This is a genomic window from Niallia circulans (assembly GCF_007273535.1).
GTDB lineage: Bacteria > Bacillota > Bacilli > Bacillales > Cytobacillaceae > Niallia > Niallia circulans_B.
The window spans coordinates 722501-780171 of the sequence record NZ_RIBP01000004.1; the positions used below are offsets into that span (position 1 = coordinate 722501).

The following is a 57671-nucleotide window of genomic DNA, read 5'->3' on the forward strand; positions in this document are numbered from 1 at the left end:
ACGATCCGAAAACCTTCATCACTCACGCGGCGTTGCTCCGTCAGACTTTCGTCCATTGCGGAAGATTCCCTACTGCTGCCTCCCGTAGGAGTCTGGGCCGTGTCTCAGTCCCAGTGTGGCCGATCACCCTCTCAGGTCGGCTACGCATCGTCGCCTTGGTGAGCCGTTACCTCACCAACTAGCTAATGCGCCGCGGGCCCATCTGTAAGTGACAGCGTAAACCGTCTTTCAGCTTTCCTACATGAGTAGAAAAGGATTATCCGGTATTAGCTCCGGTTTCCCGAAGTTATCCCAGTCTTACAGGCAGGTTGCCCACGTGTTACTCACCCGTCCGCCGCTAACTTAAAAAGCAAGCTTTTTAAGTCCGCTCGACTTGCATGTATTAGGCACGCCGCCAGCGTTCGTCCTGAGCCAGGATCAAACTCTCCGATAAAGAGTAAGATTAGCTCATTGCTAAACTCTAGCTTTTTGTTACTTGTTTTTGTTTCTATAACGAAGTTATAAAAACGATTATTGTTGACGTTTGTTTGTTCAGTTTTCAAAGAGCAATTTAAATCAATTGGAGCGGGTGATGAGAATCGAACTCACGACATCAGCTTGGAAGGCTGAGGTTTTACCATTAAACTACACCCGCAAATATTTATTTATTATTTGGTTTTCATCCAACTTGATAATGGTCGGGAAGACAGGATTCGAACCTGCGACCCCTTGGTCCCAAACCAAGTGCTCTACCAAGCTGAGCTACTTCCCGTAAATATGGCGCGCCCGAAAGGAGTCGAACCCATAACCTTCTGATCCGTAGTCAGACGCTCTATCCAATTGAGCTACGGGCGCATATCCACGAAAGCGACTTTTATCATCATACAATGTTTATCTTTGGTTGTCAAGAGTTTTTATGATGCGGCCGAGAGGACTTGAACCTCCACGGGGTTAACCCCCACTAGGCCCTCAACCTAGCGCGTCTGCCATTCCGCCACGACCGCACTATAATAGATAACCTTCATCATACTACACATAAACGTTTTCGTTTTTTAAAAATTAATGGTGCGGGTGAAGGGAGTCGAACCCCCACGCCTTGCGGCGCTAGATCCTAAGTCTAGTGCGTCTGCCAATTCCGCCACACCCGCAATATTAAAATGGTGAGCCATGCAGGATTCGAACCTGCGACCCTCTGATTAAAAGTCAGATGCTCTACCAACTGAGCTAATGGCTCGCAAATGGCTGGGCTAGCTGGATTCGAACCAACGAGTGACGGAGTCAAAGTCCGTTGCCTTACCGCTTGGCTATAGCCCACCAACAAAATGGCGGTCCCGACGGGAATCGAACCCGCGATCTCCTGCGTGACAGGCAGGCATGTTAACCGCTACACCACGGGACCATTTTGATTATATAAAGTTACTAAAGTGACCCATACGGGATTCGAACCCGTGTTACCGCCGTGAAAGGGCGGTGTCTTAACCGCTTGACCAATGGGCCATTAAAAAATAATGGCGGAGAAGGAGGGATTTGAACCCTCGCGCCGCTTACGCGACCTACACCCTTAGCAGGGGCGCCTCTTCAGCCTCTTGAGTACTTCCCCAAAACAATGGCTCCGCAGGTAGGATTCGAACCTACGACCGCTCGGTTAACAGCCGAGTGCTCTACCACTGAGCTACTGCGGAATAACTTTTTAAAAGCTTGTCTTTCAGAGGAATTCCGTTTCCGTTGCTCTCTCTTGTCGACTCTTTACATTATAGGCAGGTATATATATAAAGTCAAGCATATTTCTAAAGTTTTTTTAAAAAGAATGGAAACATGCCTTTCTTGCATATAAATGCTTTATAAACGCTGTCTTCTCTCTAATTATTCCTTGTTTCCTCTAATACTAATTTCCCTCTGCATTTCCCACATACATACTTTTTTGTATCAACCTTTTTTCTCCGAAGATAAATCTGGTTGCATGATCTACATTTATATATTAGTACTTTTTTAGGTTTGCTTGAATTGTTTTCCTTGGGCAAGGATGAGCAAAAACGCGGCCCACCAACACTCTTTAGCAGGTTTTTAAAATCAGCATCTTTGTGTTGATAGCCTTTATTATTAATATGAAGATGATAATGACAAAGCTCATGTTTAATGATACCGATTAATTCCTCCAGCCCTAATTGGTCAAGGTACTTTCTATTGATCTCGATATTATGGCTGTTAAGTAAATATCTCCCTCCAGTTGTCCTGAGTCTTGGGTTAAAGGTTGCTTTATGACTAAACGATATTTGAAAATATTGATTTGATACTTCTTCAACTAACAATTGCAGTTCCTGATCTGTCATGAGATTCCCTCCTCAACAAGACAAATATTATAGCATATGATGAAGCATACAACGAAAAAAGTTAGCTCAATTGAAACCAAAAGCTTATAACGAGCTGTCAACAGCAGCCAAGTGCACTTCCAGCCATTTAACAGCACATTAAAAAGGGGGTATAAACTTATGCCTACGTGGCTGCAAAATCAAATTCAAAAGGCGTTTTACGAGAAAAACACCTACCAAGTCAAACTGCTTAACCAATGCTGGTATTACTATAGAAGAAAAAACTGTTCTTAAAAGCAGAAAAACAAAAGACAAAGGAACATATTAAGTCCTTTGTCTTTTGTTTACTTCAATCTCATTTAGCACTACTTGGAGGAAGCATCGTTAACGCAACCCGTCCTTTATTATGGTCTATACCGTCAACCCATACTGTGACAACATCTCCAACACTCACTATATCCAATGGGTGCTTAACAAATTTATTACTCAGCTTCGAAATGTGGACAAGGCCATCCTGCTTAACGCCTATATCAACAAAGGCACCAAAATCAACTACATTTCGCACAGTACCTTGAAGCTCCATCCCTGCCTTTAAGTCCTCCAGCTTTAATACATCTGTTCTTAGCAAAGGTGCAGAAAGCTCATCCCTCGGGTCACGGCTTGGACGCATTAATGCATCCACAATGTCACCCAAAGTCAACATACCAATCGCCAATTCCTCTGAAACCACCTTTATATCCAGAGTACTCAACGCTTCCTTCATTTCAGCTGTCCCGATTTGCTTGGAATCAAATCCGATTTTTTTCAGCAATGCCTTAACTTCATCATAGTGCTCTGGATGTATGCCTGTTCTGTCTAACGGTTCATCTCCGTCCATTATGCGCAGGAAACCGATTGCCTGTTCATAGGTTTTAGCACCAAGTCTCGGAATTTTTTTAAGCTGCTTTCTGTTTGTGAATTTTCCTTCCTCTTCTCTCTTTTTAACAACATTATTAGCAACTGCTTTTGAGAGACCTGCAACATATTGTAAAAGAGAAGAAGAAGCAGTGTTAACATTTACACCGACTTTATTAACGCTTGTTTCCACAACAAAACCAAGCGATTCAGATAGTTTTTTCTGAGAGACATCATGCTGGTACTGACCGACCCCAACGGACTTAGGATCAATCTTCACAAGCTCTGCCAATGGGTCTTGGAGCCTTCTAGCAATAGAAACCGCACTTCTTTCCTCGACTTGAAAGTTTGGAAACTCTTCTCTAGCTATTTCTGATGCTGAGTAAACACTTGCTCCTGCCTCATTAACAATTAAATAAAATATTTCCTCGTTTTGTTTTTTAATTTGTTCAGCAACAAATTGCTCTGTTTCTCTTGAGGCAGTTCCATTTCCAACAGCAACCATCTCTATCTTATATTTTGATAATAGATCTTGGAATTTAGCAGCAGCTTCTTTTGTTTTGGAAACAGGCGGATGGGGATAAATAACTCCTATCTCGAGTACTTTTCCAGTTTCGTCCACAACAGCCAATTTACACCCTGTCCGGTATGCTGGATCGACGCCAAGCACCATCTTGCCTTTCAGTGGCGGCTGAAGCAGTAAATTCCTAAGATTCTCTGAGAATATATGAATTGCTTGCTCTTCCGCTTTTTCTGTCAGCTCTCCTCTAAGCTCCCTTTCAATCGAAGGCTGAATCAATCTTTTATAGCTGTCTTCAATTGCTGCCTTAATTGTGTTATTAGAAGCAGATCCTTCTTTATTTAACCACTTCTTCTCCAAATAACTGATCACAAAATCAACAGGAGGCTTAATAGATACTTTTAAGATATCTTCTTTTTCTCCGCGATTAAGCGCCAATGTACGATGTGGAACTATTTTATTTACAGGCTCCTCATATTCATAGTACATCTCATAAACATTCTTTTCATCCTTGTCAGCATCTTTCGCGGTTGTTGAAATCAGTCCTGATTGGAACGTCTTGTTTCGAATCCACTTTCTGCTCTCCGCATCATCTGATACTATCTCTGCAATAATATCTTTTGCCCCTGCAATAGCATCTTCTACTGACATTACTTCTTTCTCTGCCGATATGTATTTCGTTGCTTCTTGTTCGATTGGGGAACTGTTATCATGCTCAAGCAGCCAATTAGCAAGTGGCTCTAATCCCTTCTCCTTCGCAATTGTAGCCTTCGTTCTTCTCTTAAGCTTATACGGTCGGTATAAATCCTCTACTTCCTGGAGCTTAATAGAGGATGAGATGCTTTTTTTCAGCTCTTCCGTCAATTTGCCTTGTTCCTCTATCAGCCTTAATACTTCTTCTTTTCTCTGCTCTAAATTTTGGATATAGTGATAACGGTCCATTATATCCTTTATTTGCACTTCATCCAAAGCTCCTGTTTGCTCTTTACGGTAACGAGCAATGAAAGGAACTGTATTTCCTTCCTCCAATAACGCAAGAACATTAGCGACTTGTTTTTTCGTAACGGATTGCTCCCTTGCAATCATGGATTGATAATCTTCTTTTATTAAAACCTTTTCCATACGAACTACCACAGTCCTTCCTAATATGTATCAAAGAGAGTTGCTTCTTTCATATTACTATATTTCACTTGAAATTATCTAACACTACCATCCATATTAAGGGATAATTATCGCTATAAAGACAAAAAAAAAGCTTACATTATAGCAAGCTTCCCAAAATAAAGGTAGAATCATCATCTGAATTATTATATTTTTGTGCAATTGTATCTGCAATATTACGTAACGGACTAAAGCCTTTCAACAAATCCTTAACCCCTTGAATATTATACCCATCTGAATGAACAAGAAATTTCGAATAAGCTTCATATGCAAATGTTTGAGTATTATACACTTGTGGTCTTCCTGAAAGATAGCCTGTAACAGGTAGCGGATATGTGAGCTTTCCACTGGAAGAATACAGGAAGAAGCGGATATTCCCAACACAGCTGTACTTAATGCTTTTCATAGCATAGTCAACCTTGAATACACACACAGCGGCACCTCTTTTTTTGACGAGGACCTTGTTTGCTAACTCCATCAATTCCTCCACATCTGCAGTATGATTATTTCTAATCACGTCTGCTACAGCTTCGGATGATTCATTGGCATACTCTCCGCTTCCTAGACCATCTGCCAGCACACAGATAAAATATTCTTCTGTTGATAGAAAAAAATAGCTGTCACCACATAAAGTTTTTCCTTGCTTGTTCGTCTGATGTGCTAAAACTTGAATATTGGAGTCAGCTACAGCTGTCATAGAATAAACTCCGAATTGCTGGACTCAGCATGAATTGCTTCTTGGAGCTTCTTAATCGCCCTTCTTTGCAGTCTTGAGACATGCATTTGGGAAATCCCGAGTTTATCACCAGCTTCTTTTTGGCTCAAATTATCCAAGTATGTATATTGAATGATACTCTTTTCCCTTTCACTCAATACATGCAGCACTTTTTCGAGCACGAGCTTTTGATTAACACGCTCAAAGCCTTTATCAACATCCCCAACAATATCAAGCAATGTCACCGTTCCGCCTTCAGAATCTGCTTCGATAGAATGATCGACAGATAAAGCTTGATAGCTTTTCCCCATCTCCATTGCTTCTAGCACTTCCTCTTCAGATACTTCAAGATAATCGGCAATTTCATTCACCTTTGGCGATCTTTGCAATTCAGTTGTTAAATGTTCTACAGTTTTCTTTATTTTCGGACCAATCTCTTTTATTCTTCGAGGAACATGCACACTCCATGTCTTATCTCGCAGGAATCTCTTTATTTCACCAATGATTGTCGGCACTGCGAATGCTTCAAAGCTTTTTCCGAAACTCTCGTCATATCTTCTGATAGCCCCGAGCAGTCCGATTATACCAACCTGACTGATGTCTTCATGGAACATCTTGCCCTTTGAGTACTTTCTTGCCAGTACCTCTACCAAGTCTCGATAGTTCATCACCAAAATATCCTGAGCTTCTGCATCCTGATCATTTTGGTATTTCTTAATAAGTTCATTAACTTCTTCTTTTGTTAATTGGCGCTTAGGTTGAGATTGTTTCGGCATCACTCTCCACCTGCTCTCCTTCAAGGTATTTCGTCATCAAGACTGTAACACCGTCATTATGATGAATTTTCACTTCGTCCATTAGTGTTTCAATCAGATAGAGTCCAAGGCCTCCTTCGCGAAGGAACTCAATTGACTCGTCTTGATCGTATGGACCAATTTCTTTCGTTGTGCTATCAAAGTCAAAGCTTTTGCCATTATCCGCAACAATAACCTCTAAACGGTCATTATACAAGCGGAAGCCAATCAGCACTTCTCCTGACTCTTTGTTTTTATAGGCATGCTGTACTGCGTTCGTACAAGCTTCACTTGTAGCGATTTTTAAATCCTCAATTTCATCATAGCTGAATCCCATTCTGCTTGCGATTCCGGAAAGTGTTAACCGGATGATACCAACATACTCTGGCTTAGAAGGGATTTTCATTTCGATATATTCAAAATGCTGACTCATTTAATCCCACCTTCAATCTTACTGTTTATGTCGATAATATCTGCCAAACCTGTGATTTCAAATAGCCTGATTAATCGTTCGGATAAACCGATCAACTTAAATTCCCCATCGTGTGAACGGACATTTTTAAAGATTCCTACAAATACACCAAGACCTGTGCTGTCCATATAATTTACATCTGATAAATCTATAGTCATCCTTACACCGTCTTTTTCAGAGAAGGAATAAATTCTTTCTTTCAATTTAGGTGCTGTGTATGCGTCAATTTCACCAGCAACTTTAATATCCACATCTAACTCTTTTTCGTTTACATCTATTACAATATTCATTAACGACCCACCTTTAACATTCTAATGTCTTAGATAAATACCCCAAGCGTAAAAGCTTTAAACTTCTCTTTTAAAAATAATTAAAGTAAAATCATCTCTTAGCTGAAAATCCTGGATTTTCACTAGTTCTTTATAGACATTGTCAACAATTTCCTGCGCCTTCAAGTGAATATGTTTATTTATGTAACCGATCAAAGTTTCCTTTTCTATAAAACCTTCTTCTGTCCTGCACTCAGTTACACCATCTGACATAAGGATAATCATATCGCCTACATCCATTTTTTTTTGGAACTGTTTATATTCGGCTTTTTTATCAACACCTAAAAGAAGTCCCTTCGCTTCTAAATCACTGAACTCTTTCGTTTCCGCTTCAAAAAAAAGGCCTGGCTCATGACCAGCAGAGGCATAGTGAAAAATATGCGATTTCATTTCATAAACACCATAAAACATTGTGATGAACATGCTTGGATCAACATTTTGCTCGACTACACGATTCAGGTTTTCCAACACTTTACCAGGAATATTGCGGTTTTCCGGCAGACTGTCCATTGCGTATTTAATCATAGACATACAAAGTGCCGCAGGAATACCCTTGCCAATAACATCGGCTATTGCAATATTAATATACTTATCCTCATCCTGTACAAAGTGATGATAATCACCATTCATCATTTTCGCAGGAACACTTATTGCGCCTATATCAATGCTTTCCACATCCGGTATCTCCGTACTCAGCAATGTTTGCTGAACATTGGAGGCAATCTCCATCTCACTTCTTAACTCCTGTTGGACATGACGGAGGCTTTGGTGCTCTCTATAGGCAAGACCATAGCCCATCATGACCTCCAGCAATATATCAAATGATTTGACTACATGCTCTGGTAAATCCGGATAAAGATCAATCATTAAGTACTTATGTAAGCTAATGATATCTTCTGGTGAAATTTTATGTTCAATTGATTTCCGGCTGAACTTCTGCCCTTGATAAAGGGCTTGCTCAGATTCGTCCTTAATGTAACTGACAAGAAGATCTCGATACTTAGAATCCATCAATTCACGGAAGTCCATGGTCTCCCCCCTTATCTCAGCCACTTAATTGCTTGAATATCCGTTCCCTTTCCGACTTCTGTTTCGATTTGGAACTCATCCATCAGCCTTTTTACTCCAGGCAAACCAGCACCTAAGCCACCTGATGTAGAGAATCCGTCCTGCATGACCTGTCGCAAATCTTTAATGCCGGGACCACTGTCCACTGCACTTAATTTTAGGCCAAGCTTACCATTTTCAGAAAGCTTACTTATACATATTTGACCCTGGCCAGCATACAAATATATGTTTCTAGCTAGCTCACTAATAGCCGTAGTTATTCTCGCCTGATCTACGGTACCGAACCCTAGCTCTTTTGCTACATTTCTTCCTAATTGACGAGCAGCTACGATGTCCCACTCGTTGACAATCTTTACGCAGGATTGGTCTCCCATAGGTCAATCCCCCAATTCCTGTTGTAATTTCTCCAAACCTTTTTCTAGATCTAGGGCGGTCAATACATCATTTAGACTAATCCCAAGTTCTACTAATGTAATTGCTACAGCAGGTTGAATTCCAGTAAGCACAACCTTAGCTCCCATCAGCTTAGACATGCCGATAACGTCACCTAGCACCTTTGCAATAAATGAATCGATAAAATCAATCGATGTTAAATCGATTACAACACCATTTGCGCTTGTTTCATGGATTTTGTTCAGCAAGTCCTCCTGAAACTGAAGGGCTGTTTGGTCATCTAATTCCCATTGAATAGAAACAAGCAAACAATCATGCAGCTTTAATATTGGTATTCTCACCTTATTCACCAATCCCAACCAACTTTCTATTTGTATATTCTAAAGCTTTTTCCATGCCTTTTTTTAATGTGTTTTTTGTTTCAATTTGATCTAATTTAATGCCGAGATTAACTATAGTTTGCGCAATCTCCGGTCTTATACCAACAATCATGCTTTTTGCCCCAACTAAACGTACAGCTTGAACAGCTTGGATGATGTGATGGGCAACCATTGTATCCACGACAGGAACGCCTGTAATATCTATAAGCACAACTACTGAGCGGTGCTTCACTACACCATGCAGCAAATTCTCCATCATTTGTTTTGCTCGCTGTGTATCAATAGTACCAACAAGCGGCATTATTGTAATTCCGTCAAATACAGGGATTAATGGTGCAGACAATTCCTGCAACGCAATTTTTTGTAAGGAAAAGGTCCTCTCCCACGTGTCGGAGTATACTTCAACGATCCTTTGGCAGAGTGGATGAAGCCATGCATTTAAGACTTCCACCTGCTTATAAGCATCTTCTGTACTTGGCACATCTTTTTTCAGATGATCCAGAATTACCTGTTCAAGCAATTGTATTCCCTGCACTAAAAAACTAAGCGGCCAATTATAACTGACAGCCTTTTCTATAAATGCAGGAAGATTTACATATCGTTCAACACTTGGGGAATCCCCAAGAAGCAGATTAGTAAATTCTTGGCCCATCAACAAAAAGTCATTATCGGAAATGGTTTCGTGTATTTTCTTATCACCAATCTCCTGTAACTTGTTCAGCCAATCAGAATAAATTTCTTTATGATTAGATTTCAAATAATCTATTAGTTCTTTTCTCAAGGTTCATCCTCCATTTTAACATATTTGGACGATAGTAATGGGGGTTTTTGCATATCAATCATTAGCAATTTTTTCATTACTAATCCCTAGGACTGTAGATGGACCATTTCCATCATACTTTATTTTTAAGCGCTACTTTACCGCTCTACGCATCATTTAAAAAAGTCTATTAGACTTTTTTATTTACCCTTTATATACATTTCTAAACCTATTCCCTTAAAAATAATTCGATTTTAACACAAAAAAAATACGCTCTTAAAAAAGAGCGCAACTATCCCTATTAAAATTCAATGAGACCCAAGCTTATTTGCAGAGCTTCATCTACTTTTTCCATCATTTCTTCATCGAGATGGGTGATTTTGTCCGTTAACCTCTGTTTATCTATCGTGCGAATTTGTTCTAAAAGAATTACTGAATCTCTCTCAAAACCATAGCGCTTCGCGTCAATTTCCACATGAGTCGGCAATTTAGCCTTTTGTATTTGAGCCGTAATTGCTGCAATAATGACTGTGGGACTGAACCGATTCCCGATGTCGTTTTGAATGACAAGTACAGGACGGACACCGCCTTGCTCTGAGCCAACAACTGGGGATAGGTCTGCAAAATAAACGTCACCACGTTTGACAATCAAAGGATTATCCTCCGCTAACTAGACGTTCTACTGTATGCTCTGCCTCATATTCTGCTAGAAAGCTTTCAGATGCAATGGATAAATTTAATTTTGCCATCTCCATGTAACCTCTTCTCATTGATTCGCGGATATGTCTCTTTTTCCGTTCTCTAAGGTACATTTTCGTTGCTTGATAAATAAATTCACTACGATTCACATTTTCTTGCTTTACGAAGCCGTCCAATTCAGATAATAAATGCTTTGGTAATTTTATCATGATCTCTGTCGTTGCGCTGGATTCAGACACAAACATACACCTCCACCATCACTACACACCATTTTTAGCTCTGTTTTTTTAATCATACCATTAATAACCCAATCTGCAAAGTCCATTCAGCAATTCTAATGTATTATCCGCCAAAAAATATAGGTTTTATGCATCTCTTGCGAATAAATTTTAGACATATTTATATTTTTTGTCACCTGCTCATACAGAATCCCGGCAGCCTTTATTATCCTATTCTGCTTTAAGTCACTACATTACTTTAATTTAGGAGGTTATTCACAATACTATCCACTGTTCCAGCCTTAAGATAGACTCTCGGAACCCTGTTTGCAATTGTACAGGTTACTTCATAATTGATTGTATCAAGCTTTTTGGCAATCTCATTAACCGAAATGCACTGCTTTTGCTGTGTCCCTATTAATGTAACCTTCGTTCCAACCGCTATTTCATGAGGCAGTTTTATCATACACTGGTCCATACAAACTCTTCCCACTATTGGGACCCTGATACCATTTACAAGTACTTCTTGGCCTTGCAGCTTTCTAAGCCAGCCATCTGCATAACCGATTGGCAATGTCGCTATCCACTCGTCTTCCTTTGCTTCATATGTGGCTCCATAGCTGACTTTATCTCCTTTATGAAGCTTCTTTACTTGCACGATTTTTGTATGAAGTGAAAATGCTTCTTTTAATGAAAATGGCAGCATTTCTTTAATTTCCACGGAAGGAGGCAGTCCATACATCGCAATCCCCAGCCGTACTCCATTGAAAGCAAGTTCTGGGTACAGCAGACCTGCGGCACTGTTGCTGCAATGAATAATGGGAGGCTTTGCTTTAAAGGAAGCTAATATGTCCGCAAATTTCTGTGCCTGGTCATTCAAATAGTTGGAATTTTTTTCATCTGCTGTTGCAAAATGTGTATAAATACCTTCCAAATTGAACTCTTGATGCTGCAAGAGAAATTCTTCTATTTCTTTGACTTCCTGTTCTTTTCTAATCCCTAACCTGCCCATGCCGGAGTCGATTTTAACATGGATTTTTATCTTGTTGCCTTGTAGATACTCTGTAGCTCTTGTTAACCATTCTACGTCAAATACGGTTAAAACGATTTCTTGTTTAGCAGCAACGAGAATATCAGAGGGCCTGCTTGCTCCAAGCACCAATATCGGTGCATTGATACCTGCATTTCGTAAAGAAAGTGCCTCATCCAAAAATGCTACAGCCAAATAATCTGCACCTGCAAGCAGAGCAGTGCGAGCTACCTCTGCTGCACCATGGCCGTAACCATTAGCCTTCACGACTGCAAACAGCTTGCTGGTTTCCGCCATCCTGTTTTTCATATTTTTTACATTCTCTTCTATATCGTCTAAATTTATTTCTGCCCAAGTATCACGAAAATACTCATTCTCTAGCATCAATGCTGACCTTCCTTCTCTCTTAACACGAAGTATGATAATTAATTATTCTATTGTTACTTTTGCTTGTCAATAAATTAACAATAGATTAGACCAGACGTAACAAAAAAACAGCCGAGTGTGGTACCACACTCGGCTGTTTTCTCTTATTTAATTGCTTCTCCTTGCACTGACCGTGCTATTTCGGCCATTTCAGCCTCTTCTAGCTCTGTCGAAGCGATAATATAATCTACCCCTTCATACGTCCAGGAGAGTTTATTATTGGAAACTGCTCCAATTGCAAAGCCTAAATCCACAGGATTTCCTGTCATATTAATTGGCCCTGCAGTTGCTGGTGCTACGTCTGCTTTTTCTTGAATAATTGTGTATGATTTTTGTCCATCATACGTCAGTACTATCCGTTCTCCATCTTCCGTTGCCACCTTTTTCTCCTCTACAAGGCTTGCTCCAAGTAATGTTTCTGGGTATTTGACAGAGAATGAATCATCGCCATCCACTTCAGCCATAACAGGTACTGCAAGCTTGGCTGCAGTCATGCTCTTCTGCAAATCAAAATCAGCTTTGTCAAAGTTAACATCAAACTTCACGTTGGAGAATTTGACAGTGACAAGTGCTTTCCCATCTGTATCCTTTACCTTAACACTGACAGGTGAAAGGTCCTTTTTATTTAAGGTAATTTCCTGTGTAGGAAGCATCTTATTGTTTTGATATCTTGTCTTTGTTTCAAATACATAATATTTATCTGTAGAGGAGAATTTAGCATCCTTGTCTTCCTCTATATCCTTCACTAAGGACTCATAAAGGTATGCTTGGCTGCTGTTTTCTGGCCAATCACTTTGAAACTTGAAGCTTTTGTTTAATGCCGGTGTTAACACATACACACCTTCATCATTTCTTAAGATCATCTGACTTTGATCTTTTTTCGCATTTTTTAAGTTTACCCTGTAATACGAGGGTTCCTTATGCCAGATTTGCACATCATAGGTTTGAGGCTCTGTCCCCATTTGTAAGGTCATTTCAGCATCTGCCTTATAACCTTTTGTGGCAACCTTCTCGTCCAGATCCTTCAGGACATCTTCCTTAGATTTTGTTCCACAGGCAGTTAACATTACCATGACCGCTAGCCCCACAAATAGCAACCATAACTTCTTGTTCATCTTTTCAACTCCCTTATTCTCATTTCATCGATTAAGGAAAACAAGCTAAAAAACGCTGAACTTGTCTCCTATTGCTCTATGAATATATGAGACAACCTAAGGGATTATGCTTATCTAAAATAAACAAGCTCTTGAATTTTTATTCTTCTATCACCACTTGGGCGAATGCATAATTACTGCTATGTGTTATAGACAGGTGAACACCTTGCGCATAAGGTTTGTTTATATAAGGCTTTCCTTTCTCATCTTGTCCAACTTCTATATCAAGAAAACTAAGCCCTTTACCAATCCCGGTTCCAACTGCCTTTGAAAAAGCCTCCTTTGCGGCAAATCTTCCAGCCAGAAACTCTAGCTTTCTTTTTCTTTGTAATTTATCATATTTTTCCAATTCTCGTTCTGTTAAAATTCTGTCAGCAAAGTGCGGCTTCCGTTCGAGAAGCTCTCCTATTCTGTTTAATTCCACTATATCGATCCCTATCCCTTTTATCATCAGGACACATCCTTCTAATTTCTTTTTTCTTGCATAAATTATTTGTATCTTACCCTTGCCATTAGCTATTATGAAACTAAGTAAAAGGAGGTTTTTTATTGTTTACAAGAAGAGAAAACTTTAAAGAGTATATTACTTTCTATCCCATTGTGTCTCTTATTCTGCTGGTTAACTTGCTTGTATACTTAACAACATTTCTCCCTATTTTGCCGAATCAGCTTATCATGGAATCAATGGTAGGTGTGAATCTTTATATCGTGCAAGGTGAATGGTGGAGACTGATAACACCAATCTTTCTTCATACCGGCTTTTCCCATTTTTTATTCAATAGCTTCAGTATTTTTCTTTTTGGACCAGCCTTGGAAAGAGCACTCGGTAAACCAAAGTTTCTGGCAGTATATCTTTTCACCGGTGTCTTGGCTAATATCGCCACTCTTGTAACAGAACCGCTGACCTTTTCCCATCTTGGGGCAAGCGGCAGCATTTTCGGCATGTTCGGCTACTATATTGCTTTAATCGTATTCCGCAAGGATATTATATCAAGGAATAATTCACAAGTAATTGGAACAATTGCCGCATTGAGCCTGATTATGACCTTTATCCAGCCCAATATCAACATTGGCGCCCATCTTTTTGGCTTCTTATTCGGAGTGGCGGCAGGAAGTCTGTTTGAAGCAAAAGGTAAAAAAATCATCCCTTCCTATAAGGAAGAGTTTCTACTTTTGAGAGGGAAATTTCGTTCAAACAGAAAACCGCCAGCAAAAACGCTGACGATTTGGGTAATTATCATTGCGCTTGCTTTAATTGGCCTTTTCCGATAACTGTTAACACATTGCCCTTTTTCTTATGTAACCAACGCTATTTCCTTACTTTAAGGTAAAGGTTGATTGGTCGCTAAATTCTGTCCTCCCTGTTTTTTGGAGGTCTTCTGCTAATTGAAAAAGGGCATTGTCCTTCGCTTTTGCTTCTATCATGCAATGAATTTCCGGCAGTGTCCCATTAACAGTCTCCAAAAACCGCATAAACATATCCACATCTATATAGTCAGCATGCGCCCGAAATTCTGTTTCGGAGCGAGGACTCGAAATATGCATCTTTAGCGGCAGCGGGGATTTTTCCCAAGTGGCAGTCATCCTTGGCCATTGCTCGTCCCATTGATTATCGTCATTATTAGCAAAATGATGATGTAAATCAAATACAAACGGCACTCCTAGTTTTTCACATAAATACAGAGTGTCATTAACAGTGAAGGTCGTATCGTCATTTTCAAGGATAATCATTCTTTGCAGCTTTTCAGGAACAAATCCCCAATTAGTGATAAACTGTTCAAGAGCGCCTTCCTTATCATCGTGCGCTCCTCCGACATGCAGCACACATCTGTGTTCTGTATCAATCTTCATCCCCTTAAGCAGCCGCTCATGCACTGACAGGGTTTTAAGAGAGGCTTTCAAAAGATCTGCATTCGCATTGTTCAAAACAACAAAGTGATCAGGATGAAAATCTACCCGCATGGAATGTTTTTTCACCCACTCTCCCAACATCAATAACTTTTCCTTTAGCGGACGCATATAGTTCCAGCCCTGAAGCTCCGGATGGTTTGCTAAGGGAATTAACTTAGAGCTAAAACGGAAGAAATGAATATCATTACCTGTATTATGCTTTAAAAGCCTTAAGCAATTTTCTAAATTACTTATAGAAATTCTTTCAAGCTTTCGGATAGCAGCTTCCTTATTTGCAATTTGAGAGAATTGTTTATATGTCATCGTTTGGGACGGAGATGCATTTTGCAGATTTTGACTCATTGCTACATATCCCAATTTAAATATAGTCAATTGACTGATCACATCCTCATTAGCCTTTTACTTAGTATGCACCAGAAAAAACATAAAAAACCCCTATGAAGAAGGCTTCATAGGGGAATCACATTATCTATATGAGTTAGATTTAGAATAACTGCTGCTAGATTGACCTGATCTTTTATTGCTGTAACCTTGTCTTTGGCGGGAATTTGAATTAGAGCCTGAGTTACCATAGCTCTTCTTGCCTTTATATCCTCCACCGCTGCTGTTACTATTACGATCATTAAACTTACGGTCACGTCTTTGCGGAAGCGGCTTTTCTTCTGTCAATCTGACAGGAGTTGTATCCGGCTCTTTTGTCAGCATTTTCAGGACAGCAGCTACAACAGTAGAAGCATCCTTTTGTTTTAATAATTCGTCTGCTGTGGACTTATAAGAATCAAGATTATTTTCATCAATCATGTTCATAATTTTTTCCATTACAGCTTTTTGTTGACCTTCAAGTGCTTGATCAACAGTAGGTGGAATCAATTTCTCCATTTTTTTGTTTGTCACTTTTTCGACAACTTGAAGATATGATCTTTCGCGGTATGTGATAAAGGTAATTGCCATCCCTTCTTTACCAGCTCTTCCTGTTCTTCCGATACGGTGAACATAGCTTTCCGGATCTTGAGGGATATCAAAGTTATAGACATGTGTAACTCCAGAAATATCTAAACCACGAGCAGCAACATCTGTAGCTACAAGAACATCGATTGTACCTTCTTTAAACTTACGTAAAACAGACATACGCTTCGCTTGACTCAAGTCACCATGAATACCCTCTGCTGTATAACCGCGCAGGTTCAAAGCCTCGGATAGCTCATCAACACGGCGTTTTGTACGGCCGAAAATGATTGCCAATTCAGGGGATTGAATATCCAATAATCTTGTTAAAATGTCAAACTTAGTTTTTTCCTGTGTTTCAACATAATATTGTTCAATAAGCGGAGTTGTCATTTCTTTTGCTTTAACCTTAACAACCTGCGGCTCTTTCATGAAGCGTTCTGCCATTCTTCTGATTTGTGGAGGCATTGTAGCAGAGAACAATAATGTTTGTCTTTCTTCTGGAATCTTAGAGAGAATTGTTTCTATGTCATCAATGAATCCCATATTTAGCATTTCATCTGCTTCATCTAAAATAACAGTAGACACATTATCTAATCGAAGTGTTTTTCTGTTGATATGATCAAGTATTCGGCCTGGAGTACCTACAATAATATGCGGGTTCTTCTTAAGTGCACGGATTTGTCGATTGATGTCTTGGCCACCGAAAATAGACAATACTCTTGTACGCTTTCCGAAACCAATTTTATATAGCTCTTCCGATACTTGTATCGCTAATTCTCTTGTTGGTGCAATGATAATCCCTTGAACGAATTCACTGCTTATATCTACTTTATCTACTAACGGCACACCGAAAGCTGCTGTTTTTCCAGTACCAGTTTGCGCCTGACCAATTAAGTCCTTGTTTTGAAGGCTCAAAGGAATTGTTTCAGCTTGAATCGGCGTTGCTTCCTCAAACCCCATTCTATTTAATGATTTCATCGTCGCAGAACTAATCCCTAAATCTTGAAACTTAACCAATATATTCAAACTCCTTCTAGTCATTAAAAATATCCACGGTTAATGGTCTATCCCAATTAGTAACCATTGTATGTACCCCATTTTACCCATCAATGAAACATATAAAAATGGTTTGACCCTCCACTTTATCCGTTTTTTCCCCAAACAGTTAATGAATTACACTAAACTACGTATATTATTTTCATGAATGCATAAGTTTTTGTGGATTATAATCATCACTTAAAATTAATAAGGAGAAACTCCGAGGCTATATGCTTTTTTTCTCAAGTTATGAGATACCGTTCAACCAATTTCATAGGAGAAATATTTCAAATGACTCTATAATTTTTTATAGCTAGCTACAACTAAAAAGTCAGCCAAAGACAGAGAAATTTCGACCACGATATGCAAACATTGCCCGCATAATAAAGTGATGCAACACGAGTAACGTCAAGCTGGATAATTTCTCTCTATTTGACTGCTTTTATTCCAGACAATCATTCGCCTTTTTCAGTATATCCATTTAACCTTTTTTCATAATGCTTTTAAAAATAATCTTATCACTTACAATATCGGTTTGCAATAATGTGGAAGTTCAAAAGCCAAGTTTCTGTCTCGGTTTTAAAACCCTCCTCAAGGCTTGCTGTTATTAGCCGGAACAGCAAGTTCCACTGAAATCAATTGAAAAAATAGGATATTAATCCTATCATTTTCCTGCTGTTAACATACTTAAGATACAGAATAAAGCAACACCATTAAGATAAAAAGTTTAATATTCGGGAGAAAAGAGCTTGATTATCCTTACAATGGCAGATTAAATGCTGAGAATCCTTAATATAGACCATTTCTTTTTTTTTTGCTTTGATTGTTTGATATAAATAATCAGCGCTTTTTAACGGCACTATCCCATCGCTGTCTCCTTGTGCAATAAATGTTGGAATTGTGACACTTTCCAGAAGCGGCTTAATATATCGTACAAGTTTTCTAAACTGAATAGTGGCAGAAAGAGGCGTTGTTTTAAATTTTTGGGAATAGCGGTTAAACAGTTCATTTTCAAACAGTTTTCCGTTATAAAGATCTCTACACATAATGATAAGATCAGCCCTTAACTGTTTAGGGTTAATATAAAAGGCTGCTGCACTCAACAGCACAAGCTTTTTAACAGGATAACGAGCAGCTAAATAGCTTGCAATCATTCCTCCCATTGAAAAGCCAACCACATAGACTTCATCATGTCTTTCTAACAATTCCTCCAATGCCCCTTCGGCACAGTGGATCCACTCATTAAAAGAGACCCCTTTTAATTGCAAAAGTTCACCGTGTCCTGGCAACACTGGCATTACACATTCCCAATCTGTATGCTCAAGCAGGTACTCAGCCAGCGGCTCCACCTCTTTTGGAGCTCCAGTAAATCCGTGAATACATAAACAAGCAGTCAATGATAACACCACCATTAGTTTTTGTTTACATTTTACACTATTACACCAGAAATTACACTTTTTTAACCTAGTCATGCTATTAACTCAAAAAGGGAACCAGAATCAGATAGATTCTTCGTTCCCTTTAATGTCCATTAAACCGATGATTGGAGAGCCTTAACGACTTCCTCTAATCTCATTCCTCTTGAAGCTTTTACAAGGACTGCTGTGTCAGCATCAACAACCTGTTCCAATTCCTTAATCAGTTCACTTTTGTCTAAGAAAGAGCGGACTCTATTATCAGCAAGAACCGTTTTTGCTCCTTCAGCAATATGCTCACCCAATTTTCCAAATGTAAATACATAATCAATGGCAGCAGCATCTATCGCCTCACCAATACTGTAATGGAAGATTGCTTCCTCTGAACCCAATTCTAGCATGTCTCCAAGAACAAGCACCTTAGATTTAAAGCCTGGTAAGCTTTGCAGCACATTAATAGCGGCTCTCATGCTGGTAGGACTGGCATTATAAGCATCATTGATAATTTTCAAACCGCCCTTGCCTTCCACAAGCTCCATTCTCATATTAGTCAGCTTAAGATTCTCAAAGCCTTCATTCATTTGCTCATAGCTGATATCAAAATAATCTGCCACTAGCATTCCTGCCAGTGCGTTTAAAATATTGTGTTTACCTAATATCGGCAGACTGAATTCCTGAGCACTTGTGTTGATTTTAAACTTGCTGCCAGTACTGCTTTCAACAATATCAAATGGATATAGATTGTTATTATCTTCTAACCCAAAGGAACAGCTTTCAGAATCAGCCTTCTTCAAGCTTGGGATTTTGCCTGTCAATAATGGTTCATCCCCAAAATAAACAATCCTGCCGCCTTCTTTTAATCCATTAAGTATCTCCAGTTTTGCTTCTGCAATGCCTTCCCTTGAACCAAGATCCTGCAAATGAGATTCCCCGATATTGGTAATGACAACAACATCAGGTTCAGCCAGCCTTGTTAAAAAGTCAATTTCTCCTCTGCCGCTCATTCCCATTTCCAACACAGCAATATTTGTGTCTTCCTCTAAGCTCAAAACAGTCAACGGAAGACCTAAATGATTATTATAATTTCCTTCTGTTTTCTGAACTTTATATTTCAGTGATAACAGATTTGTCGTAATATCCTTTGTGGATGTCTTTCCATTACTTCCTGTTATCCCGACAACTTTTATATCCAATTCATGGCGGTAACTTTTCGCAAGCTGCTGGATGCTCACAAGTGGGTCACTTACGAAAATTAGCGGTAAATGCTTAGGCGGATTGGGAACATCCTTTTGCCAAAACGCTGCCGCTGCTCCGTTTTGAATAGCAGCCTCCACATATTGATGCCCGTCTGTCTTATCTCCTTTAAAAGGAATGAAAAGATTGCCTTTTTGTATCTTTCTTGAGTCAATTGTCACCCCGTGAATAACAATTTCTCCGATATCACTTGAACTCAAAGTTGCCTCAGGTCCAATCATATGTGCTGCTTGTTGTAAAGAGCGCCGAATCATAGCAGTCTCCTCCTTCTTTTATGTACACTTAAACTCTTTTTAAAGTTTATTGCCAAAAAAAAGAGGCAAATAAGAGATGCCTCTTTTTTTAAGAGTTGGCTCATTTTATCTCAAATATGCCTATACCCATTAAAAAGTATATTTAATGCTTTGTTTTTCTTGGTGTCTTTCCAATGCTAGATCTACAAGTTTTTCAATAAGTGCTGCATATTCTACATCTGTATGCTTCCATAATAGCGGGAACATGCTGAATGGCGTAAACCCAGGCATTGTGTTTACTTCGTTAATATACACCTCTCCTGCACTCGTTAAGAAGAAGTCAGCACGCACAAGACCAGAACAATCTAAAGCTTTAAATGCTTTAATTGCGTCTTCTTTTATAGCTGCATATTCCTGCTCTGAAACCTCTGCAGGGATAATTAGGCCTGTATTTCCGTCCTCATATTTTGCTTTATAGTCATAAAAATCTGTTTTCGGTAAAATTTCTCCAGCAACTGTTACTGCTGGGTAGTCATTGCCAAGGACACCGACTTCGATTTCTCTTGCTATGACGCCTTCTTCCACAATAATTTTGCGGTCAAATTGGAAGGCTTCTTCAAACGCAGCATCCAATTCTGTGCGGGATGTGCATTTACTTATCCCTACACTTGATCCTAGGTTAGCAGGTTTAACAAAGCAAGGGTAACCAAGATCCTCTTCTACTTTAGCGTATGCAGCTTCCTTAGCACCTTGCCATTCACTTCTAATGAAGGATGTATATTTAACCTGGTTCAATCCAGCTACTTCAAAAATATTTTTCATGACAACCTTATCCATACCTGCTGATGATGCAAGTACACCATTACCCACATAAGGAAGATTCAAAAGTTCAAGCAAACCTTGAACAGTTCCGTCTTCTCCATTTGGTCCATGCAGCAATGGAAAGATTACATCAAGAGAACTGTCATTTGTTTGGAACAAGTCAGGAGAAAGTACTGTCGCAGAATGGCCAACCGGTCTTGTAAACTCTAATTCTTTCACTGTTTCTACAGGTCCTGTTAGCTGATTTCCTTTAATCCATTCACCCGTCTCCGTTATGTATATAGGATGAATATCAAATTTATCTGTATCCAAGGCTTTTATAACCGCCAAGGCTGTTTGCATACTAACTTTATGTTCAGCGGATTTCCCACCATATAATAAACCGATTTTTTTCTTCATCATTCGTACCTCCATATTTTAAAGACACACACTTGTTATTCTACCACTAGAACTTTATCTTCAAAAGAGGAATCATGGACTAGCATAAGGCTTTTTATCAATTTGTAAAGTTTCTACATGATTTGTAATAATTTATGTTCAGAGATAAGAAAATGCAGCTTATTCACACAATTTTATTTAGGCATATTCTCCAAAAATTAGCGGTCAACCCTATAAGTGAAAAGAGCGTCAATTATCAGGACCTTTTTCTCCTTGATTTGCTTTACTCACATGAAAAACCTTTGCGCTTCTCTCATATTCAATATCACGGACCCCACTGCGAAAGTTCATGACTCGCGCTAATGCAAAAAAATAATCAGATAAACGGTTCAAGTATTTTAATGGCAAATCGGGAACGTTATCTTCTTCGCTCATTAAGCTAACTACACATCTTTCTGCCCGTCTCGTTACCGTTCTGGCAATATGAATGGCTGCCGCGGCGTTTGTTCCCCCAGGTAAAATAAATCTCTCAAGCGGCGGCGCTTCTTCTGTTAACATATCTATACGCTTCTCTAAAAAAGTGACAGCTTCCTCTGACAGTTTTAATTGCCTATCTTTTACTATGCTTGCTAAATCCCCGCCACAATCAAACAATTCATGCTGGATTTTTTCCAAATCTTCCTTTACATCTAAAAAGGACTCCTGCTCTAGTAAGGATATTGCTTGTCCAACAAAACAATTTGCTTCATCCACTGTGCCATATGCTTCGACTCTGATGTCATCCTTGGCAATTCTTCCGCCAATAATGCTCGTCTTGCCTTTATCACCTGTTTTCGTATAAATCTTCATTTCATCCCTCTTTTCTAGCTTTTATGCTGCTTTCCCTTTTATCCAAAGCCTCTGTCAAACATTCATAAACACCTTTAGCAACAACCTTGCCTATTGAAGTAATTGTGCCCGCAAACTCATGATGCTCCCCACTTTGGGTAGCTGCAATAAGTAAGCTGTCTGTTGGAGTACCTGTCGCTGCAGTTCCTGTAAGAGGATCAACGACTTGTCTGTTACGAAGAACACTTGTCTTCGCTTCTGTCGCTGTCATTGCACATTGCAGAAATGCTTGTTCAGACAGCTCTCCATTAATGAAAATCCACAGATTGATTGTGCCAGGTAATATATGTGAGGGATGCTGCTCACTTAAAGCAGCGTCCACCGCATGCCCTACACTTGCAGTGACAACAATAAAAACAGAGGAAGCACCTACTTGATAGCTTCCGTACGCAACATCCTCAAGCTCAACTGCGGTCATCATTCCAACCGTTTCACTCGGCAAAAAGCCATTGTTCGCAAGATAACTATTCATCTCCACCTTATAATCATCGCAATGGTAGTCTTTATTTACATGTCGATTAACAAAGTATTTATGCCAGCCGACTCCAGCTCCCGTCACACCAGAAGACAGTGTTTTTAATGGAAAGTTAGTAGTAATAGATATGTAATCACGGGATATGTGTAAATGTTCTTCACCGATTACTTCTTGCCCTAATTTTTTAGCTGATGCAGGAGAAATAACTAGCTGAGCAGCAGGAACTTGCGGATGTAAGGTTCTCAATACGTCTGTTTTATATACCTTTTTTATTGTATTCTCTTGCAGAACTTCACGAGGATTAGCATCTGATTCTATCTGATTGTGATGAAGCAGCAAAAGCCTGTCGCAATACAAGCTAGCTAAATTCAAATCATGAAAAATACACACGATGGTCAGTCCTTTATCCCTGCTCCATGCTTTCAAAGAATCAAGCAGTTCTTTTTGAAAGGATAGATCTAGATGATTAGTAGGTTCATCAAGAAGAAGAATCTCCGGCTCCTGTGCCAAGCATTGTGCTAAATACACACGCTGCTTTTCGCCTCCGGAAAGCTCTCCTATTAAGGAATCACTGTAATGACTTATACCTGTCTGTTCCATTGCTCTGCTAATAATGGCTTTATCCTCGCCAGTCAAACCCTGTATCCAGCCTGTTTGGTGAGCATATCTGCCCATTGAAACGATTTCTTTTACAGTATAAGAAAAGGTCTCTGTCGTTTGTTGAGAAAGGGTAGAAACGATTCTCGCAAGTTCTTTTTGTTTATATTGTGCAAGCTTTCGCTCTTTAATAAATAGATCACCAGAATCCGGTTCGAGGATACCGCTTATCAGTTTAAACAATGTTGTTTTCCCACTACCATTCGGACCAAGAATGCCAAGCATCTCCCCTTTTTGTACAGAAAAAGTGATATTCTCTAGCACCTTCTTCTTTCCGTAATGAAAGGAAAGTCCTTTTGCTTCAAGCATCGTTTTACCTCCTTTTCCTTCTAAGATTTAACAGCAACAAGGCAAATACAGGGGCACCTGCAAGTGCAGTTATAACACCAATTGGCAGCTCAGCAGGAGATATGATGGATCTTGCCAGCAAGTCAGCGAGAATTAGAAAACCGCTCCCAACGAAAATAGACAACGGCAGCACATGACGATGATCAGGTCCAGTCAGCATTCTGACTAAATGAGGAATAACAAGACCGACAAAGCCAATTGTCCCTGACACTGCAACAGCAGCTCCAGTTAGCATACTTCCAGCAAGCAAAATCAGTATCTTTCTAGACCTTACTTGTACGCCTAAATGCTGTGCTCGCTCTTCTCCGAACGCCAGTATATTGAGTTCCTTTCCTTGCAGCAGCAAAACGAGACATCCGATAACAAAAAAAGGAAGGAACATTTGAATATAAGTCCAGCCTCTCATCGATACACTTCCGAGCAGCCAGCCAATAATCTGTCTTAGCTCATCACCGGTTAAGGCGATGAAGAGCGAGATAAAGGCAGCTAGAAACGAACTAAAGATAATGCCTGTCAGTATAATTGTTTCTACCTTCATTGCAGGGTCAAGTCTTCTTGCGAACAATAAAACACAAAGTATCGTTATAAAGGCAGACAGGATACTTAGTACAGGCAGTGTGTACCCGCCCAAAACGGGGATTGAAATATGAAAGAACAACGTTGCAACAGCTCCAACCGAAGCGCCTGAAGATACACCTAATGTATAAGGGTCCGCTAACGGATTTCGCAACAAACCTTGAAAAGAGCATCCAGCAATAGCAAGACTTGCACCAACAAGCCCAGAAAGAATAACACGTGGAAGACGGATATTATAAACAATATTTGCCTGCATTTTATCTACATCAAATATCTCGTTTGGACTGATTAAGTTAACGAAGAGTTTGGCAATGGTCAAAAAGGGAACTGAAACGGTTCCAACTGAAACCCCAAAGAAAAGTGCGATGATGAGAAAAAAAGCGGCCAGTAAATAAGCCGCTTTTCTTTTATTTAAAAACATCCGGATATACTGCTTTCGCTAATTCCTGTATCCCTTGTGCAAGCCTTGGGCCTGAACGGGAAACAAGATCTTCATCTACTTCTACTATTTCCTTATCCTTCACTGCAGTGACATTCGCCCAGCCTTCTCGCTTCGTTACTTGCCCAACAGGATCTGGTGAATAGCTGCCATACGTTGTAATAACTACATCTGGATCTGCCTCAATGACTGCTTCTTGGTCAACTTGTACCCAGCCTGTTTCCTTAACAACATTCGTTGCATTGATTGTATCAATCATTTCTTGCATGAATGTATCTTTTCCTGTTGTAAATGCATCAGGTGCAGGACTAACCTCTACATAAACATCCTTTTTGTCTTGAGCAGAGATGCTTGCAGCCTTGTCTTTAATAGAAGCGATATCATCCTTCATACCTTCAACCACTTCTTCTGCTTTCGCTTCCTTTCCAACTGCTTCACCAATCATCTCAATGCTTTCGTAAACACCATCAAAATCAGTCGCATCATTCACGACAAGCACATCTATTCCAGCATCTCTAATCTGCTGTAATCCATCTGCCCATGTATCAGCTACAGACTCATGTGCAAGCACTAAATCAGGATCTAATGAAATAGTTTTCTCCACATTTAACTCCAGCCCTGCTACTTTTTCAATATCTGTTGTTTCTGTAGGGTAGTCATCACTTTCAGAAACACCAACTACCTCATCACCGACTCCAAGTGCAAAAGCTACCTCGGTATTACTTGGCATTAATGACACAATCTTTTCTGGCTTGTCATCAATAACAACCTCTTGATCAACTGCGTCCTTAATTGTGACAGGGAAAGCCTCTGTCTGTTCTGATTTTTTCTGGTCATCATTTTCTTTGTCAGAAGCTTGTCCACACCCAGCTAAAACCAAGCATGCAAGTAATGCTCCGCAAAATAATGAATAGTACTTTTTCATCTCTTTTCCTCCCTTTCGTGTTCGGAAAAATAAAAAGGAGCCAGTCCTATTAAAATCCATAAAAAAACACACTTATTAAGCAATACCATGCATAAAAAAAGTGTGAGAGCTCATGGTTTCCTTTTTGGACAGACTCCGGGAAGGACCTTTATTATAAAAATCGCGCTCCACACCAGCCTATCCTCGTAGGCATTTTAAGGTGCATAGATGAATGGCAGGTCTCCTGACTTATAACTATTGCTTTATTGCGCCTTCCCATACAATTACAGTGGCATATATGCAAAAAAGCAGTCATTTACAGTGGCGGGACCGCGCTGGATTTTCACCAGCTTCCCTTTTAAGCTCGCTTAACAAAAAACAAGCACCATTCTCTATCTTTTTCATTTTTCATCAACGTTGATTATACACTAATTCGGTTTTTGACGTTAGCTATTATCAAGCAATTTTTTATTAAGCTGGACAGGAATTGGACGTGAGAGCTGAATACCCTCCAAGGACATATCGCAAGTATATGCCATAAGCTTTACGCCAGCCTCTTCTGCTTGTTCTAAGCATTGTGCAAAAAACGGATCAATATGTGCTGCCGATGTAACCATGTCGACATCCTCCCGCTGCACAACAAAGAGGATTGCTGTTTGCCACTCTCCCTGCTTTGCAATGCCAGCAAGCTCTTGTACATGCTTTGCTCCCCTTGCTGTGACTGCATCTGGAAACATGCCAAGTCTGCCATGTGCAAGTGTGACGCTTTTCACCTCTAACAGAAGCCCCTTGCCTGTTTCATCCTCCAACATGAAGTCCCATCTTGAATGCCCATAAACAAACTCTGATTTCTTCCACTCGTATGAAGCCAACTCTGGAAGTGCAAAACTTTTCAACACCCTTTCAATAAGCTTATTTGGGTATGTTGTATTTATAGAAACAAAAATCCCTTCATGCTCGACAAGAACAGCAGTCCACTTCGTTTTCCTATTAGGATTGGTGCTCGGAAGTACATATACTGCTGTATCTTTTAGTAATAACTCCTTCAATCTGCCTGGATCAGCTAAATGAACAACCTCCATTGATCCTTTATATAGACAATGAAGAATAAAGCGGTTGGGCCTTTCTATAAATACCATTTTGACAAGCTTTTGCGGAAAGGCTTCAGAAATATTCCTACTCAAACTGCTCACCTGTCTTTTTAATTAATGATTACTTCCCATTCCTTCGTCCTTTTATCATAAACAAGCTTACCGTCCACATTGCCTTGCTTGCTTCTTTTCTCGTATTCCTCATACATATCGTCCATATTCGCAAAGTCGCCAATAATCCAGATAGGTATTTCAATGCGCAGCCTGTTTTGACTTGCCTTTTGAATGGAAAGTACCATACCTTCCTTCATCATTTCCTTCAACAATAAAACTCCTTGTTGGCTTAACGGAGTGAAGATGCGTTTTTTCTTAACTCCGAACAACGTTTTATCTGCTTTTAGACGGTTTAATTTCTGGCTTATTACCTCACCGAAAAACGAATAAAACATTGGGAGATTTTTGTAATAGGTCTTATTAAACCAGCCATCATCATGGGCCAGGTATACAAATTGATTATTGAGATGCTGATAAAAAGGAGCCTTCAAATGATCTCTTTTATGGGCAAGAAAGAGGAGCTCTGCAATTGTCTGTCCATGAAGAACATCTAAAGCCTCTGTTTCTTCAAAATCAATCCAAGCAAAATCTCCATAGCCATATACATCCTCTTTAGCGAGCTTCGCTAATTTCTGTTCGGGAACATAATCGAACATTGTATGTGTATGTAATTCACCGTCATCAAACTGATGCTTCAACAGTAAGATGGACGAAATAGATTGAGCTAAAAAATGATAAAATTCATAAAATTCAATCCCATATGAGAGAACAAACCGTTCCTTTTCATGCAAATGGATATACACTACATCTCGGATATCATGATTGCCTTTTTTCATAAAGTACCCCCTAAACACTTTAAGCAAAAAATATATAGATACTTTTTATCAATTTCAGTTTATCAAAAACAAATTAAAATAGCTTCTAAATGATATTTCACCATTATGTAATAAGCTCCCAGCTTTTATTTCTCCAGTATGCTTTCCAAATATAAGAAGAAAGATACAAACAGAAGCCATTTTCCATTACATTATACAAGTTATCTGCAGTGTTTTATATAATTATCGGAACAATATAAAAAATGACATATGGTTGTAATCTTCACGAAAAAAACCGCCTCCATTTTAAGACGGTTTTAGACCTTTGAAAACATGCCAAATATAATCTGTTTCTAAAAAAACATTTTAAAGTATTCTGTATTAGCTTAACCCCCTACATAATATTTGTCTTTTTAAGTAATCTTCTTATACTAGTGTCTGCTTCCTTTAAGATGATTTGCTTATCAATTGTTCGCATAATTTTATTTTCCATGATGATTCGGCCATTAATAATGGTTGTAACAACGTCTGCTCTTGTTGCTGAATAGACAATTCTTGAAATCGGATCAACATCATAGGAGGGATACGTATGGAAGTTCTGTAAGTTTAGGATAGCGATATCAGCTTTTTTCCCAACTTCTATACTGCCGATTTCCGTTTCTAGTCCAACTGCTTTTGCTCCGCCGATTGTTGCCATCCGAAATACTGTTCTTGCATCCATGGCTGTTGGTCCGTGGATGGGCTTCTGTATTAATGCAGCCAATCTCATCTCGTTGAACATATCGAGATTATTATTGCAGGGTGCGCCATCTGCCCCAAGACTGACAGAGACATGATTATGCAATAAATGCGGTGTTTCTGCAATACCTGAAGAAAGCTTTAAATTTGAACCAGGGCAATGACTTACATGAACACCTTTCTCTTGGATGATTCTTTTTTCTTCTTCATCCAACCAAACGCAATGAGCTAAAATTAGGCGATCATTCGCAAGGCCCAAGTGGTCGAGATAGACGACATTCCTCATCCCTGTTTCTTGTTGAACAATTTCAATCTCCGTTTTATTCTCGGAGGCATGTGTATGGACAAAAGTCTTATATTTATCAGATAGCACCTTTACTTCCCTTAAAAGCTCCTCTGTACATGACACAACAAATCTTGGGGAAAAGGCATATTGGATTCTACCGTCATCAAACTGATTCCACTTCTCTAATAAATCAACACTTTGCTGGATAGAATCTGCTGTTTTTTCCTGAAGAGCGGCTGGCACTTCACTGCCCTTATCCATCATCACTTTTCCAGAAACTGCTCTTATTCCGCTTTCGGCAATAGCCTGAAAAGCAAAATCTGCATGATGAACGGTTTCCATATCAACAATTGTTGTCGTACCACTTTCTACCAGCTCGCCGATACCAAGCATTGCCGAGTAATAGATGGACTCCTGATCATGAGCCGCCTCTAGCGGCCAAATTCTGTTGCGAAGCCAATCCATCAGCTCTAAATCATCTCCTTTTCCTCTGAATAAGGTCTGACATAAATGAATATGTGTTTGGATAAATCCTGGTATTACTGTGTGATTTGCTGCATCAATAATTTTATCTGCACGATCAGCATTAAGACCTTGACCAATTTCCTTAATACGGTCATTTTCAATCAAGATATCTCCAGACACTATTGTCTCTGCTGCATTCATTGTGATGATTTGCGCATTTTGAATTAGTATTGTGGACATCGTCCCATTCCCCCTTTAAACATAAAAAGCTACGAAAAAAACAAGCATACATAGCCTGTTTTTTCGTAGCTAGAAATTTACGGTTTCTAAGTAGAGACCCTTAAACCAATTATTAAGGATATACGAAAGTAACATCATTAAAATAATATTTATAAGATAATATTAACCGATTCTCATCTGACGGCAAGTTAATTGTCAGAAAAATTAACATACTTTTTACAGCACTGTGTTATAAAAATATCCATTTCATTCTTGGAGTTTATTTCATATAATAGTACAGGGTATAAACAACTATGACTTTGGAGGAAAGGAGTGGGAAGTATGATACAAAATATGTCAGTTAATCAAATCACACTTCACATCATTAAAACACTGAAAGAAAACAAAAAGGCAGAATTTGAGACTATTATAGACGAGCTTCAGCCCTATGATATTGCGCAAATTTATGAAACACTCCCCGATAAGCATAGGACCCGCTTCCTCCTTTTTCTTAACACAGATTTATTAGCAAACCTGCTCGAAGAGATTAATAAGGAAGAGCAGCTTGATATATTAAATAAACTTGGCGTTGAAAAAACTGGTAAAGTTCTTGATTTAATGGACAATGATGACCTTGCGTCACTTCTTAATGAACTTTCACCAGAAACAACAGAACAATTGCTTTCCGGCATGAAAAAAGAAGAGTCTATCATCGTCCAAAACTTGATGAATTATCCGGATGAAACAGCTGGTCGCATGATGACAAACCGTTTTGTATGGATTCGAGATTATTACACAACAAGAGAAGCTGTTGATAAACTGAAAAGCTTTGCAGATTTCGCAGAAACATTAAGCTACCTTTATGTTATTAATCAAAAAAGACAATTGGTTGGCGTTGTTTCCTATCGAGATTTATTAATTGCTGAACCGCAGGATAAAATTATGGATATTATGTATGAGAGGGTCATCAGTGTTTCTGTTACAGAAGATCAGGAGCAGGTTGCTCATATCATTCAAAAATATGACTTTTTAGCCATCCCTGTCGTCGATGAAGAAAATATGCTGATGGGTATTATAACTGTAGATGATATCATTGACGTTGTTATTCAAGAAGCCGATGAAGATATTCAAAAACTATCCGCCGGTGGTAAGGATATAGACTTTGATACGAAGGCACATGTTGCAGCGTACCGCAGACTGCCATGGCTTATTTTGCTCCTGTTTATCGGCATAGTATCAGGCAGCATTATCAGTTCTTATGAGGATATTCTCAGTAAAGCAGTAGCATTATCCTTTTTCATGCCGATGATATCTGGAATGACTGGTAATACTGGAACACAATCACTTGCAGTAATTGTTCGTGGGTTGATTTCTAATACAATTAATAAAAAAATTGTTACAAAGGTAATTTTTAGAGAATTACTTGTCGGACTTATAATTGGAGCAACATGTGGCATAATCATCACATTAATAGCATATGTATGGCAAGGAGAGCCTGTCTTAGGTTTTGTTGTTGGATGCTCCCTTTTCTTTACACTGATTATCGGAACACTGTCTGGTACAATCATTCCGTTGATTTTATATCGCTTTAAGATTGATCCAGCAGTAGCATCAGGTCCACTTATTACTACATTAAATGATATTTTTTCTTTGTTTATTTATTTCGGCATTGCAAGTGCCTTCCTCAAGCATCTTATGTAAACACAAAAACGTTGTATTAGAATTTGTTAAACCTTTTCTAATGCGGCGTTTTTCTTTTTCCCTTTCCACTTAAGTAAACTCTAAAATCTTTTCATAAATATCAAAAAATGGAAACTATTTTCAAAAACTATCCGTCTAAGTAATAGCACTTCATTTTTCAGTTATATAAGGAGTTTTCTTATGAGAGGAACAAGCAAGCAATTTTCAGATAAATTTGATTGGACCTTATGTCTGCTTATTATGCTCTTTTGTTTAACAAGCTGTGTGTCCATTTACAGTGCCAGCAAAGCTTACTTACCAACACAGCTTATGTGGTATGGAATCGGAGCCATTGCCATTGCTGTTCTCACTTACTTTGACAATGAACAATTTAGAAAGCTTACTTGGATTTTTTATGGGGTAGGTATCGCACTTCTTGTCGGACTCGTATTCGCCCCCATTACTGATTTCACACCGCAAAGAAACGGAGCTCAAAGCTGGTACGTAATTCCAGGCATCGGCAGTATCCAGCCATCAGAATACATGAAGGTATTCACTATTATGGCTTTGTCAAAGGTCATGCATGACCACCATGAAAAGACTATCTACACAACTTTCAAAACAGACTTTATCCTTTTGTGCAAAATGGCATTAGCAGGGGGAATTCCCATTGCACTTGTTATTGTTCAGGATTTAGGAACTACTTTAGTACTTATAGCAATTCTTGCAGGAATGATTCTTGTTTCAGGTATCACTTGGAAAATCATCATTCCATTGTACGGAACTGCCCTATCTCTTGGGTCCCTTATTTTGTATTTAGCCATATACGGAAGAGATTTCCTGCTGAAATATTTACATATTGAAGACTATCAATTTAAACGAATTGATTCATGGCTCGATCCTGTTGAATCTGGAGATTCTGGCTTGCAGCTTGTTTGGTCTCTGCAGGCAATTGGATCTGGTCTTATTTCTGGAAAAGGCATTGGTAATGTTGAAGTTTATATACCTGAAAGACATACCGATTTTGTATTCACCATTATTGGGGAGGAATACGGCTTTATTGGCGGAAGCATTATTATTATTCTTTATTTCCTTCTCATCTATCATTTAACTCGAACTGCCTTTATATCGAATGACCCTTATAGCATTTATATATGTGTAGGTGTTATTAGCATGATAGCTTTCCACGTATTTGAAAACGTCGGAATGACAATCCAACTTCTGCCCATTACAGGAATTCCATTACCTTTTATCAGTTATGGGGGCAGTTCACTAATGACAAACATGATGGCAATGGGGCTCATCTTCAGCATTCGTTACCATCATCGCACTTATATGTTTTCTTCCAGTCTTTCTGTTTAAGAGGTTAGGACATTCACTACACACACTCGTTTTTTCGCGGGGAGGTATTTGAGCCTCTCCGTCTGCGCCTGTTAGGTCTTAATCGCTTCTATTTCTCTTAGAAGTCGAGTTTCCTCCGCTCCATTCTATAAGATTTTTCATAAAAAAAAACATAACTCATACTCGATAATTACGGTCTACTGTTTCAAAGTTAACTCAATTTTTTTATTATTCGTATTTAGGGACGATTTATTTTTTATGCCTCTTCCTCTTTTTTGATTGTTTAAATACGACTGTTATCAGGGTATAGTTTTTTAACAGTTGCAGAAAATAACGATGATATTTGAAAGATTTATGAACAATTGAGCTACTTACTAGTCTTCCATAACTTTCCTGTATATGATAGAAGTAGAACTAATAATCAACAAATTAAAACAAGAACTAAATTAAAATAATTATAATTAAGTATTGATTTTAAATTAAAACTTGTTATAATTAAAATATAAACAACCGAAGGGAGCTAATAATAATGGGATTACAAACTAAAGTTGAATTACAAAAAGAATTAAATGTACAAGTAGCAAACTGGAGCGTATTATACACAAAACTTCATCAACATCACTGGTATGTTAAAGGACCTTTCTTCTTTACATTACATGAGAAATTTGAGGAGCTTTATGATGAAGCAGCAGATGTAGTGGATGAAATTGCTGAACGTTTACTTGCGATTGGCGGTAAACCAGTTTCTACTTTGAAAGAATTTATGGAGACTTCAACACTGGCAGAAAGTACGGAAAAATTATCTGCAACTGAAATGGTAAGATCTCTTGTGGAAGACTATAGCCAAATCAACACACAACTGCGATCTTTAGCTGAGCACGCGGACGAGCTTGGAGATACAGTAACACATGACCTTGCAATTGGATTGACAGAAAAAATTGAAAAACATCTATGGATGTTAACAGCATACTTATCAGAATAATAACTAGGCTTCTAAATAAAAGAAATAAGGCATCCAGCGAGGATGCCTTATTTCTTTTATTAAAAATCAGGTCGAAGCATTTTTATATGACTTGGGAGCACCTTCAACTCGCTTGGTGTTTTTGTGTATACCTCTCCGTCCATATCGACATCTACAAAATGTTCAGAGCTTATTTTAATATGTTTACCACTCATATACAGTACTTGTTCTTTAAACTCTTCATTCGTTTCAAAATCTATTTTACGGAGATCATTAAGCTCCTTTAACAACTGTAAATTCGTATTTCTAACAATAAAGACATCTACTAAACCGTCATTATAGGATATCGTTGAGAATGGAAGTAATTTTCCACCAATATACTTGCCGTTCACAACCATTGCCAAAACAGCCTTTTCTCTTATTTCCTTTCCGTCTATATTCATAACAAGCTCTTTTGGCTCAGTATTTTGAATAGTTCTGATGGCACTCAATAAATAGCTGGCCCTGCCGAGGATGTTTTTTTCTTCTTCTCTAATATTATTTGATGTTTCAGCTACAAGACCTATCCCCCAAAAATTTAAGAAATAAGCAGAGTCTGTCTGAATAATATCTACAGGCTCCTCGACTCCGTATAAAACTAACTCTTCAGCAGCTCTTTGCAGGTTTTGCTGTATATTTAATGTACGACTGAAATCATTGCATGTCCCTCCTGGAAGGATGGCAAGCACCGGTCTTTTTTGTAAGCCAGCCAAACCGTTGACACATTCGTGGATGGTGCCATCTCCCCCAAGAACAATAACAAGGTCTGTCTGTTCTCCATATTTCTCGCAAATTTGCGCAGCATGATTTGGTCCATTTGTTTTAAAAACCTGCAAGTGGTCAATTTCCTTTGCAAATACATGCAAACAGCTTTGAAGCTGTACATCTATTTCCTTTTTCCCTGCATTCCCATTATAGATAAAAAGGGCATTTTTGTATTTCATTTCGAGATAAACCCTCCTTTTTTTTTACCCTATACCCATAAAAGCAGGAGTTTCTAACTTCTTATTCTGTATTTTGGAAAGATATAACATTGTGTTAGAATTAACTCCATAAATCACGAAACGTGGAGGAACCTTTGTGAAAAAACAATTTGTAGTTATCGGTCTCGGCAATTTCGGTGGCAGTCTCGTTAAAGAATTTTTTGATGCAGGTACAGAGGTGCTGGCGATAGATCAATCGCTAGAAAGAGTCGAAAAGTACCGCCCATTCGCAACACATTGTGTACAAGTCAATACTATGAGTGAAGCCACACTCACACAGCTTGGAATCCGCAACATGGATCATGCTTTTGTGGCATTAGGTGATGATATTGAATCAAGTGTGCTTACAACACTTATTTTGAAAGAAATGGGAATGAAGCAGGTATGGGTAAAGGCGGCTGATGTCTACCATAAAAGAGTGTTAGAGAAAATTGGTGCGGACAAGGTTATTCATCCAGAGCGAGATATGGCAAAAAGGATCGCCCATCATGTGATTTCGGAAAAGATGATTGATTATATTGAGTTATCGGATAAGCACGGGATTGTGGAGCTGGCAGCCTCAGACAAAGTACATCAGCGAACACTTCTTGATTTGAATATCCGAGCAAATTACGGCTGTACTATTATTGGAATCCAGCGAAAAGGGGATACAATAGTCTCGCCTGCTGCCGAGGAAAAGATTTTAAAAGGAGATACACTGATTGTCATCGGCAGCAATGAAGATATCTATCAATTTGAAAAAGATGGACTATAAACGAAGAATTATGCGGAGAACCTCCGCTTTTTTTTTATGGTGAAAAATATTCAGCAAACCCTTATATGCTCTTCTACTCCACCTTCCCCTTCTATCCAGCATAAAAAAACTTTGCGTTTATTCTTATTCTTGGCGGGTAATAAGGACAGTAAGTCAAGACAAGGAGGAATAATATGATAAATAACAGTGGAAATTGGAATGGATGGAACAACTATTTAGACAGATTGCCAGATTTTCTTTTGGCAGTAGTCGTATTAATCCTCGGTTGGATTATCGCGAAAGTTATTGAAAAGGCAATTTATAAAGGACTTCAGAAAACTAGACTCGATGACAAAATATTTCCTGAAGGAGCATCAAGGAAATACTCTTCCGAAAAAATAATCAGTAAGATTATCTATTTTATTTTACTCGTATATGTATTCAGTTTATTCTTTAACATCCTGAATCTTACTGTCATCACATCACCACTAGTATCCATGCTTTCATCTATATTTGGGGCAATCCCTAATATCTTAAAAGCTGCTATTATTTTATTGGTTGCATGGCTAGTCGCTTCTGGCTTAAAATTCTTAATCAAAAAATCAGGCAACACATTGAAAGTACATGAAAAACTAAACAAATGGAAATTATTAGATAATAATCAACAACAACCTAACTTAATGGACAAGGTAGCAAATATTGCTTTTTATCTTGTGCTGCTTCTTTTCTTGCCTGCAGTATTAGGTGCTCTAGACTTATATGGAGTTTCTGAGCCATTTGCTAATATGCTTCAAAACATACTAGCTTTCTTGCCTAAGCTACTTGCAGCGGCATTAATCATTTTAGTCGGCTGGTTTGCAGCTAAGATTGTCCGCACAATTGTAACAAGCTTCTTACAGAGCATCGGCTTAGAATCATTAGCAAACCGCTTCGGAATGACAAAGTTATTTGAAAATACATCTCTTGCTTCTATTATTGGAAATGTGATTTTCATTTTCATTATGATTCCTGTCGTTATTTCTGCGTTGGAAAAACTAGATATTGAAGGAATCTCACAACCAGCAATTAATATGCTGAATGATGTTTTAACAATGATCCCGAATATAGCAATTGCCATTTTCCTTGTACTTCTTGGGGTTTGGATTGGTAAATGGATTAAACAAATGGTTACATCATTGCTTTCAGGACTAGGAATTGATAACTATGTTCATAAGATGGGAATCGCTCCTACAACAAGCATTGCCAACCTTATCGGCTCAATCGCTCAAATATTAGTTGTCTTTTTATTAGCAGTCCAAGCATTAAATCTGCTCGGCCTTGATTTCTTAGTAACATTATCAACTGCTGTAGTAGCATACTTGCCGCAAGTCATTGCAGCTGTTGTAATTATTGGCGTTGGCTTATGGTTAGGAGTTCTTGTCAAAAACACACTGGGCGGATTGCTTCACGGACCAGCGTTCAGACTTCTGCCTTCTATTGCGAAATACGCTATTATTGCGATAGCAATCTTTATGGCATTAGACCAGCTTGGTGTTGCATCTTCTATCGTCACATCTGCCTTTGTACTTATCCTTGGTGGATTGGCACTTGCCTTCGGACTAGCATTTGGTCTTGGCGGTAAAGATTTTGCAGCAAAAAGACTTGGAAAATTAGATGCAAAAATGGATGAATCTAAAATCAATAAAAACGAGGATAACAGCAGCATGTAAAACAACCCTCTCATATAAAAAAACTCCGCAAAGATTTGGCGGAGTTTTTTTTATTATCAGAATAACTGTATTTTTTGTCTGTTAATTGTTGATATGAAACCAATTTCATAGTTTATGCTTAATGAAACGGTGCAGATATCAGCGTTATATGCTGCCTGGATGGCATAGCGTAATGATAACTGCCCGCTGCTTTAACTTGTCTCTATGGCAAATCTGTATCAAGCAATTCATACCCGTCCACCAATGTCGATAATGGTACTATATCCGCGTCCTTTTGATAGACAGGGATATATTGTTTTAACACCGTAACAACTGCAGGACCCGATATACCAACATGACCTATTGCGATATATTCCTTCTTTTTATTAAGGTTTTCTACAAGCTTGGTTGCCTGCTTTTGAATATGCTGGTTGGAATATATATGATCAAAAAACATATTGTTCTCTAAATAGGGAACCTGCAATTCCTCTGCAAGTTTTTTTACAACACTTTTCCCTGTCGTTTTGCTGTCCAAATAAAATAGATCATGCTTTTTACATTCCTCTAAAATAATCCTCATCACTCTTTCATCTTCAGTAGCCTTTGAACCCATATGATGATTCATTCCAACTGCATAAGGAATACTATCAATTGCCGATGATACTCTTTTTCTGATTTCTTCATCACTTAAATTTGTTGTTATAGCTCCGGGACCAAGCCAGCTTTTTTTACCGTGCTTTGGCTCAAGCGGCATATGAACAATTACCTCATGTCCTTTTTTATGTGCTTGGATGGCATCCTCTCTGCTTGTGGACATAAAAGGCATAATCGCAACGGTGATAGGCACAGGCAAATTTAACATTTCGTCTGTCCCCCTCATGTTGTTTCCGAAGTCGTCAATAACGATTGCAAGCTCTTTTTTCACCTGATTCTCCTCTTTTGCAGCATATACAGGTAAACAGGTAAACGTAAGCAGACAACATAGAATAAAGGATTTTCCCATAAAAGCACCTCTTTTTTTCTTAGTATTTTCTTCATAGCCTGACTTCATCCACAGATTTATAACTACAAAAAAAGCCGGCTTAGCATTATTGCTAAGCCGACCGACATTCATTATTTCCGATGCATTTTAAATTCAAGGAACAAATCATTATACTCTGCAAGCGAACGCTGCCCAAGGTTTTCATACACTTCGAGTTTGGATATCAATTCCTCATCTAAGTAAAAGCGTTTATCACCTATAATCTCTTCAGGTAAATATTTCATCGCTGCCTTATTCGGTGTTGAATAACCTACATACTCTGTATTTTGCGCTGCGTTTTTTGCATCAAGCATAAAGTTTATAAACTTATGTGCTCCATCAATATTTTTAGCTGTTTTCGGTATAACCATATTATCAAACCAAAGATTAGAGCCTTCCTCTGGAACGACATATTCTACATCTTCATTTTCCCACATGACTTCTGCCGCCATTCCTGACCATAATACGCCAATGGCCGCTTCCTCATTTTCAATCAGCATCCGGATTTCGTCTCCGACGATTGCTTTGACATTAGGTGTCAAAGTATCAAGCTTCTCTTTTGCTTCTTTTAAATGGTCGTGATCTTTATCATTAAGGGAATAATGTAAGCTATTAAGACTCATCCCCATAATTTCCCTTGCCCCATCGATAAGCATAATTTGATTTTTCAAATCGCTATCCCATAAATCATTCCAGGAGGTTATCTTTTTTCCTCCAAGCATTTTTGGATTATAAACAATTCCTACTGTTCCCCAAAAATAAGGAATGGAATATTTATTATCTGGGTCAAACGAAAGATTTAAATATCTATCGTCGATATTTTTTAGGTTTGGAATTTCAGAATGATCGATTGGAAGCAGGAGATTCTCTTCCTTCATCTTATCAATCATGTATTCAGATGGAATGGCAACATCATAGTTTGTGCCGCCTTGTTCTATCTTTGTCATCATTGCTTCATTAGAGTCAAAGGTTTCATAAATTACCTTTATCCCTGTTTCTTTTTCAAACTTATCAATAAGGTCGGCATCAATATAATCTCCCCAGTTATAGACAGTTAACGTATTACCGCCTGCATATCCCCTGCTGCTGTTTACTTGGTGAACAACCAGCATAAGTACAGCTGATAAGATAAAGGCTGCTGCCAAACCTCTAATTAGCCCCTTCATTGGTTCACCCCCGTTTTAGGCCTTCTGCCTGCTCGCTTGGAAACGAAATAATACCCGATAACAAGCAACAGCGTAATGAAGAACAACAGGGCAGACAGAGCATTTATGTTAAGGGAAATACCTCTTCTAGCCAGTGAATAGATTTCTACAGACAGAGTAGAGAAGCCATTTCCTGTTACGAAAAAAGTAACCGCGAAATCATCCAATGAATATGTTAACGCCATAAAGAATCCAGCATATATACCTGGAGCTATATATGGAAGAATAACCTTAGAAAGTACTTCTCTCCAGCTTGCGCCAAGGTCAAATGCAGCATCCATTAATGTCGGGCTCATTTCCTGAAGCTTCGGAAGCACCATTATAACCACTATCGGTATACTAAAGGCAATATGTGACAATAGTACAGATACAAAGCCCAGCTTGATTCCCAATATAGTAAAGAAAATTAAAAAGGATGCACCGATGATAACATCAGGACTTACAATCAATACATTGTTTAAAGAAAGAATTGTATTTCTTAGCTGTTTTCTTCTCATCATAGAAATGCTGATCGCTCCAAAAACACCAATTATTGTGGCAATGGATGCTGATAATAGGGCGATGATAACTGTGTTTAACACAATTACAAGCAGCCTTGTGTCTTGGAACAGCTCTTTATACCATTTCCATGTGAAGTTCTGGAAGTTATTCATTGTGCCACCGCTGTTAAAGGAATAAAAAATCAGATAAAAGATCGGGGCATATAAAATGATAAAAACTAAAACTAAATATAATACAGATATCTTTGACAGTTTCTTCATCTTACTCCCCTCTCCTTCTTACTTCCTGTCAACATCATGATAACGATCATAATAATGATTAGGAATACAGCAATTGTTGAACCCATTCCCCAGTCTTGTGTTATCAGAAAATGCTGCTCTATAGCTGTTCCTAGTGTAATAACCCTGTTTCCTGCGATTAGTCTTGTAATCATGAATAAGGATAATGCAGGAATAAAAACTGCCTGACAGCCCGACTTAACACCATCAACTGTTAATGGAAAGATGACTTTTGAGAAAGTAGTCCAAGCTGATGCACCAAGATCCTTTGAGGCATCAACAAGAGTAGGATTTAACTTCTCCAGTGCATTAAAGATTGGCAATATCATAAATGGAATAAAGATATATACACTGACAAACAAGAAGCTAAAATCTGTGAACAGGATTTGCTGTTTCCCGATTCCAAGGAATTCAAGCACCTCGTTGGTAGCACCATATGTTCCAAATATCCCTAAAAATGCGTAAGCCTTCAGAAGCAGGTTAATCCATGACGGCAAAATAATAAGCAGCAGCCATAATTGCTTATGCTTAGTCTTCGTCAATATATAAGCTGTCGGATAGGCGATAACTAAAGAGAAAAACGTTATTAAAAACGCATACCAGAAGGAATTCAGCGTCATTTTTAAATAGACTGGTGTAAAAAACTTAGCGTAGTTGCTGATTGTAAGTTTGTCTTCAATATCAAAAAATGAATAATAAACAATTAATAGCACTGGAGCGATGACAAACAGCGCAATCCATAAGTAATAGGGAATCGTATACCATTTTGACTTATTCTTCATCATTTGCACCTTCATATGCCTCAAGGCGTCGATCAAACTCTTCTTCTGTTTCTCCTATTCTCATAACATGGATTGCTTCCTTATCAAAGTCCAATCCGATTTCCTCTCCTACAACTACCTTTTTCGTAGAATGAACAAGCCATTCATTTCCTACCTCATCATATCCACCTATTTCATAATGGACTCCTCTAAATAATTGAGAATCTACCTTTACCTTTAGCTTTCCTGCTTCTGGTGAAGTAATGTTTAAATCCTCGGGACGAATAACAACCTCAACCGTTTCATTGTCATGGAAGCCTTGGTCAACGCATTCAAAGGTTTTGCTGGCAAAATGGACGACAAAGTCCTTTTCCATTCTTGCTGAAACGATATTAGACTCCCCGATAAAGTCAGCAACAAATCGGTTTATTGGCTCATCGTAAATATCTGTTGGTGTGCCGCTTTGCTCAATTTTCCCTTTATTCAATACAAAGATTTCATCAGACATTGCCAATGCTTCTTCCTGATCATGTGTAACAAATATAAAGGTAATGCCCAGTCTTTGCTGAAGCTCCCTTAATTCATACTGCATCTCTGTCCGCAGCTTTAAATCCAATGCAGAAAGAGGCTCATCGAGAAGAATCACTTCCGGCTCATTAACTATTGCTCTTGCAATAGCAACACGCTGCTTCTGACCACCAGACATTTCACTGATTTCTCTGTTTTCATACGAATCCAGGTTTACGAAACGCAAAGCATCTTTTACCCGCTTTTCAATTTCCTGTTTTTTCAGCTTTTTAATGCGCAAGCCAAAGGCTACATTTTCAAAAACATTTAAATGAGGAAATAGCGCATAGTCTTGGAATACGGTATTTACCTGCCTTTTGTTAGCAGGAATTTTATTCATTACTTTTGTATGAAAATAGATATTGCCCTCTGAAGGCTCCATGAATCCAGCGATAAGACGCAGGATTGTTGTTTTCCCACATCCTGATGGACCAAGGAGTGTATAGAATTTGCCTCTTTCTATTTCAAAGCTGACATTTTCAAGTACAGTCGTATTTTGGTCATAGGCTTTCGTTACGTTCTCAAACCTGATAATTGATTCACTTGGCATAATAATCTCCTTTTCACTATTTTAATTTAATAACAAGCTTTATAAGTAAGAATCGGTCGCTACAAGTAAAAGCGTCGATAAACCATCTGCAATATTAAAAAACTGGTGTTCATCTGTCGCATGAAAATAGATGGATTCACCTTTTTTCGCCCTGTATTCCTGTTTTCCGAGCTTTAATAAGACTTCTCCCTCTATCACATATGCATATGTTTCTGAAAGGGATGGCTCAAACTTTTTAAATTCTCCTTTTTTGCTGAAACTGAGCCTAATTGGCTCCATTTCCTTTTCATTAGATTCCGGCACTAGCCATTGTATATGATATCCCTTTTCTTCATCAAAGAAATCAGTGACATCCTCTTCTTTATAAACAACCTTTTGCCTTTTCTCTTCATCATCAAAAAAGTCTTTTGGGGAGCAGCCCAACACTTCCAAAATATCAAAAAAGGTTTCAATCGATGGGGAGCTTAAGTCCCTTTCCAGTTGTGATATATAACCTTTGCTTAAATCTGTCCTTTCCCCCAGTTCTTCCTGCGTCAAACCCTTTTTCAAACGTAAGTTCTTTATCTTTTTACCAATATCCATATTTTTAACCTACTTTTTAGTTTAGAAATAGTAAACTCAAAGTCATAAAAGTTTATTCAAACTAAACTTTATGTTTAGTTTTGCAACGTCTATTATACATTATTTTGATTTCACTGCAATATTAAATAAAAGAATTGCACAAAAAAAGAAGACCTTGCATATGCAAAATCCTCCCAGCTAAATCAACTTATTCTTTTTCTAACGGCCTATACTTTCCATTCTCGACTTTTTCTATTTTCCCGAAGTGTATAAGCTTTTTTAATGAAGCATTGCAGTAAGCAGAGGCGTCATAAGAATCCCTACCAACTCTTATCCCTATCTCAGTTGGACCAATGCCAGTTTCCTTGCCCTTTTCCTTATACAAATCACACAAAGCGTTGTATATATTTTGATCTTTTTCGGTAATTCGTAGTTTGGAATATTGTTTCAAAATTTATTCCTCCTAATGCTGCTCCCTTTTTCGATAGTTTGTCAGGCTGGCTTATATCCTATTTCTATCTATTATGATTAAGACAGACCCCTTTAAAATAAGCATACTAATCATTAACAAAAATAACATTCATTTATGCATATTTTTTACAAAAATAGATATTAGGATTGAGAAATGAAATTGTTAATAGGTAGAAACTATCATTTCAATATATAGAACACCAGTATTAAATACGCATAAACATGGAAAATAATTACATTAAATAGGTTTGTATGTAAGCAGTTATACTTCCAAATACTCCCTTTATTAAAAACCACTCACCCATTTCTCATTTTATAGTCCATTTATCATTCAACTGGCTAATGTATAAAAATACAAATTGCTTTGGACACTATAGAGACGCTGCCTGTAAGACAGCGCCCTTTTACTTTAGTTTTCAATTGCTTCTTTTCCTCTTTTATGATGTCCCATCATCGGTCCTTCATGAAAAGGCAGCAGCTTTAGCTTTTTTACCTCATCCGGATAATTGATCATCATTTCCTTCAGCAAATCCTTCGGTGTTTTATCCTTTGTATCTAAGCCCAGCTTCTTGGCTGCATTTGTGATTTGCATTTCTCTTACTTCATTTGCAAGTGCTCTTAAATCTTTTCCGTCTGTTTTAATGTTCAGCTTTTTTGCCTCAGATAAAATAAGCTGCTCCCTTACTTCTTTGCTGAGCTGTTCCAATGTTTTACCATCTGTCTTAATGTTCAGCTCTTTCGCTTTTTGCATTATTTTCGCTTCGTACAGCTCCTTCATTAAGGTACTGGGATCCTTCCCTTCTGTACTAATTCCAAGTTTTTTTGCTTCTGCCTGTAATCTTTTCTCATGTACCTCTGCAGCAATTTGCTTCATGTCTTTTCCGTCTGTTTTTATACCGAGATTTTTCGCTTCTTTTTTAATTAAAGCTTCATGAATCTCTTTTTTAAGTGCTTCTCCATCTTTTCCGTCCGTTTTTATTCCTAAGCTTTCAGCCATCTTCTTAATGAATGCCTGGTCTTCCACTGGAGCCTGATGATGGCCTGAAGGGTTTTCCGGGGCAGCTTTTGCTGTATGTATGAAGCTAGGCATCGATAAACCGAGTGTCAATAATCCGACTATCACTATTTTTTTCACAATGAATCCTCCTTTAATATCTGTCCCTCCTATCTTTTCCTACGTTTCATAATTTATGTAATTTTTTATCCTTAAATAAGACTTAATAGCATTTTTTTTGCTTGAACACAGTAAATTATAATTAGACTTCCGCTCGTTCTTTTGCTATTTTACATATATGGTTTTTCGACTAAAGGACAAAATATGGAGTTGATCATTTAATGAGCAAGTTTAATCAATCTTATGTAATTACTATGAGTGACATCGTAAGGGAAGGAGCAGATATATTAAGAGAGAAAACAAAAGAGCTGACATTGCCGCCATCTGAGGATGATAAGGAAGAGCTTCTCTGTATGCTGCAGTATTTAAAAAACAGCCAAGAACCAAGCCTAGCAAAAAAATACAAACTTCGCCCAGGGGTTGGCATTTCAGCAAACCAAATTGGGCTGAACAAGCGAATGTTTGCTGCTTTTATTAAAGGACAAAATGGCAATAACTTTGAGTATATGCTTATTAATCCGAAAATAATAAGCCATTCTACCAGCATGATATACCTCCCTGACAGCGAAGGCTGTCTTTCCATTGATCGTCCTGTTGTTGGCTTTGTGCCACGTTATCAAAGAATAACAGTGAAGGCCTTCGACATAAATGGCAAGGAAGTTAAGATTAAACTCAAAGACTATGAAGCAATTGTATTCCAGCATGAAATCGACCATTTAAACGGAATTCTGTTCCCAGATCATATAAACAGCACTAATCCTTTCCAACTGCCTGAAAATATCGATATCAAGCCGCTTTAATTCAAAAAGAGACTTCCCTCAAAAAGGAAAGTCTCTTTTTTTAAATTAGCTAGCACTTGAAGTGCTGTTTGTTGTGCTGCTAGTGTCTAATTTGTTATCGATATCGTATTTAGCTTGGATTTCTGTCAACCATGTGCTGTATTCTGTGTTCATTTGTTGCTCAAATAGTGTATCTTTAATTTCGTCTTTATGGTCGTCCAACTTAGCTTCAACTGCATCTTTATGACCTGTTACTTTAATGATGTGCCAGCCGTTAGTTGTTTCTACAGGGTTGCTAATTTCATCAACATCCATTGAGAATGCAGCTTTTTCGAATTCTTCCACCATTTGGCCAGATGAGAAGTAACCAAGCTCACCGCCGTTTTCTTTTGTTGCTGTATCTGTTGAGTATTCTTTTGCTAGGTCTGCAAAGTCTTCGCCATCATCCAGCTTTTTCTTCACTTCTTTAGCTGTTTTTTCATCTGCAACAAGAATATGGCTTGCTTCTACTTGCTCAGGTGTATCAAAGCTTGCTTTGTTTTCATCGAAGTATGACTTAATTTGGTCATCTGTGATTTCAATTCTTGGCTCAAGTAACTTTTTGATTTTCAAATAACGCAATAGTTCATCTTCAATATCAGCTTTTGATGCGCCGTTAGCTTCTAATGCAGCATTAAAGGCATCCTCGCCGCCTGAAGATTCGATAAGATCATCAAGCTCTGCTTTTTGTTCTTTATCAGTAACCTTAATTTTTTCTTTTTCCGCTTCAAGGTCAACTACTTTATTTGCAATCAATGTTTGAAGGATAGAAGTACCATACTGCTTGTTCAATGCTTCATCCAAATCATTCTGCGTAATTTTTTCTCCCTCGACAGAAGCCACTGTGTTACTCTTTTGTACTAGAATAACAGCAACAACGATCAATGCTATTAATACAATTCCTAAAATGGGTAAAATGATCTTTTTGTTTTTCATCCTGTTTCCTCTCTAACCAATATTTTAATCAATTAAAAATTATCATAGTTAATATGATAATTTCACTATCACATAGAATACATCATACCATAAAAATATTACAAAAATATTAACAAAAATAGAAAATCCCATCTGATTTTTATTATTTTTACCAGATGAGATTTTTAGTATTAATCTTATCCTGCAAGTTATTAGTTAGAGCTGCCGCTATTACTTGTTAAAGTCAGTTCCACTGTTTTCTTGCTTCCATCATGATACACGACCATTTTCACTTTATCGCCGATATCTACTTTTGTGTAAAGATATTTTCTTAAATCAGATGAACCATCTAAGTCGGTTCCGTTTATAGAGACAATCACATCTTGTACTTCAAGGCCTGCTTTAGCAGCTGCAGAGTTGGAATCAATATTTGTGACCATAACACCTTTTGTAACAGAGTCAGGCAGATCTTGCAGATACATTTGCGGAACCTCCTCCAAGCTTGCTAAACCGACGCCGATATATGGACGCTCTACTTCACCGCTTTCGATTATTTCATTGACGATTGGTAGCAAATCGTTACTTGGAATTGCAAAGCCAAGCCCTTCAACTCCATCTTCTGAAATCTTCAAGCTGTTGATACCGATAACCTGACCAGCAGAGTTAATTAATGCTCCGCCACTGTTACCAGGGTTGATAGCAGCATCTGTTTGAATTACATTAAACTCCCAATCGCCAGCAGATGTATTAACAGTTATGCTTCTGTCCACTGCACTCACTATTCCCTGTGTTACTGTTCTTGATAAATCAAGTCCAAGCGGGTTACCGATTGCCCAAACTTGGTCCCCTGGGCGAATTGTTGATGAGTCTCCAAATTCGATAACATCTGTAGCATATTTCGCATCAATTCTGACAACAGCTAAGTCTGTCAGTGCATCTGCTCCTAACAATTTACCTTCTGTTTTATCGCCATTATAAAGGGAGATTTCTAAAGAATTTGCTCCTTCAATTACATGATTGTTCGTAGCAATATAAGCATATTTATCATCCTTTTTGAAGATGATACCAGATCCTGATCCAGATTCAACTTCCGTATCCGTTGTTGTGCTTTGTGAAAATTGGTTTGTTGCCTGCTTTTGCACATTAACAATACCAACAATAGCCTTAGAAGATGTCTCAACCATATCTGCAATAGAAGAAGAACTGCTGTCAGAGGCTGTTGCTGACGTCGTCTGTGCTTTAATATCACTTGAGCTGCTATTGCTGCTTACTTTACTGCTCAAATCTTCCACCTGCTGTTCCAGTTTAGTATATTTTCCATCAAGTAAATCTGTATGAGGAATCGCAACAAATGTTAAGGCAGAACCAACAACACCTGCAGCTAATAAGGAAAAGAATCCTTTCCATTTAGGATTACCTGATGATGGACGTTCCTTGCCTCTTTTACCACCAGGCTGTTGCTCAGCAGTTGCAGCTGCAGTCATTGTCTTATTCTCATCTATCTGTTGTTTGGCAGCCGCTCTCTCATCAGTACCATCACTCATAACTCTTTCGTAATCACGCACTAACTCATCTGCCTTATTAAAGCTTGCTGTTTGAGTATATTCGCTTGGAAATTCTTTCCCCTCTGCTTTCACTTCTTGCTCTTCTACTTGTGCCTCCTGCTTTTCTTCTGGCTTATTTATGCCATTTGCTTCGTATGAAGAACTTTCCTCTCTACTTTCTGAAGGGTCCGAACTGTTTAAAGTATCCTTTTCTGTTTCAAACTCTTTTTCTCCGTTCACATTATCTTTGTTTTTATCAAACTCATTCATCGTATATACCTCCTATAATTATTATCATTGTGTATCATCTATAAGAAGAAGTTAGTTAGTTATTTTATTTATCTCATGCTTATATAATAAAACCTATATATGAATAAATTATTAACAAAGTTTTAATAGACATAGAAAAATCAGGGAAGAAAAAAAGAAATTATAGCTATTTTGGTGACAGATAGAAAAAAAGCTCTGTCATGCTGAGAAATTTACCCAGCATGATCAGAAGCAATTATTATTTATGCTCAATCGGAAAATAAATCGTGAATTTCGTTCCAGTGCCTTTTTGGCTGCTTACTTCAATTGTTCCATGGTGGAATTGGACAAGCTGTTTGACAATTGACAAACCCAGTCCAAACTCCCCATATGGATTATTCGTTCTTGAAATATCAGCTTTATAGAATCTTTTCCAAATGTTTTCGATTTCTGCCGGGTCCATACCAATCCCAGTATCTTCTATTTCTATAATTGTGAAGCCATCAGCTACTCTGCCCCTCAGCCAAATTTCACCTGCATCTGTAAACTGAATACTGTTTTTTGTTATATTCATGATGATTTGGATTAACCTGTCATAGTCTGCATAAATATAAACATTATCTGCAACATCTACATTAATAGCCAAATCCTTCTCTATTGCCTGCGTATAGAGCTGCTCCTGAATAATTTCAAGGACTTCGGCAAGCTGAATGGATTCCTTCATCAGCACAATCTGATTAGAACGGATTTTATCATAATCCAGATTTTCATTAACAAGTCTGATCAGCCTTTTCGTTTCCTGGCTTACAAGAGTAATACCCTTGCCTTTTTCCGCTTCTGGTATCATATTATTGTTAAGTCCTTCAATGACACCGCTTATGGTTGTTAAAGGGGTTTTCAATTCATGGGAAACATCTGACATGAATTGCCTTCTTCGATTTTCTAGTGCATCTATTTCTTCCTTCGAAACACGGAGACGGTCTACCATTGAGTTAAAGTCACTCGCCAATTCGCCGATTTCATCAAAATTAGATGAGTGCACCCTAACACTATAGTCTCCAACCGCAACAAGACTTGTCGCTTCTTGAAGCTTCTTAATTCGTCTAACATGAATTCTAGATAATAAAACGCTGAGTAGCAGTGCTACACCAAATGCAATAAATACAGAATACACAAGGTATTTGTTTATTTCATTAATGAGCTGCTTCGAATCACTTAAAGGGGCAGTAAGCAAAATTCCACCTGCGACCTCTCCATTAACACTATAAGGGATGGCAACTAATGTAACCTCCTGATTGCCTCGTCTCGTACTGCTTTTGATAACTTTATTGTTTTCTCCATCCTTAATGGCATTCCATTCTTCATCCGTGATATTAATTCTTTTCCCAACAGATGCAATAACATTTTGCTGTGTGTCAAAAATGCCAAATGTCACTCCTCTGCTTTTCAGCACATCTGCATAATTAAGCAGTGTGTCCTGAGCAGAGGATTGCATTTGGTTTCCTTGTATATCTGTAAGAATATTAATGCCATAATCATACAGCTCTTGTCCTTTAATAGTGAGCACTACCTTCTCGACAAAATGAGTCGAGGCAATGCTTACCACTAAAAACGCAACGACAATGACACTAATATGGCTGATCAGCTGCTGGTATAAGTACTTAATTCTCATTTATGACCACCGTTTCATCGTATTTATAGCCTACTCCCCATACAGTATGGAAGAATGGCTGGTTATCACGGCCGATTTTCCTTCTCAGTCTTTTAATATGAACGTCTACTGTACGATCATCTCCGTAAAATTGAAAGCCCCAAACTTGCTCAAGTATTTGATCCCTTGAAAAGACTTGTTTCGGATGCTGTGCAAAAAAAGACAAAAGATCGTATTCCTTTGGAGTAAGATTAGGAATTAGTTTATCTGAGATGAATACTTCCCGTGTTTCCTTATTAATCTTAATGATACTCGTTTCTATTGTGTCTTCCAAATTATTTTTTTCCTTTGATTGTCTTCTCACAATCGCCTTCATTCTCGCAGTTAATGCCAGTGGGCTGAACGGTTTTGTCACATAATCATCCGCTCCCATTTCCAAACCTAACACTTGATCGGATTCTGTATCCTTTGCTGTCAGCATAATGATTGGCACATTTTTATCTACCTCTCTTATTTTGCGGCATACTGTAATTCCATCCATGCTCGGCAGCATCCAATCCAAAATAACCATATCATACTCATTATCTATAAAATGCTTGTATCCTTCCAATCCATCATGCAGGAATACTCCATTAAAGTCTTCTTTTCCAAAAAACATTTCTAACATGGAGCAAACACCAACATTATCTTCTATAACTAAAACCTGCATATTTGCTGCCCTCCGTTACTTGCTTTTTTATTAATTAAACCTGCTTTCCCGTTTCTCTGCAACAGTTCTCTAGCATGTTTAAATGAATGTTAATGGTTAAGAAACAATTTGTTCATAATTTCAAACTTCTTCACAAACTGTATAATAGAAAGAAACGAACAAGGAGCAATCTATATGCTTAAAAGTCTACAGCAATCAGATAGACGAATTGCAGCAGAAATTCTTGAATTACAAAAGCTTTCCTACAATGTGGAAGCAGAAATAATTGGCTATTACGATCTTCCACCTTTAAAGGAGGATGTACTCCATATCCAAGCAAGTAATGAAGTATTTTTAGGTTGGATGGTAAATGGAGTGATGGCAGGTGTATTATCCTACGAGGAAACAGACCAAAGCACACTCATCTGCAGGCTTGTGTTCATCCTGACTACTTTCGCCAAGGGATTGCTGCTAATATGCTGAGAAGTCTAATAGTCAGTCAAAACAAGCCAATTTACGTATGTACCGCAATGAAAAACATACCTGCTGTCAGACTTTATCAGCAATTCGGGTTTGAAATAACAAGGACTTTTACGCCGGGTGACGGACTTTATCTTGTTCAGTTAGAAAAAAACGTTAAGCCCTTATGAAAGGGGCTTAACGTTTTTTAGTTATTTGCTTTCTTCATAAACTCTTTTCGCAAGCAGTAAACCGCCTGTAATGCCAGCATTATCACCAAGTCCGGGTCTTACAACGTAGCTTCCCAAATCTGTTGATACTTGCGGGAATTCTAAATAGCCATTTAAAAATTCCTTGAGGTAAGTGTTAATATATACTAAAACCTGTTCTTGGTTCATTACTCCTCCACCAAGGATAATCTTTTTCGGGGAAAGGATTAATATATATTGCATCAGGGCTTGAGCAATATAATAACCTTCCATTTCCCAAACCTTGTCGTTGTTGCTCAGTTCAGCTGCTTTTGTTCCCCATCTTTCTTCAATCGCAGGCCCAGCAGCTAGACCTTCAAGGCAATCACCATGATATGGACATCTTCCTTTATAGCTATCTTCTGGGTGTCTTCTTACAAGAATATGGCCCATCTCAGGGTGCGTTAACCCTTGCAATAGCTCGCCCTGAATATATGCTCCTGCACCAATACCAGTTCCAACCGTTATATACAGGCAGCTGTCAAGACCCTTTGCTGCACCAAGAACTGCTTCTCCCATAGCCGCGATATTAACGTCTGTGTTAAAGCCGATTGGGATGGGAAATTCCTTCTGTACTGTACTTAATAAAGGGTAATCTCGCCAAGCAAGCTTCGGAGTTGTTGTAATGTGTCCATATGTTGGACTGCTTCTGTCTACGTCAATTGGTCCAAAGGAGCCAATGCCAATTGCTTCTACTTTATGTTTATTAAAGAAAGCAATTACCTCTGGCATTGTTTCTTCAGGTGTGGTTGTAGCAATCGAAACTCTCTCTTTAATTTCTCCTGTTTCCGTACCAGCAGCACAAACAAATTTTGTTCCTCCAGCTTCTATTGCACCAAATAATTTCATGCATTTCTCCCCCATTTCCATCTCTATTAAGAACGCTTTCAATTATTTCTCTTAAAACAGCTAGAGCCATTTTAAGTTTTCCAAGCAACAATTATTTCTCATCTGCCGGGAACACAATTCCCGTTTGTTTTCTCACTTCATCCATTATTTCTATTACTGTTACTGATAACTCAAGTGAATTTATTGCAGATTCCGACTCGCCGGCAAGAATAGTATCAATGAATTCCTTTGCCTCATAATACATCGCTTCTTCTTTTTGCTGGACAGAAACATCGACTTTTTCCCCATTGCGGTAAGCTATTTCTATCTTTTGCGGTGTATTCATTTGATCAATAAGAATATTGCCATTTTCACCTTGAATTTCCGATGGAACAAGAGAGTTTGTTATTTTTGAGTACATCAGCACAATATCCATTTCGGCATAGGTCATTATGATACTGCCTTCCCCATCAACCCCGCTGTCTAGCATGTAACTAGAAGCTTTAACTGACTCTGGCTTTCCAAACAATGCGACCATTGGATAAATACAATAAACACCGATATCCATTAATGCACCGTTAGAGAATTCTGGTTTAAATGCATTAAGGATATTTCCTTCCTTGTAAGCATCATATCTTGATGAATACTGACAATAACTCGCAAACGCTCGTCTAACTTTCCCGATTTTATGTAAATTTTCTTTTATCACCTTAAAGTTTGGCAGCATCGTTGTTTTTAATGCTTCCATTAACAGGACATTATTTTCCTTTGCAGCTTTAACCATTGCTTGAGCTTGCCTTGAATTAGATGCAAACGCTTTTTCAGTTAAAACATGTTTTTTGTTGTTTAGAAATAGGATGGACTGCTCTGCATGCAGTGAGTTAGGACTAGCAATATAAACTGCGTCAATTTTGTCGCTCTCTGCCATTTCAGTCAGACTTGTGAATATTTGTTCTGCATTATATTTTTGCGCAAATGCTGCTGCTTTTTCTTCTGATCTTGAATATACAGCGGCCAAGGTAAACTCCTCCACCATGCTTGCTGCTTGTATGAATGATTCTGTAATCCAGTTTGTTCCTATAATACCAAATCGAACACTCATGACTTTCCTCCTTGTCCATCTTACAACATACTTTGTCTATTATATTTTCTATCTAAATTTACGAAAAAGCAACTCTATAGCCGTATTTTCATAAATTGCAAATGAAAAAACCCAATCTGCTTTTAGCAAATTGGGTTTCTTGTTCATAAGTGTTTATTTCGAAATACCAGCTTCGATTTCTTTTGCCATTTCTTCTGTTGACACAAGACCTCCACCTGACAGGTACCAATAGCCAGGATTCAAGTAAATAATATGACCGTCTTTAGCAGCATCTGTACCATTAACAAGTTCATTATCTAACACTTTCGCTGCAGATGATTCACCACCAACAACAGCTCCTCTATCCACTACGAATAGATATTCTGGATTCTTGTCTGCAATATACTCAAATGAGATACTTTGCCCATGTGTTGATGCTTCAATGTTTTCATCTGCTTGTGCTAATCCGAATACATCATGAATGATACCGAATCTTGAACCAGATCCATATGCACTCACACTGCCGTCATTCACTAATACAACTAAAGACTTGCCTTCAACTGCTTTCGCTTTGTCGTTAAGGGCTGTAATTGTATCATCAATGCTTGCTAATTCTTCCTTCACTGCATCTTCTTTTCCGAAGATTTGTCCAACTAATTCCATGTTATGCTTAAATGAATCCATATATTTAGTTGAATCAACACCTACATAAACAGTTGGTGCAATGTCACTTAAGTCTTCATATGCTGCTGATTGTCTACCAGAAATAAAGATAACATCTGGAGCTAATTCACTGATTGCTTCTAAGTCAGGCTCTTTAAGACCCCCAACATTTGTGTATTTGCTATCTTTATATTTTTCAAGATATTCTGGCAGATTTTCTTGAGGTACACCTGCTACTTCTACACCTAATTTATCTAATGTATCCAAAATACCCATATCAAAAACAACAACTTTTTTCGGATTTGCTTTTACTTTTGCTTCCCCTAGTTCATGTTTAACCGTTATTTCTTCTGCTGCTTTTGCTTTGTCATCAGATGCATTACTGCTAGTTGATGTATTACCGCATGCTGCCAAAACAGCCATAACTAATGCTAAAAAAAGAATCGTTAATTTTTTCTTCAATTAAGACACCTCAATTTATTATATTTAGATTATTTAAATTAAATTGATTGCAATGATAAACAGAATATCCTATGATTGAGATATTAGTAATTCATAATGCCATTTTCCTAGAATGTCACGTAAGAATTACTATACTAATGGTAGTGTTATTATGGATCTTCTGGCGAAGAGACTTAGTATTAAGTTTTCCATAGAAGCACTGCCTCCTTTCCGCTTTAAATGTAACTACCATTAGCCTCGTTTATTCTTTGCATCAATAATTTACGAATTTAAGCAAAATAGACACAGATTTTATGATTATTAATTTCCTCTATCTGCATGTCCATTTCATAAATATCCTTTAAGACAGCTTGATTAATAATGCTGTCTGCTGGTCCATCATTAACAAGTTTGCCATTCTTCAATGCCACGATATTGTCGGAATAGACAGAGGCAAAATTTATATCATGAATAACAATTACTACTGTTTTCCCAAGCTCATTAACAAGTCTTCTGAGAACCTTCATAATTTGCACCGAATGCTTCATATCCAGGTTATTCAGTGGTTCATCGAGCAAGATGTATTCAGTATCTTGAGCAATAACCATCGCAATATATGCTCTTTGCTTTTGGCCGCCACTCAATTGATCTAAATATTTATGCTGTATTTCATCAAGCTCCATATAAGAAATTGCTTCTGCAACAGCAGCTTTATCCTCTTTCGTTAGTCTCCCTTGAGAATATGGAAACCTTCCGAAGTTAACTAGCTCCTTTACAGTCAACCGAATATTTATGTGGTTGCTCTGCTTGAGAATGGATATCTTTTTTGCAAGCACATTGCTTTTTGTCGTAAAAACGCTTTGCCCATCAATTAAGACATCACCACTGTCACCTTTAATCAGCCTGCTGATAATGGATAGCAATGTACTTTTCCCTGCACCATTCGGACCGATAAAGGAAGTGATTTTTCCTTTTTCAATGGAAAGAGATACATTTTCAAGGACGCTTTTTCCATTGTATAGTTTACTGACATTCTTGACCTCTACCATGCTCTTCTCTCCTTTAATAATAAATAGATGAAATAAACGCCTCCGACAAAGTTAATGATGACACTGATTGTTGTCGAGAATGTAAATACTCTTTCTACAATAAGCAAACCGCCGACGAGGGCTATAATGCTTAATAGAATGGAACCTGCAATAAGCTGGCTATGTTTGTATGTTCTCAGAAACTCCCTTGCCAGGTTTACAACGAGCAGTCCAAGAAAGGTGATTGGTCCGACAAGTGCAGTCGAAATACTAACCAAAATTGCCACGACGACAAGCATATTCCTTACAACACGATCATAATCTATCCCTAAATTAATCGCTTGCTCTTTTCCAAGTGACATTACATCAAAGAATTTACTGTATCGCGATACATATAAAGCAACTGCTGCAATAATTACAATGCATATTGTCAATATATCTGTATTAACGCTATTGAAGCTTGCAAACATTTTGTCTTGCACAATCAGAAACTCATTTGGATCTATCAGCATCTGCATAAAGGATGACAGACTTGAGAAGAAGCTTCCAAGGATGATTCCAATAAGCAGAAGCAGCAGGATATTTTGACTTCCTTTCCTGAAAAACAAGTAGTACAAAGCAACAGAGAAAAGAATCATCAATCCAACTGATAATAGAAAGTTGACATTACTATTCAGCATCGTTAAGCTTTGTGAGCCGAAAAAGAAAACTACAAATGTTTGGATAAATAAGTATAAAGAATCAAGTCCAAGAATGCTTGGAGTTAAGATTCGGTTATTTGTAATGGTTTGAAAAACCATTGATGAAAATGCAATACATCCGCCTGTCAGGCATATTGCCAATATTTTGGTTGCTCTCCTTGGCATAACATATTCCCAGTTCACGCTGCTGACCTTTATTAGCATGAATACGGCAATAAGCAGTACGGCTATTATGGAAAGAAGTAAAAGTTTAGTCTTAGGCTGATTCATACGTTTTTCTCCTTACCAGTAAATAAAGGAAGATAGCACTTCCGATAACCCCAACCATCACACCAATTGAGATTTCATATGGATAAATGATAACCCGTCCAAGAATGTCACATATAAGAACAAAGTTTGCTCCTAGTAATGCTGTATGTGTTAAGCTATTCTTCAAATTATCACCCTTGTAAAGGGAAACTATATTAGGAATGATAAGACCCAAGAATGGAATCATTCCGACTGTAAGCAAAACCACTGATGAAACAAGCGCCACAATAACTAGACCGATATTGACAACTCGCTTATGGTTAAGGCCTAAATTCGTCGAGAATTCCTCACCCATTCCAGCAATTGTGAATTTATTCGCATAAAGGTATGCCACGATGAGTACTGGGATGCTTATATAAAGCAGCTCGTATCTGCCTTCCATAATCAGTGAAAAATCACCTTGAAGCCATGATGACATGTTTTGCACAAGATCATGTTTCATAGAAAAGAAAGTGGTAACCGAGCTAATTATGTTTCCAAGCATTAAACCAACAAGTGGAATAAATATTGCATCCTTGAATTTGATTCGATTTAATATTTGCATGAATAGGAATGTACCTAGCAATGCAAAAACGAAGGCAACAAGCATCTTAACAATTGGAGTTGCAGTAGTGAACATCATTAGCGCAATAAGAATGCCAAATCTGGCCCAGTCCATCGTCCCTGCAGTCGTTGGAGACACAAATTTATTTCTGGTGATTTGCTGCATAATTAGTCCGCAAATGCTTAAGCTTATACCTGCAATAATAATGCTTATTAGACGGGGAAATCTGCTGATTAATAGTATTTCTTTCTGATCCTCTGTTAATTGAAGTATGCTTAGAGGGTTAATATCAATTACTCCTATAAACAAGGAGGCAGTTGATAACAGTACTAACATGATGCTTAAATATCTTATCTTCATAGATGGTAGATTGAGTCAAGAGCCTCTTTCTATTCGCCTCCTTACACACTGATGTAGTCCAATTAATTCTCAACTGATTTTCATTATCACTTAGATTTATAAATTGATTTTAACACTTATTTTATTAACGTCAATGGGATTTATAGAACAATATCTCAACTTTCCATGGATTTTCGCCGAATTAGTTCTATTGAACTAGCATATAAACAACAAAAAAAACCTCCAATTTCTCGGAGGTTTTTCTTATTAGTAATGAACATGTCCTGATGTCATTACCCAAATTGTTCCTGCAGCGACAACAATCGCACAGAAGAACGCATAGAAAATATTAATTAATTGCATTTTGCCTTCCCCTTCAGTCAAATGCATGAACATGAAAAGTTGAAGCAATGCTTGAATTACTGCTAATGAACCAATAATCCACATAATTGTCACAAACGGCAAATCCGTATATCTTACAGCACCTACTGTTGCAAAAGTCAGCAAAATAGAAACGATGAACCCTGCAACGTGGCCAGTTGGAAAACTGCTATTATGTTTAGCCATAAATTACACCATCCTTGCTAGATAAACGAATGTGAAGATGAAAATCCACACAACGTCTAAGAAGTGCCAATATAAGCTGATAATAAACGTTTTACGCGCAGTCGTAGGTGTCAATCCACGTTTAGCCAATTGGATAATTACCGCAATCGCCCAGCCAATACCGATAGAAACGTGAAGTCCGTGTGTTCCTAACAGAACAAAGAAGCTGGAGAAATATGCGCTTGTCTGCATTTTCGCACCTTCATGAACATAATGGATGAACTCAGTCACCTCGAAGAATACGAACCCAGCACCAAGCAATAAAGTAATGATAAGCCAAACCAACAAGCCTTTTAAGTTATTGCGGCGCATATACCAGATAGCAATACCGCAAGTGAAACTACTTGTTAATAGTAGCATTGTTTCAATCATAACGTCTTTTAATATAAACAAATCTTTAGGAGTAGGTCCATCTGCAAAAGCATTGTATAGAGAACCGTGTGCGGCAAACAATGATGCAAATAAGACTATTTCAGCACCTAGGAAGATCCAGAAACCAAAGATATTAAGACGGTTCTGTTCCGTTTGGTACTCCAACGGTAAAGAAGTATCTACTTTAGCCATTATTTCTCATCCCTCCATGCACGCTCAATTTTCTTGATGTCGTCGACTTTCACGTGGTAGCCGTCATTATAATCAAATGAACGAACAAGTAAGCCAACGAATATAAAGGCAGCCGCAATTGCTGCTAGAGGAATCCACTCAAATACCATGAAGAATCCGGCAGCGCCAAAGATTACACACATGATAAATGGAAGCCCAGAATTGCTCGGCATATGAATTTCTTCTAATTCATTTTCTTTTAGTACTAACGCATCTTTATCTTTCTTCTTCATGTGCCAGAAAGCAT

59 protein-coding genes, 11 tRNA genes, 1 rRNA gene and 2 riboswitches (2 of these 73 running past the window's edge) are annotated in these 57671 nt (G+C 38.2%); of the genes, 10 read left to right on the top strand and 61 right to left on the bottom strand.

Annotated features, from left to right (window positions below; all coding sequences use genetic code 11):
• The 13 genes from CEQ21_RS11450 to CEQ21_RS11510 all read right to left on the bottom strand — a co-directional run.
• Positions 1-433, bottom strand: a 16S ribosomal RNA gene (locus CEQ21_RS11450) (it extends 1117 nt beyond the left edge of the window).
• 127 nt (positions 434-560) lie between these two features.
• A tRNA-Gly gene (locus tag CEQ21_RS11455) sits at positions 561-634 on the bottom strand.
• Positions 635-674: 40 nt separating this feature from the next.
• Positions 675-751 (bottom strand) — tRNA-Pro (locus CEQ21_RS11460).
• A 6-nt stretch (positions 752-757) separates the two neighbouring features.
• Positions 758-834, bottom strand: a tRNA-Arg gene (locus CEQ21_RS11465).
• A 65-nt stretch (positions 835-899) separates the two neighbouring features.
• Positions 900-983 (bottom strand) — tRNA-Leu (locus CEQ21_RS11470).
• 59 nt (positions 984-1042) lie between these two features.
• Positions 1043-1127: transfer RNA gene (locus tag CEQ21_RS11475), tRNA-Leu, on the bottom strand.
• A 10-nt stretch (positions 1128-1137) separates the two neighbouring features.
• Positions 1138-1213: transfer RNA gene (locus CEQ21_RS11480), tRNA-Lys, on the bottom strand.
• 5 nt (positions 1214-1218) lie between these two features.
• Positions 1219-1293: transfer RNA gene (locus CEQ21_RS11485), tRNA-Gln, on the bottom strand.
• Positions 1294-1302: 9 nt separating this feature from the next.
• Positions 1303-1378, bottom strand: a tRNA-Asp gene (locus CEQ21_RS11490).
• Positions 1379-1404: 26 nt separating this feature from the next.
• Positions 1405-1476 (bottom strand) — tRNA-Glu (locus CEQ21_RS11495).
• 12 nt (positions 1477-1488) lie between these two features.
• Positions 1489-1579, bottom strand: a tRNA-Ser gene (locus CEQ21_RS11500).
• Between the two features lie 7 nt (positions 1580-1586).
• A tRNA-Asn gene (locus tag CEQ21_RS11505) sits at positions 1587-1661 on the bottom strand.
• Between the two features lie 177 nt (positions 1662-1838).
• A complete protein-coding gene (locus CEQ21_RS11510; RefSeq protein ID WP_185764708.1) occupies positions 1839-2309 on the bottom strand; it encodes a SprT family protein in 471 nt (156 codons plus the stop codon).
• Positions 2310-2468: 159 nt separating this feature from the next.
• On the opposite strand from CEQ21_RS11510, the gene cmpA reads away from it, so the two are divergent.
• Positions 2469-2582, top strand: a complete 114-nt coding sequence (cmpA, locus tag CEQ21_RS11515) for a cortex morphogenetic protein CmpA (protein WP_185764709.1) — start codon at positions 2469-2471, stop codon at positions 2580-2582.
• Between the two features lie 61 nt (positions 2583-2643).
• On the opposite strand, the gene CEQ21_RS11520 is transcribed toward cmpA, so the two are convergent.
• The 14 genes from CEQ21_RS11520 to acpS all read right to left on the bottom strand — a co-directional run bounded on the left by CEQ21_RS11520 (position 2644) and on the right by acpS (position 13752).
• Positions 2644-4824 (bottom strand): Tex family protein, encoded by a 2181-nt coding sequence (locus CEQ21_RS11520; protein WP_185767238.1) that lies wholly within the window; start codon positions 4822-4824, stop codon positions 2644-2646.
• Positions 4825-4963: 139 nt separating this feature from the next.
• The gene (locus CEQ21_RS11525; protein ID WP_185764710.1) at positions 4964-5560 is read right to left on the bottom strand and encodes a PP2C family serine/threonine-protein phosphatase; all 597 of its coding nucleotides are present in this window, start codon (positions 5558-5560) and stop codon (positions 4964-4966) included.
• On the bottom strand, positions 5557-6354 hold the full coding sequence (sigB, locus tag CEQ21_RS11530) for an RNA polymerase sigma factor SigB (protein WP_185764711.1): 798 nt from the start codon (positions 6352-6354) through the stop codon (positions 5557-5559). The genes CEQ21_RS11525 and sigB overlap by 4 nt, the downstream gene beginning before the upstream one ends.
• Complete coding sequence (rsbW, locus tag CEQ21_RS11535; RefSeq protein ID WP_185764712.1) at positions 6332-6805, bottom strand: anti-sigma B factor RsbW; 474 nt, start codon at positions 6803-6805, stop codon at positions 6332-6334. The genes sigB and rsbW overlap by 23 nt, the downstream gene beginning before the upstream one ends.
• Positions 6802-7134, bottom strand: coding sequence for an anti-sigma factor antagonist (locus tag CEQ21_RS11540; protein ID WP_185764713.1), 333 nt, complete (start codon positions 7132-7134; stop codon positions 6802-6804). The genes rsbW and CEQ21_RS11540 overlap by 4 nt, the downstream gene beginning before the upstream one ends.
• 57 nt (positions 7135-7191) lie before the next feature.
• Entirely contained in the window at positions 7192-8202 is a 1011-nt protein-coding gene (locus CEQ21_RS11545) for a PP2C family protein-serine/threonine phosphatase (protein WP_185764714.1), read from the bottom strand.
• Between the two features lie 11 nt (positions 8203-8213).
• Complete coding sequence (locus CEQ21_RS11550; protein WP_185764715.1) at positions 8214-8615, bottom strand: anti-sigma regulatory factor; 402 nt, start codon at positions 8613-8615, stop codon at positions 8214-8216.
• Positions 8616-8618: 3 nt separating this feature from the next.
• Complete coding sequence (locus CEQ21_RS11555) at positions 8619-8975, bottom strand: STAS domain-containing protein (protein WP_127740846.1); 357 nt, start codon at positions 8973-8975, stop codon at positions 8619-8621.
• Between the two features lies 1 nt (position 8976).
• Positions 8977-9795, bottom strand: coding sequence for an STAS domain-containing protein (locus tag CEQ21_RS11560; RefSeq protein WP_235907241.1), 819 nt, complete (start codon positions 9793-9795; stop codon positions 8977-8979).
• 280 nt (positions 9796-10075) lie between these two features.
• A complete protein-coding gene (ndoA, locus tag CEQ21_RS11565) occupies positions 10076-10426 on the bottom strand; it encodes a type II toxin-antitoxin system endoribonuclease NdoA (protein ID WP_016201246.1) in 351 nt (116 codons plus the stop codon).
• 4 nt (positions 10427-10430) lie between these two features.
• Positions 10431-10712, bottom strand: a complete 282-nt coding sequence (locus CEQ21_RS11570; protein WP_127740842.1) for a CopG family ribbon-helix-helix protein — start codon at positions 10710-10712, stop codon at positions 10431-10433.
• Between the two features lie 238 nt (positions 10713-10950).
• On the bottom strand, positions 10951-12105 hold the full coding sequence (alr, locus tag CEQ21_RS11575; RefSeq protein WP_185767240.1) for an alanine racemase: 1155 nt from the start codon (positions 12103-12105) through the stop codon (positions 10951-10953).
• A 146-nt stretch (positions 12106-12251) separates the two neighbouring features.
• Positions 12252-13262 carry a LolA family protein gene (locus tag CEQ21_RS11580; protein ID WP_185764716.1) on the bottom strand — a complete coding sequence of 337 codons (1011 nt, stop codon included), beginning with the start codon at positions 13260-13262 and terminating at the stop codon, positions 12252-12254.
• Positions 13263-13401: 139 nt separating this feature from the next.
• The gene (gene acpS / locus CEQ21_RS11585) at positions 13402-13752 is read right to left on the bottom strand and encodes a holo-ACP synthase (protein WP_185764717.1); all 351 of its coding nucleotides are present in this window, start codon (positions 13750-13752) and stop codon (positions 13402-13404) included.
• A gap of 98 nt (positions 13753-13850) precedes the next feature.
• Between acpS and CEQ21_RS11590 the strand changes: the two genes are divergently transcribed.
• Complete coding sequence (locus CEQ21_RS11590) at positions 13851-14573, top strand: rhomboid family intramembrane serine protease (RefSeq protein ID WP_185764718.1); 723 nt, start codon at positions 13851-13853, stop codon at positions 14571-14573.
• A gap of 45 nt (positions 14574-14618) precedes the next feature.
• Here the strand turns inward: CEQ21_RS11590 and uvsE are convergent, their stop codons facing one another.
• From uvsE to CEQ21_RS11650, 12 genes are all read right to left on the bottom strand, one after another.
• Positions 14619-15584 (bottom strand): UV DNA damage repair endonuclease UvsE, encoded by a 966-nt coding sequence (gene uvsE, locus CEQ21_RS11595; RefSeq protein WP_185764719.1) that lies wholly within the window; start codon positions 15582-15584, stop codon positions 14619-14621.
• Positions 15585-15677: 93 nt separating this feature from the next.
• Complete coding sequence (locus CEQ21_RS11600) at positions 15678-17177, bottom strand: degradosome RNA helicase CshA (RefSeq protein WP_328593476.1); 1500 nt, start codon at positions 17175-17177, stop codon at positions 15678-15680.
• Positions 17178-17911: 734 nt separating this feature from the next.
• The gene (locus CEQ21_RS11605) at positions 17912-18604 is read right to left on the bottom strand and encodes an alpha/beta hydrolase (RefSeq protein ID WP_328593499.1); all 693 of its coding nucleotides are present in this window, start codon (positions 18602-18604) and stop codon (positions 17912-17914) included.
• A gap of 125 nt (positions 18605-18729) precedes the next feature.
• Positions 18730-20121 (bottom strand): UDP-N-acetylmuramoyl-tripeptide--D-alanyl-D-alanine ligase, encoded by a 1392-nt coding sequence (locus CEQ21_RS11610; protein WP_185764722.1) that lies wholly within the window; start codon positions 20119-20121, stop codon positions 18730-18732.
• A gap of 129 nt (positions 20122-20250) precedes the next feature.
• Complete coding sequence (locus tag CEQ21_RS11615; RefSeq protein WP_185767241.1) at positions 20251-21321, bottom strand: D-alanine--D-alanine ligase; 1071 nt, start codon at positions 21319-21321, stop codon at positions 20251-20253.
• Positions 21322-21549: 228 nt separating this feature from the next.
• On the bottom strand, positions 21550-22149 hold the full coding sequence (locus CEQ21_RS11620) for a cob(I)yrinic acid a,c-diamide adenosyltransferase (RefSeq protein WP_185764723.1): 600 nt from the start codon (positions 22147-22149) through the stop codon (positions 21550-21552).
• A 1-nt stretch (position 22150) separates the two neighbouring features.
• Positions 22151-23629, bottom strand: coding sequence for an adenosylcobinamide amidohydrolase (locus tag CEQ21_RS11625; protein WP_185764724.1), 1479 nt, complete (start codon positions 23627-23629; stop codon positions 22151-22153).
• Between the two features lie 4 nt (positions 23630-23633).
• Entirely contained in the window at positions 23634-24665 is a 1032-nt protein-coding gene (locus CEQ21_RS11630; RefSeq protein WP_185764725.1) for a FecCD family ABC transporter permease, read from the bottom strand.
• Complete coding sequence (locus CEQ21_RS11635; protein ID WP_185764726.1) at positions 24652-25608, bottom strand: ABC transporter substrate-binding protein; 957 nt, start codon at positions 25606-25608, stop codon at positions 24652-24654. The genes CEQ21_RS11630 and CEQ21_RS11635 overlap by 14 nt, the downstream gene beginning before the upstream one ends.
• Positions 25609-25803: 195 nt before the next feature.
• Positions 25804-25992: riboswitch (cobalamin riboswitch) on the bottom strand.
• 41 nt (positions 25993-26033) lie between these two features.
• The gene (gene sfsA / locus CEQ21_RS11640) at positions 26034-26780 is read right to left on the bottom strand and encodes a DNA/RNA nuclease SfsA (protein WP_419181589.1); all 747 of its coding nucleotides are present in this window, start codon (positions 26778-26780) and stop codon (positions 26034-26036) included.
• Between the two features lie 8 nt (positions 26781-26788).
• On the bottom strand, positions 26789-27568 hold the full coding sequence (locus CEQ21_RS11645; RefSeq protein ID WP_185764727.1) for a hypothetical protein: 780 nt from the start codon (positions 27566-27568) through the stop codon (positions 26789-26791).
• A gap of 373 nt (positions 27569-27941) precedes the next feature.
• The gene (locus tag CEQ21_RS11650) at positions 27942-29276 is read right to left on the bottom strand and encodes a 5'-deoxyadenosine deaminase (protein ID WP_185764728.1); all 1335 of its coding nucleotides are present in this window, start codon (positions 29274-29276) and stop codon (positions 27942-27944) included.
• 46 nt (positions 29277-29322) lie between these two features.
• A riboswitch (purine riboswitch) is annotated at positions 29323-29422 on the bottom strand.
• A gap of 175 nt (positions 29423-29597) precedes the next feature.
• Between CEQ21_RS11650 and mgtE the strand changes: the two genes are divergently transcribed.
• The 3 genes from mgtE to CEQ21_RS11665 all read left to right on the top strand — a co-directional run bounded on the left by mgtE (position 29598) and on the right by CEQ21_RS11665 (position 33258).
• Positions 29598-30956, top strand: coding sequence for a magnesium transporter (gene mgtE, locus CEQ21_RS11655; protein WP_185764729.1), 1359 nt, complete (start codon positions 29598-29600; stop codon positions 30954-30956).
• 180 nt (positions 30957-31136) lie between these two features.
• Positions 31137-32297: an FtsW/RodA/SpoVE family cell cycle protein gene (locus tag CEQ21_RS11660; protein ID WP_185764730.1), complete on the top strand. Its 1161-nt coding sequence runs from the start codon at positions 31137-31139 to the stop codon at positions 32295-32297.
• A gap of 508 nt (positions 32298-32805) precedes the next feature.
• Positions 32806-33258 (top strand): Dps family protein, encoded by a 453-nt coding sequence (locus CEQ21_RS11665; RefSeq protein WP_185764731.1) that lies wholly within the window; start codon positions 32806-32808, stop codon positions 33256-33258.
• A 59-nt stretch (positions 33259-33317) separates the two neighbouring features.
• On the opposite strand, the gene CEQ21_RS11670 is transcribed toward CEQ21_RS11665, so the two are convergent.
• Complete coding sequence (locus CEQ21_RS11670) at positions 33318-34220, bottom strand: YegS/Rv2252/BmrU family lipid kinase (RefSeq protein ID WP_185764732.1); 903 nt, start codon at positions 34218-34220, stop codon at positions 33318-33320.
• A 136-nt stretch (positions 34221-34356) separates the two neighbouring features.
• On the opposite strand from CEQ21_RS11670, the gene CEQ21_RS11675 reads away from it, so the two are divergent.
• Both CEQ21_RS11675 and CEQ21_RS11680 read left to right on the top strand, forming a co-directional pair.
• Positions 34357-35013: a potassium channel family protein gene (locus CEQ21_RS11675; RefSeq protein ID WP_185764733.1), complete on the top strand. Its 657-nt coding sequence runs from the start codon at positions 34357-34359 to the stop codon at positions 35011-35013.
• 173 nt (positions 35014-35186) lie between these two features.
• The gene (locus CEQ21_RS11680) at positions 35187-36701 is read left to right on the top strand and encodes a mechanosensitive ion channel (RefSeq protein ID WP_185764734.1); all 1515 of its coding nucleotides are present in this window, start codon (positions 35187-35189) and stop codon (positions 36699-36701) included.
• A 202-nt stretch (positions 36702-36903) separates the two neighbouring features.
• Here the strand turns inward: CEQ21_RS11680 and CEQ21_RS11685 are convergent, their stop codons facing one another.
• The 8 genes from CEQ21_RS11685 to CEQ21_RS11720 all read right to left on the bottom strand — a co-directional run bounded on the left by CEQ21_RS11685 (position 36904) and on the right by CEQ21_RS11720 (position 43730).
• Complete coding sequence (locus CEQ21_RS11685; RefSeq protein ID WP_185764735.1) at positions 36904-37683, bottom strand: divergent polysaccharide deacetylase family protein; 780 nt, start codon at positions 37681-37683, stop codon at positions 36904-36906.
• 110 nt (positions 37684-37793) lie between these two features.
• Complete coding sequence (locus CEQ21_RS11690) at positions 37794-38867, bottom strand: ABC transporter substrate-binding protein (RefSeq protein WP_185764736.1); 1074 nt, start codon at positions 38865-38867, stop codon at positions 37794-37796.
• Positions 38864-39667 carry an ABC transporter permease gene (locus tag CEQ21_RS11695; protein WP_185764737.1) on the bottom strand — a complete coding sequence of 268 codons (804 nt, stop codon included), beginning with the start codon at positions 39665-39667 and terminating at the stop codon, positions 38864-38866. Before CEQ21_RS11695 ends, CEQ21_RS11690 begins: the two co-directional genes overlap by 4 nt.
• Positions 39664-40470 carry an ABC transporter permease gene (locus tag CEQ21_RS11700; RefSeq protein WP_419181590.1) on the bottom strand — a complete coding sequence of 269 codons (807 nt, stop codon included), beginning with the start codon at positions 40468-40470 and terminating at the stop codon, positions 39664-39666. The genes CEQ21_RS11695 and CEQ21_RS11700 overlap by 4 nt, the downstream gene beginning before the upstream one ends.
• Positions 40457-41563 (bottom strand): ABC transporter ATP-binding protein, encoded by a 1107-nt coding sequence (locus tag CEQ21_RS11705; RefSeq protein ID WP_185764738.1) that lies wholly within the window; start codon positions 41561-41563, stop codon positions 40457-40459. The genes CEQ21_RS11700 and CEQ21_RS11705 overlap by 14 nt, the downstream gene beginning before the upstream one ends.
• A gap of 39 nt (positions 41564-41602) precedes the next feature.
• Positions 41603-42145, bottom strand: coding sequence for a helix-turn-helix domain-containing protein (locus tag CEQ21_RS11710; protein WP_185764739.1), 543 nt, complete (start codon positions 42143-42145; stop codon positions 41603-41605).
• A gap of 187 nt (positions 42146-42332) precedes the next feature.
• Entirely contained in the window at positions 42333-42575 is a 243-nt protein-coding gene (locus CEQ21_RS11715; protein WP_185764740.1) for a hypothetical protein, read from the bottom strand.
• Positions 42576-43004: 429 nt separating this feature from the next.
• Positions 43005-43730 (bottom strand): hypothetical protein, encoded by a 726-nt coding sequence (locus CEQ21_RS11720; protein ID WP_185764741.1) that lies wholly within the window; start codon positions 43728-43730, stop codon positions 43005-43007.
• Positions 43731-43930: 200 nt separating this feature from the next.
• Between CEQ21_RS11720 and def the strand changes: the two genes are divergently transcribed.
• Entirely contained in the window at positions 43931-44509 is a 579-nt protein-coding gene (def, locus tag CEQ21_RS11725) for a peptide deformylase (RefSeq protein ID WP_185764742.1), read from the top strand.
• A 45-nt stretch (positions 44510-44554) separates the two neighbouring features.
• On the opposite strand, the gene CEQ21_RS11730 is transcribed toward def, so the two are convergent.
• From CEQ21_RS11730 to CEQ21_RS11745, 4 genes are all read right to left on the bottom strand, one after another.
• Positions 44555-45463: a peptidylprolyl isomerase gene (locus tag CEQ21_RS11730; protein WP_185764743.1), complete on the bottom strand. Its 909-nt coding sequence runs from the start codon at positions 45461-45463 to the stop codon at positions 44555-44557.
• 191 nt (positions 45464-45654) lie between these two features.
• The gene (locus CEQ21_RS11735; RefSeq protein ID WP_328593477.1) at positions 45655-47256 is read right to left on the bottom strand and encodes a S1C family serine protease; all 1602 of its coding nucleotides are present in this window, start codon (positions 47254-47256) and stop codon (positions 45655-45657) included.
• A 238-nt stretch (positions 47257-47494) separates the two neighbouring features.
• The gene (locus tag CEQ21_RS11740) at positions 47495-48907 is read right to left on the bottom strand and encodes a sensor histidine kinase (protein WP_185764744.1); all 1413 of its coding nucleotides are present in this window, start codon (positions 48905-48907) and stop codon (positions 47495-47497) included.
• Complete coding sequence (locus CEQ21_RS11745; protein ID WP_185764745.1) at positions 48897-49595, bottom strand: response regulator transcription factor; 699 nt, start codon at positions 49593-49595, stop codon at positions 48897-48899. The genes CEQ21_RS11740 and CEQ21_RS11745 overlap by 11 nt, the downstream gene beginning before the upstream one ends.
• 174 nt (positions 49596-49769) lie before the next feature.
• On the opposite strand from CEQ21_RS11745, the gene CEQ21_RS27150 reads away from it, so the two are divergent.
• Both CEQ21_RS27150 and CEQ21_RS27480 read left to right on the top strand, forming a co-directional pair.
• Positions 49770-50057: a hypothetical protein gene (locus CEQ21_RS27150; RefSeq protein ID WP_235907244.1), complete on the top strand. Its 288-nt coding sequence runs from the start codon at positions 49770-49772 to the stop codon at positions 50055-50057.
• Positions 50039-50224, top strand: a complete 186-nt coding sequence (locus CEQ21_RS27480; RefSeq protein ID WP_419181615.1) for an N-acetyltransferase — start codon at positions 50039-50041, stop codon at positions 50222-50224. The genes CEQ21_RS27150 and CEQ21_RS27480 overlap by 19 nt, the downstream gene beginning before the upstream one ends.
• A gap of 21 nt (positions 50225-50245) precedes the next feature.
• Here the strand turns inward: CEQ21_RS27480 and CEQ21_RS11755 are convergent, their stop codons facing one another.
• The 9 genes from CEQ21_RS11755 to qoxB all read right to left on the bottom strand — a co-directional run.
• Positions 50246-51130: an ROK family protein gene (locus CEQ21_RS11755; protein ID WP_185764747.1), complete on the bottom strand. Its 885-nt coding sequence runs from the start codon at positions 51128-51130 to the stop codon at positions 50246-50248.
• A 91-nt stretch (positions 51131-51221) separates the two neighbouring features.
• The gene (locus tag CEQ21_RS11760) at positions 51222-52211 is read right to left on the bottom strand and encodes a Gfo/Idh/MocA family protein (RefSeq protein WP_185764748.1); all 990 of its coding nucleotides are present in this window, start codon (positions 52209-52211) and stop codon (positions 51222-51224) included.
• Positions 52212-52364: 153 nt separating this feature from the next.
• Positions 52365-53315, bottom strand: coding sequence for a siderophore ABC transporter substrate-binding protein (locus CEQ21_RS11765; RefSeq protein WP_328593478.1), 951 nt, complete (start codon positions 53313-53315; stop codon positions 52365-52367).
• A gap of 269 nt (positions 53316-53584) precedes the next feature.
• Entirely contained in the window at positions 53585-54343 is a 759-nt protein-coding gene (locus CEQ21_RS11770) for an iron ABC transporter ATP-binding protein (RefSeq protein WP_185764749.1), read from the bottom strand.
• Entirely contained in the window at positions 54337-55293 is a 957-nt protein-coding gene (locus tag CEQ21_RS11775) for an iron chelate uptake ABC transporter family permease subunit (protein ID WP_185764750.1), read from the bottom strand. The genes CEQ21_RS11770 and CEQ21_RS11775 overlap by 7 nt, the downstream gene beginning before the upstream one ends.
• Positions 55280-56236, bottom strand: coding sequence for an ABC transporter permease (locus CEQ21_RS11780; protein WP_185764751.1), 957 nt, complete (start codon positions 56234-56236; stop codon positions 55280-55282). Before CEQ21_RS11780 ends, CEQ21_RS11775 begins: the two co-directional genes overlap by 14 nt.
• 246 nt (positions 56237-56482) lie before the next feature.
• Positions 56483-56782, bottom strand: a complete 300-nt coding sequence (gene qoxD, locus CEQ21_RS11785; RefSeq protein ID WP_144457402.1) for a cytochrome aa3 quinol oxidase subunit IV — start codon at positions 56780-56782, stop codon at positions 56483-56485.
• Between the two features lie 3 nt (positions 56783-56785).
• Positions 56786-57385: a cytochrome aa3 quinol oxidase subunit III gene (gene qoxC, locus CEQ21_RS11790; protein WP_419181591.1), complete on the bottom strand. Its 600-nt coding sequence runs from the start codon at positions 57383-57385 to the stop codon at positions 56786-56788.
• Positions 57385-57671, bottom strand: partial view of a cytochrome aa3 quinol oxidase subunit I gene (gene qoxB, locus CEQ21_RS11795; RefSeq protein ID WP_144457539.1) — the 3' end only. 1669 nt of this gene lie beyond the right edge of the window; 287 of the gene's 1956 nt are visible here — the last part of the coding sequence; its start codon lies off the right edge, out of view — the gene reads right to left on this strand; its stop codon occupies positions 57385-57387. The genes qoxC and qoxB overlap by 1 nt, the downstream gene beginning before the upstream one ends.

Coding starts and splice junctions, on each gene's coding strand:
- CEQ21_RS11510 (WP_185764708.1), bottom strand. CDS start 2,309: ATGACAGATCAGGAACTGCAATTGTTAGTTGAAGAAGTATCAAATCAA.
- cmpA (WP_185764709.1), top strand. CDS start 2,469: ATGCCTACGTGGCTGCAAAATCAAATTCAAAAGGCGTTTTACGAGAAA.
- CEQ21_RS11520 (WP_185767238.1), bottom strand. CDS start 4,824: ATGGAAAAGGTTTTAATAAAAGAAGATTATCAATCCATGATTGCAAGG.
- CEQ21_RS11525 (WP_185764710.1), bottom strand. CDS start 5,560: ATGACAGCTGTAGCTGACTCCAATATTCAAGTTTTAGCACATCAGACG.
- sigB (WP_185764711.1), bottom strand. CDS start 6,354: ATGCCGAAACAATCTCAACCTAAGCGCCAATTAACAAAAGAAGAAGTT.
- rsbW (WP_185764712.1), bottom strand. CDS start 6,805: ATGAGTCAGCATTTTGAATATATCGAAATGAAAATCCCTTCTAAGCCA.
- CEQ21_RS11540 (WP_185764713.1), bottom strand. CDS start 7,134: ATGAATATTGTAATAGATGTAAACGAAAAAGAGTTAGATGTGGATATT.
- CEQ21_RS11545 (WP_185764714.1), bottom strand. CDS start 8,202: ATGGACTTCCGTGAATTGATGGATTCTAAGTATCGAGATCTTCTTGTC.
- CEQ21_RS11550 (WP_185764715.1), bottom strand. CDS start 8,615: ATGGGAGACCAATCCTGCGTAAAGATTGTCAACGAGTGGGACATCGTA.
- alr (WP_185767240.1), bottom strand. CDS start 12,105: ATGCTAGAGAATGAGTATTTTCGTGATACTTGGGCAGAAATAAATTTA.
- CEQ21_RS11580 (WP_185764716.1), bottom strand. CDS start 13,262: ATGAACAAGAAGTTATGGTTGCTATTTGTGGGGCTAGCGGTCATGGTA.
- acpS (WP_185764717.1), bottom strand. CDS start 13,752: ATGATAAAAGGGATAGGGATCGATATAGTGGAATTAAACAGAATAGGA.
- CEQ21_RS11610 (WP_185764722.1), bottom strand. CDS start 20,121: ATGATTCGGCGCTCTTTACAACAAGCAGCACATATGATTGGACCTGAG.
- CEQ21_RS11615 (WP_185767241.1), bottom strand. CDS start 21,321: ATGAAGAAAAAAATCGGTTTATTATATGGTGGGAAATCCGCTGAACAT.
- CEQ21_RS11620 (WP_185764723.1), bottom strand. CDS start 22,149: ATGAAGATTTATACGAAAACAGGTGATAAAGGCAAGACGAGCATTATT.
- CEQ21_RS11625 (WP_185764724.1), bottom strand. CDS start 23,629: ATGCTTGAAGCAAAAGGACTTTCCTTTCATTACGGAAAGAAGAAGGTG.
- CEQ21_RS11630 (WP_185764725.1), bottom strand. CDS start 24,665: ATGTTTTTAAATAAAAGAAAAGCGGCTTATTTACTGGCCGCTTTTTTT.
- CEQ21_RS11635 (WP_185764726.1), bottom strand. CDS start 25,608: ATGAAAAAGTACTATTCATTATTTTGCGGAGCATTACTTGCATGCTTG.
- CEQ21_RS11645 (WP_185764727.1), bottom strand. CDS start 27,568: ATGAAAAAAGGCAATCATGATATCCGAGATGTAGTGTATATCCATTTG.
- CEQ21_RS11650 (WP_185764728.1), bottom strand. CDS start 29,276: ATGTCCACAATACTAATTCAAAATGCGCAAATCATCACAATGAATGCA.
- mgtE (WP_185764729.1), top strand. CDS start 29,598: ATGATACAAAATATGTCAGTTAATCAAATCACACTTCACATCATTAAA.
- CEQ21_RS11660 (WP_185764730.1), top strand. CDS start 31,137: ATGAGAGGAACAAGCAAGCAATTTTCAGATAAATTTGATTGGACCTTA.
- CEQ21_RS11665 (WP_185764731.1), top strand. CDS start 32,806: ATGGGATTACAAACTAAAGTTGAATTACAAAAAGAATTAAATGTACAA.
- CEQ21_RS11670 (WP_185764732.1), bottom strand. CDS start 34,220: ATGAAATACAAAAATGCCCTTTTTATCTATAATGGGAATGCAGGGAAA.
- CEQ21_RS11680 (WP_185764734.1), top strand. CDS start 35,187: ATGATAAATAACAGTGGAAATTGGAATGGATGGAACAACTATTTAGAC.
- CEQ21_RS11685 (WP_185764735.1), bottom strand. CDS start 37,683: ATGGGAAAATCCTTTATTCTATGTTGTCTGCTTACGTTTACCTGTTTA.
- CEQ21_RS11690 (WP_185764736.1), bottom strand. CDS start 38,867: ATGAAGGGGCTAATTAGAGGTTTGGCAGCAGCCTTTATCTTATCAGCT.
- CEQ21_RS11695 (WP_185764737.1), bottom strand. CDS start 39,667: ATGAAGAAACTGTCAAAGATATCTGTATTATATTTAGTTTTAGTTTTT.
- CEQ21_RS11700 (WP_419181590.1), bottom strand. CDS start 40,470: ATGATGAAGAATAAGTCAAAATGGTATACGATTCCCTATTACTTATGG.
- CEQ21_RS11705 (WP_185764738.1), bottom strand. CDS start 41,563: ATGCCAAGTGAATCAATTATCAGGTTTGAGAACGTAACGAAAGCCTAT.
- CEQ21_RS11710 (WP_185764739.1), bottom strand. CDS start 42,145: ATGGATATTGGTAAAAAGATAAAGAACTTACGTTTGAAAAAGGGTTTG.
- def (WP_185764742.1), top strand. CDS start 43,931: ATGAGCAAGTTTAATCAATCTTATGTAATTACTATGAGTGACATCGTA.
- CEQ21_RS11730 (WP_185764743.1), bottom strand. CDS start 45,463: ATGAAAAACAAAAAGATCATTTTACCCATTTTAGGAATTGTATTAATA.
- CEQ21_RS11735 (WP_328593477.1), bottom strand. CDS start 47,256: ATGAATGAGTTTGATAAAAACAAAGATAATGTGAACGGAGAAAAAGAG.
- CEQ21_RS11740 (WP_185764744.1), bottom strand. CDS start 48,907: ATGAGAATTAAGTACTTATACCAGCAGCTGATCAGCCATATTAGTGTC.
- CEQ21_RS11745 (WP_185764745.1), bottom strand. CDS start 49,595: ATGCAGGTTTTAGTTATAGAAGATAATGTTGGTGTTTGCTCCATGTTA.
- CEQ21_RS27150 (WP_235907244.1), top strand. CDS start 49,770: ATGCTTAAAAGTCTACAGCAATCAGATAGACGAATTGCAGCAGAAATT.
- CEQ21_RS11755 (WP_185764747.1), bottom strand. CDS start 51,130: ATGAAATTATTTGGTGCAATAGAAGCTGGAGGAACAAAATTTGTTTGT.
- CEQ21_RS11760 (WP_185764748.1), bottom strand. CDS start 52,211: ATGAGTGTTCGATTTGGTATTATAGGAACAAACTGGATTACAGAATCA.
- CEQ21_RS11770 (WP_185764749.1), bottom strand. CDS start 54,343: ATGGTAGAGGTCAAGAATGTCAGTAAACTATACAATGGAAAAAGCGTC.
- CEQ21_RS11775 (WP_185764750.1), bottom strand. CDS start 55,293: ATGAATCAGCCTAAGACTAAACTTTTACTTCTTTCCATAATAGCCGTA.
- CEQ21_RS11780 (WP_185764751.1), bottom strand. CDS start 56,236: ATGAAGATAAGATATTTAAGCATCATGTTAGTACTGTTATCAACTGCC.
- qoxD (WP_144457402.1), bottom strand. CDS start 56,782: ATGGCTAAACATAATAGCAGTTTTCCAACTGGCCACGTTGCAGGGTTC.
- qoxC (WP_419181591.1), bottom strand. CDS start 57,385: ATGGCTAAAGTAGATACTTCTTTACCGTTGGAGTACCAAACGGAACAG.